Origin of the sequence: Mastigocoleus testarum BC008 (assembly GCF_001456025.1) — a bacterium.
Taxonomy (GTDB): Bacteria; Cyanobacteriota; Cyanobacteriia; order Cyanobacteriales; family Nostocaceae; genus Mastigocoleus; species Mastigocoleus testarum.
The window spans coordinates 1-43,662 of the sequence record NZ_LMTZ01000171.1; the positions used below are offsets into that span (position 1 = coordinate 1).

At 37.7% G+C, this 43,662-nt stretch carries 34 protein-coding genes and 1 tRNA gene; 15 read left to right on the forward strand and 20 right to left on the reverse strand.

Going from position 1 to position 43,662, the window contains the following annotated elements; translation table 11 throughout:
* The 4 genes from BC008_RS45340 to dnaA all read right to left on the reverse strand — a co-directional run.
* The coding region (locus tag BC008_RS45340) for a DUF4277 domain-containing protein (protein WP_153009509.1) at window positions 1-228 on the reverse strand (228 nt) is incomplete at its 3' end.
* Between the two features lie 331 nt (window positions 229-559).
* Window positions 560-1,426, reverse strand: a complete 867-nt coding sequence (locus BC008_RS45345) for an Rpn family recombination-promoting nuclease/putative transposase (RefSeq protein ID WP_027845808.1) — start codon at window positions 1,424-1,426, stop codon at window positions 560-562.
* Between the two features lie 316 nt (window positions 1,427-1,742).
* Window positions 1,743-2,918: a DNA polymerase III subunit beta gene (gene dnaN, locus BC008_RS45350; protein ID WP_027845809.1), complete on the reverse strand. Its 1,176-nt coding sequence runs from the start codon at window positions 2,916-2,918 to the stop codon at window positions 1,743-1,745.
* Between the two features lie 750 nt (window positions 2,919-3,668).
* Window positions 3,669-5,048, reverse strand: coding sequence for a chromosomal replication initiator protein DnaA (dnaA, locus tag BC008_RS45355; RefSeq protein WP_027845810.1), 1,380 nt, complete (start codon window positions 5,046-5,048; stop codon window positions 3,669-3,671).
* Window positions 5,049-5,228: 180 nt separating this feature from the next.
* Here dnaA and BC008_RS45360 point away from each other — a divergent pair, with 180 nt between their 5' ends.
* The 3 genes from BC008_RS45360 to dhaK all read left to right on the forward strand — a co-directional run bounded on the left by BC008_RS45360 (window position 5,229) and on the right by dhaK (window position 8,318).
* Window positions 5,229-6,500, forward strand: a complete 1,272-nt coding sequence (locus BC008_RS45360; RefSeq protein WP_082650761.1) for an HhoA/HhoB/HtrA family serine endopeptidase — start codon at window positions 5,229-5,231, stop codon at window positions 6,498-6,500.
* Window positions 6,501-6,642: 142 nt separating this feature from the next.
* Window positions 6,643-7,176, forward strand: coding sequence for a peptide deformylase (gene def, locus BC008_RS45365; RefSeq protein WP_027845812.1), 534 nt, complete (start codon window positions 6,643-6,645; stop codon window positions 7,174-7,176).
* Between the two features lie 68 nt (window positions 7,177-7,244).
* Window positions 7,245-8,318: a dihydroxyacetone kinase subunit DhaK gene (dhaK, locus tag BC008_RS45370; protein WP_027845813.1), complete on the forward strand. Its 1,074-nt coding sequence runs from the start codon at window positions 7,245-7,247 to the stop codon at window positions 8,316-8,318.
* Between the two features lie 30 nt (window positions 8,319-8,348).
* Here dhaK and BC008_RS51065 read toward each other — a convergent pair whose 3' ends face one another.
* A complete protein-coding gene (locus BC008_RS51065; protein ID WP_201026248.1) occupies window positions 8,349-8,603 on the reverse strand; it encodes a hypothetical protein in 255 nt (84 codons plus the stop codon).
* Window positions 8,604-8,606: 3 nt separating this feature from the next.
* Window positions 8,607-10,613: a glycoside hydrolase family 55 protein gene (locus BC008_RS45375; RefSeq protein WP_235596038.1), complete on the reverse strand. Its 2,007-nt coding sequence runs from the start codon at window positions 10,611-10,613 to the stop codon at window positions 8,607-8,609.
* Window positions 10,614-10,899: 286 nt separating this feature from the next.
* Here BC008_RS45375 and dhaL point away from each other — a divergent pair, with 286 nt between their 5' ends.
* From dhaL to BC008_RS45395, 4 genes are all read left to right on the forward strand, one after another.
* A complete protein-coding gene (gene dhaL, locus BC008_RS45380) occupies window positions 10,900-11,541 on the forward strand; it encodes a dihydroxyacetone kinase subunit DhaL (RefSeq protein ID WP_027842133.1) in 642 nt (213 codons plus the stop codon).
* Window positions 11,542-12,347: 806 nt separating this feature from the next.
* Complete coding sequence (locus BC008_RS45385; protein ID WP_027842132.1) at window positions 12,348-13,439, forward strand: ATP-binding response regulator; 1,092 nt, start codon at window positions 12,348-12,350, stop codon at window positions 13,437-13,439.
* A gap of 198 nt (window positions 13,440-13,637) precedes the next feature.
* Entirely contained in the window at window positions 13,638-15,020 is a 1,383-nt protein-coding gene (locus BC008_RS45390) for an aldehyde dehydrogenase (protein ID WP_027842131.1), read from the forward strand.
* Between the two features lie 198 nt (window positions 15,021-15,218).
* Window positions 15,219-17,246, forward strand: a complete 2,028-nt coding sequence (locus tag BC008_RS45395; protein WP_058184902.1) for a PAS domain-containing sensor histidine kinase — start codon at window positions 15,219-15,221, stop codon at window positions 17,244-17,246.
* A gap of 85 nt (window positions 17,247-17,331) precedes the next feature.
* Here BC008_RS45395 and BC008_RS45400 read toward each other — a convergent pair whose 3' ends face one another.
* The 3 genes from BC008_RS45400 to BC008_RS45410 all read right to left on the reverse strand — a co-directional run bounded on the left by BC008_RS45400 (window position 17,332) and on the right by BC008_RS45410 (window position 19,257).
* Window positions 17,332-17,928, reverse strand: a complete 597-nt coding sequence (locus tag BC008_RS45400) for a sulfite oxidase-like oxidoreductase (RefSeq protein WP_027842130.1) — start codon at window positions 17,926-17,928, stop codon at window positions 17,332-17,334.
* A 586-nt stretch (window positions 17,929-18,514) separates the two neighbouring features.
* A complete protein-coding gene (gene rpmF, locus BC008_RS45405; protein ID WP_058184905.1) occupies window positions 18,515-18,688 on the reverse strand; it encodes a 50S ribosomal protein L32 in 174 nt (57 codons plus the stop codon).
* 62 nt (window positions 18,689-18,750) lie between these two features.
* Window positions 18,751-19,257, reverse strand: a complete 507-nt coding sequence (locus BC008_RS45410; protein WP_407657111.1) for a hypothetical protein — start codon at window positions 19,255-19,257, stop codon at window positions 18,751-18,753.
* Between the two features lie 198 nt (window positions 19,258-19,455).
* On the opposite strand from BC008_RS45410, the gene BC008_RS45415 reads away from it, so the two are divergent.
* On the forward strand, window positions 19,456-21,297 hold the full coding sequence (locus BC008_RS45415; RefSeq protein WP_027842129.1) for a caspase family protein: 1,842 nt from the start codon (window positions 19,456-19,458) through the stop codon (window positions 21,295-21,297).
* A gap of 285 nt (window positions 21,298-21,582) precedes the next feature.
* Here the strand turns inward: BC008_RS45415 and BC008_RS45420 are convergent, their stop codons facing one another.
* The 4 genes from BC008_RS45420 to BC008_RS45435 form a co-directional block, all read right to left on the reverse strand.
* A complete protein-coding gene (locus BC008_RS45420) occupies window positions 21,583-21,960 on the reverse strand; it encodes a Mo-dependent nitrogenase C-terminal domain-containing protein (RefSeq protein WP_058184907.1) in 378 nt (125 codons plus the stop codon).
* A gap of 752 nt (window positions 21,961-22,712) precedes the next feature.
* The gene (locus tag BC008_RS45425; RefSeq protein WP_027842128.1) at window positions 22,713-24,482 is read right to left on the reverse strand and encodes a ribonuclease J; all 1,770 of its coding nucleotides are present in this window, start codon (window positions 24,480-24,482) and stop codon (window positions 22,713-22,715) included.
* 309 nt (window positions 24,483-24,791) lie between these two features.
* Entirely contained in the window at window positions 24,792-25,673 is an 882-nt protein-coding gene (dapA, locus tag BC008_RS45430) for a 4-hydroxy-tetrahydrodipicolinate synthase (RefSeq protein ID WP_027842127.1), read from the reverse strand.
* A gap of 242 nt (window positions 25,674-25,915) precedes the next feature.
* A complete protein-coding gene (locus BC008_RS45435) occupies window positions 25,916-26,959 on the reverse strand; it encodes an aspartate-semialdehyde dehydrogenase (protein WP_027842126.1) in 1,044 nt (347 codons plus the stop codon).
* Window positions 26,960-27,889: 930 nt separating this feature from the next.
* On the opposite strand from BC008_RS45435, the gene tig reads away from it, so the two are divergent.
* The 4 genes from tig (at window position 27,890) to BC008_RS45455 (ending at window position 32,606) form a co-directional block, all read left to right on the forward strand.
* The gene (gene tig / locus BC008_RS45440; RefSeq protein WP_027842125.1) at window positions 27,890-29,302 is read left to right on the forward strand and encodes a trigger factor; all 1,413 of its coding nucleotides are present in this window, start codon (window positions 27,890-27,892) and stop codon (window positions 29,300-29,302) included.
* Between the two features lie 337 nt (window positions 29,303-29,639).
* The gene (clpP, locus tag BC008_RS45445) at window positions 29,640-30,341 is read left to right on the forward strand and encodes an ATP-dependent Clp endopeptidase proteolytic subunit ClpP (RefSeq protein ID WP_027842124.1); all 702 of its coding nucleotides are present in this window, start codon (window positions 29,640-29,642) and stop codon (window positions 30,339-30,341) included.
* Between the two features lie 9 nt (window positions 30,342-30,350).
* Window positions 30,351-31,694, forward strand: coding sequence for an ATP-dependent protease ATP-binding subunit ClpX (clpX, locus tag BC008_RS45450; protein ID WP_027842123.1), 1,344 nt, complete (start codon window positions 30,351-30,353; stop codon window positions 31,692-31,694).
* 60 nt (window positions 31,695-31,754) lie between these two features.
* Entirely contained in the window at window positions 31,755-32,606 is an 852-nt protein-coding gene (locus tag BC008_RS45455) for an alpha/beta fold hydrolase (RefSeq protein WP_027842122.1), read from the forward strand.
* A 58-nt stretch (window positions 32,607-32,664) separates the two neighbouring features.
* On the opposite strand, the gene BC008_RS45460 is transcribed toward BC008_RS45455, so the two are convergent.
* Window positions 32,665-33,651: a GntR family transcriptional regulator gene (locus BC008_RS45460; RefSeq protein WP_027842121.1), complete on the reverse strand. Its 987-nt coding sequence runs from the start codon at window positions 33,649-33,651 to the stop codon at window positions 32,665-32,667.
* A 201-nt stretch (window positions 33,652-33,852) separates the two neighbouring features.
* On the opposite strand from BC008_RS45460, the gene BC008_RS45465 reads away from it, so the two are divergent.
* Both BC008_RS45465 and BC008_RS45470 read left to right on the forward strand, forming a co-directional pair.
* The gene (locus tag BC008_RS45465) at window positions 33,853-34,599 is read left to right on the forward strand and encodes a dienelactone hydrolase family protein (RefSeq protein WP_027842120.1); all 747 of its coding nucleotides are present in this window, start codon (window positions 33,853-33,855) and stop codon (window positions 34,597-34,599) included.
* A 100-nt stretch (window positions 34,600-34,699) separates the two neighbouring features.
* Window positions 34,700-35,596 (forward strand): S1 RNA-binding domain-containing protein, encoded by an 897-nt coding sequence (locus tag BC008_RS45470; RefSeq protein ID WP_027842119.1) that lies wholly within the window; start codon window positions 34,700-34,702, stop codon window positions 35,594-35,596.
* Window positions 35,597-35,653: 57 nt separating this feature from the next.
* Here BC008_RS45470 and BC008_RS45475 read toward each other — a convergent pair whose 3' ends face one another.
* The 5 genes from BC008_RS45475 to BC008_RS45490 form a co-directional block, all read right to left on the reverse strand.
* Window positions 35,654-36,139 (reverse strand): hypothetical protein, encoded by a 486-nt coding sequence (locus tag BC008_RS45475; RefSeq protein WP_027842118.1) that lies wholly within the window; start codon window positions 36,137-36,139, stop codon window positions 35,654-35,656.
* A gap of 507 nt (window positions 36,140-36,646) precedes the next feature.
* Entirely contained in the window at window positions 36,647-38,017 is a 1,371-nt protein-coding gene (locus BC008_RS52570) for a DEAD/DEAH box helicase (RefSeq protein WP_321170115.1), read from the reverse strand.
* Window positions 38,018-38,110: 93 nt separating this feature from the next.
* Window positions 38,111-38,836 (reverse strand): hypothetical protein, encoded by a 726-nt coding sequence (locus tag BC008_RS52575; RefSeq protein WP_321170116.1) that lies wholly within the window; start codon window positions 38,834-38,836, stop codon window positions 38,111-38,113.
* A 1,057-nt stretch (window positions 38,837-39,893) separates the two neighbouring features.
* Window positions 39,894-39,978, reverse strand: a tRNA-Ser gene (locus tag BC008_RS45485).
* A 74-nt stretch (window positions 39,979-40,052) separates the two neighbouring features.
* The gene (locus BC008_RS45490; protein ID WP_027842117.1) at window positions 40,053-41,015 is read right to left on the reverse strand and encodes a TIGR04168 family protein; all 963 of its coding nucleotides are present in this window, start codon (window positions 41,013-41,015) and stop codon (window positions 40,053-40,055) included.
* Window positions 41,016-41,152: 137 nt separating this feature from the next.
* Between BC008_RS45490 and nadA the strand changes: the two genes are divergently transcribed.
* Complete coding sequence (nadA, locus tag BC008_RS45495; protein ID WP_027842116.1) at window positions 41,153-42,127, forward strand: quinolinate synthase NadA; 975 nt, start codon at window positions 41,153-41,155, stop codon at window positions 42,125-42,127.
* 277 nt (window positions 42,128-42,404) lie between these two features.
* Here the strand turns inward: nadA and BC008_RS45500 are convergent, their stop codons facing one another.
* Complete coding sequence (locus BC008_RS45500) at window positions 42,405-43,337, reverse strand: hypothetical protein (protein WP_027842115.1); 933 nt, start codon at window positions 43,335-43,337, stop codon at window positions 42,405-42,407.
* Window positions 43,338-43,662 lie beyond the last annotated feature (325 nt).

Genomic DNA, 43,662 nt, shown 5'->3' on the forward strand with positions numbered 1-43,662 from the left:
ACAAGCTATTTGCTCAAAAAACTTCGGGAACATATATAACGGTTTAGACACAAATCCTAATCCGTTTAAAATCATTGCTTTGACAACATGTCCTGCACTGACTTTTTCTCCTGGTTTTGACCCTAATAAATCATTAATTATTTCTACTAATCCAATGGAATCTACGATTCCTGCTACTATCCCTAAATGGTCTATATTTTGTATTTCAACATCTTTTATATCAAACATAAAAACAGAATTTTACAACACAATTCTGTTTAAATTCTCACATTATTATTTCGAGCAAAAATATTTTCTTACTTTTTTAAGAATCTTTTTAGCCTCATCAAAGACTTCAACTCAAAATACTTTTTGATAGATCCCAAATTTAATGAGATAACTTCCCATTAGTCTCATGAATATCTAAGTCTTGTTTAATAAATATGTACTAAAAAATCTCATCCCCTTGGTGTGTGACAGTTAGGGTGCGGAAGATGGGATATAAATTATTTCTTGAAAATCAATCAATTAATTAGTGGCGATACGCCCTCAGCGTCACACTTTGCGTATCGCCAATATCTCAATCCCCAAGCCCTTCTAACCAAGCCTGAAAATCAGCCATACTGGTAAAATCAAGCAACGCTTCGCCAAGATTTTCTAATTGTTCCAAAGAAAGATTTTCAACACGCTGACGTATTTCTTGGGGTAATTCTCCCACCCGTCGAGTTAATAATCGGAGAATGATTTTACGTTCTCCTTCTTCTCGTCCCTGTTCCCGTCCTTCTTCCCGTCCTTCTTGTTTAATTTCACGGTAAACTCTGGTTTCCTTGAGCGTAATTCCTAACATCTTTTCTACCTCCCTTTGGCTGAGTTGTTCGAATTTGTACACCATTATTGTCGTCACTAGTTCTATTATCGCGCGACTCTTGGTTTCGGGCTGTTCAACAGAAGAACGTTCGAGTAAATACCTTGCTTCTTGTGGTGCTTTTTCTTCATTTACCGTAGTTAACACCATCAGTGCTACCCACAAAGGTAATTTACGAATATCTCCCAATTCATCCAAATATATTCGATGTACTTGGTCGCCGTTGAGTTGATTGCGATGGGGATAAATATCGCTCTGTTCGATGTTGCGGGATGGGTAAATTATAACCGCTTGCCAATCTTTAAATCTGGGGCGGTTACGGTAGAAATATAGTGAGGATTCTGCAAATACTCGTTCATAAAGCATTTCATCTTTTTGAAACTGTACTTCACAGAAATACACAACCCCAGGCTTTTCATTTTCTGGTGGAAGGAACACACCATCGATTTCAAATTTAGGTTCTTTAACAGCTACCGAGTCAAATTTGTATTCACCTGCATTTACAGGCGGATTTGCCAATAATTCAAATAGTAAAGCTGGATATTGTTGAAATAGTTTATAAAATATCGAATCTCGGCGCATAAAGGAATTTTACTGATTTCCTGGTCTATTGCTAATAGTCTCTAGCAAAAGTGAAAAAACAGCAATATTTCCTATAAATACCCGAAATTATGATCCAATTAGCCTTTTATTCAACTGCATTTGCGGAAAATTAGAAGGTATATAATCCCCAAACAAACAACATACCACTCATAAGGGCGCACGTCGGTGCGCCCCTACAGGTTAAATAATTTCTTGAAAACCCATTCCCTAATCACCAATCGCCAATCGCCATATGCCGCTTGCGGCGGCACGCAGTGCTTATGGCTAACGCCACGCTTCCGCTAACGCCAATCCCCTATTCCCTCAACTGAACCGGCATTGCTAAATAAGTCATCTTCAAACCGCCTGAAGGACTAAAAATTACCGGAGTCAAATTAGAATTCAACTGCATAACAATTTCTGTTGCAGGTAATGCTTTGAGTCCTTCCATTAAATATTTAATATTAAAAGCAATATCTATATCTTCACCCGATATTTGGGCTGGGATTGATTCTCTACCACTACCTATATCTTGAGATTCTACAGATAAAGTAATTTCATCAGCAGCGCTGTCAATGCTAACTTTGACTACGTTATTTTTCTGATCCGCAAATACTGCGATTCGCTCTAAAGCACTTAAAAATTGTTTTCGATCTAAAGCCAAATCTCGCTCAAATGAAGCAGGAATTAGTTGGCGATAGGCGGGATATTGTCCCTCTAAAGTACGGCTAGTTAAACGTTGATGCTGCCATTCAAATACTATTTGTCCTTGGTCAAAATACAAAGCCACAGCTTCTTCTGAAGAGGAACTATGAGCCAACATTTTCTCTAATTCTCGTAAAGCCTTAGCAGGAACGGTCACCTCTAACTCATTTGCTGTATCATTTTTTGGTGCATCTTCCGGACTAACATTGGTACTTTCTACCACTGCTAAACGATGTCCATCAGTTGCAGCAAATTCCAAAGTGTCTTTTTGAACTTTTAAATGAACGCCCGTAAGAACCTGTTTAGTTTCATCAGCACTGGTCGCAAACAACGAACCGCGCAGCCCCTCAATTAATACTTCTGCTGACAGATACAATGCTTGAGAATCTTGGATTGTAGGCAATTCAGGAAATTCTTCTGCTCCCATTGCTCGCAATTGGTAGCGCCCACTTTCAGGGGTTAGGGTAACTATAATTCCTTCTCCACCAACATCATCTACAGAAGTAGCTTCTTCTTCTAAAGTGATTTCTCCGTCGTTGAGGCGAGACGTAATATCATTGAGTAACTTTGCTGGGAGTGCGATCGTTCCCGATTCTAGAACCTCAGCAGTGAAGCTGGTACGAATACCCAGACTAAGGTCAAAAGCCGTTAAACTCACTTGATTAGTTTCTGCATCCGCGTTCAACAGTACATTTGCCAGTACCGGATGAGTTGGACGCGATGGCACGGCACGGCTAGTTAGTGAAAGGTTAGTACTTAAATCGCTTTGGGTGCAAACTAATTTCATAAAACTTCTAGGGAGATTGGAAACCCACTCGTTCTTGGTATGAGAGGAATTCCCTCCTGACCACCACTCAAGGCAATAAGCATTAGAGGAGGAAAAACGATGCGGGACATTTATCTTTAGACTTCGTCTTTGTGTCACACATACTATCACCGTTACAGCTAAAAATGTATGGTGAATTTCAAATATGGTGAATTTCAAATGTAATGAGTTTCAAGCAATCGACTTCAAAATCCTGAATTCGTTTTCTCTTTCTATCTCAATCCCAGAAGTGAAACTTATAGGGTGATAATTAAACCATAATATCTGTTACACCCTGTTGGTAAATATTGCCAACCTGGAAACTACTCGATTCTCAAAAAAATCGCTACAAAATAATCCTAACTTCTACTAACTAAATAAATAAATAATTACTAATTAAGTAGTAGTCCCTGTGGAAAATGTGGAAAAACTATATAAACTTTATAAATCCAACACTTATAGCATCACTTGCTGTGGAAAACTTGTGGAAAATATTTACCTTTTTTCCACAAGATATTTGCACTTTGTAAAGTTTTCCCCGATAAATGCTAAGTTTTCCACAGATTCATGGCAAGTTTTCCACAAGAAATAAAGTATTTTTCCACAGGTTAATTATAAATTGATTGACAATTATGTTTTGGGGAAATTTATGTTTTAAGAACCAGTGTATTTTTTACAACATTTTAATGCAGAATAACTTATATTTATTGATAAACACTTTATTAAATTAAATTATTTTTTAGGTCGGCTATTCATTTGGATGCGGTCATTTAATTGTTTTAGTGTTTGAGTTAACTCTGGGTTATTATCTCGGAGTTGGGTAATTTTTTCACAACTGTAAAGTACTGTTGTATGGTCTTTACCACCAAATTCTTCACCAATACGCGGTAAGCTCAAGTCGGTATTTTGACGCATTAAATACATTCCGATTTGACGTGCCCAGCTAATTTCTCTCCTGCGAGAGTTACCTTTAAGATCTTCTATAGAAATATTCAAATTTTCAGACACCACTTTCAATATTATTTCTGGAGTAGTTTCTAATTTTTCCATTGGTGGTTCTAAAACGGGAGCGATATTTTCTACCGTCATTGGTAAACCCCAAATAGAAATATATGCTAGGGCTCGAATTAATGCTCCTTCCAGTTCGCGAATATTAGAAGTATAGTTAGCAGCAATATATTCAATTACATCTCTGGGAAGGCGAATATTTTCATATTCAGCTTTTTTCTGCAATATAGCCATTCTTGTTTCTAAATCTGGGGCTTGAATATCAGCAATTAACCCCATAGAAAAGCGAGAACACAAGCGTTCTTGCAGTCGAGGAATTTGGTTGGGAGGACGATCGGAAGCAATTACAACTTGTTTACCTGCTTCATATAGCGTGTTGAAGGTATGAAAAAATTCTTCTTGAGTACCTTCTTTCCCCTCAATAAACTGAATATCATCTACTAAAAGAATATCAGCAGTTCGATAGTATTCGCGAAAACTTTGCATGCCATCTTTCTTGCCAATGGCTGTAATAAAATCATTAGTAAATTTCTCGGTAGACACATAAAATATTTTAGAATCGGGAAAAAATTCCAGACGGTAATGACCGATCGCCTGCATCAAATGAGTTTTCCCCAAACCAACACCACCGCATAAAAATAAAGGATTAAACTCCATTCCGGGTGACTCAGCAACCGCTAGAGCTGCTGCATGAGCCATGCGATTATTCGCACCGACCACAAATCTGGAAAATACATACTTGGGATTCAATTGAAAAGTTTTTGGTTGGTTGTTAACAGGTTTTTGAGAAATGTTACCTTGGGGAGGTGAGTCCCAATCGACTTTTTGGTCGCTGATATGAGATGCTTCGTCACCTTGAGCAACAGTAAAATAAATTTCTACAGGATGACCAACAATATCTTGGACTACATTAGCAATAGTATTTATATAGTATTTTTGCAACCAATTGCGGGCAAATGGATTGGGAGTACGAATAACCAAGCAATTGTGTTCAAAACTTTGGGCGCTAGCAGTTTTTATCCAAGTTTCAAAGGTGGGACGGGATAAATTTAGCTGCAAGCGCTCTAGCACTTGACTCCACAGAACGTCTATGGCTATTTCCACTGTCACTACCTCTGCTGCTAATAGTCACAATACACAATAAAAGATACAAGTAAGCATTAATTTAGCATTCAAGAGCTCTAGACCCAGAGTAAATTTTTAAGTTGTAATCATTGTTGGTTCGACTCGCCCCGGTAGGCTATATCCTATCATTCACCAAATCACACGGAGAAGCAAAGACACATGAGGAAAACACAGAATATTAAAGATCGTAATTTTGAGTTATCTGAATCAAAAAACCTTAACACACCAAGTTTATCCTTTCTCCATAAAGCTAAATGCTTGCCGTTGATTATATTAACCTCTATAGGAATTTTTGCTCTTGGGGGTTGTTCAGGTGGCGCAAATATACTCAACAATGAAAAACTTGATGATTCAGTCCAAGCTAAAAATAAACCAAATAATCGCCCAGCGGTTCCTTTTATTGGTGGTGGTTCCGAATCTAAAAACCCTAACTTTGTAGTTAATGTAGTCCAGCAAGTAGGACCTGCTGTTGTTCGGATTGATACATCTAGAACAGTTTCATCTCTACCGGATGGTTTTGATGACCCATTTTTACGAAGGTTTTTTGGCGATCAACCATCCCGACGCAGAGAACAAAGAGGTAGTGGTTCTGGATTTATTATTAACGCTAACGGTCAAATTTTAACTAATGCCCATGTAGTAGATGGAGCTGATACGGTAAGTGTACTTTTAAAAGATGGCCGTCGTTTGAATGGTAAAGTTTTGGGTGAAGATCCACTTACCGATGTGGCAGTAATTAAAATTGATGCCAATAATTTACCAACTGTTCCCATTGGTAATTCCGAGAACTTACAACCAGGGGAAGCTGTAGTTGCAATTGGTAATCCCTTGGGACTTGATTACACAGTCACCTCTGGAATTATCAGTGCAACAGGTCGTTCTAGCAGCGATATTGGTGCTTCTGACAAACGCGTTGATTATATTCAAACTGATGCAGCTATTAATCCTGGTAATTCCGGTGGACCGTTATTAAATGCTCGCGGTCAAGTAATTGGAATGAACACAGCAATTATTCGTGGCGCTCAAGGTTTGGGATTTGCAATTCCCATGAATACGGTACAAAGAATTTCCCAAGAATTAATTGCTAAAGGTCGGGTAGATCATCCCTTCTTAGGTATTCAGATGGTTACTCTCACCCCAGAAATGAAAGAAAGACTCAATAGTGAATTAGGAAATCCTGCTGTTTCTGCAGATAAAGGTGTTTTATTGGTACGAATTGTTCCCCGTTCTCCTGCATCAAGAGCAGGACTTAGAGCGGGGGATGTGATTCAAAGCATTAACGGTCAAGCTGTGAATAAAAATGATGAAGTGCAAAAAATTGTTGAAAAATCAAAAGTAGGGGAACCTCTGAAAATAAAAGTAGAACGCAACGGACGAACTGTCGAGTTAAATGTAACTCCTGCACCTTTACCAGTTGAACGTCGTCGCTAATTTTTATTCTTCTTCGCCATTATTCATTGTGATTGGTCATTTGCGTTTATCTAATAACCAATGACCAATTAATAATTATTAATTATCAATTACCATTTGCCGTTAGGCGCGGGCGTATACCAATTACCAATTACCAATTACCATGACTAACCAATTAAATATCATTGAATTAGGCAATCCAATTTTGCGACAACGAGCAGAATCAATCAAAAATATCAAAGATGAATCTGTTCAAAGTTTGATTGATAAACTGATGGTAAAAGTTGTTCAAGCTGATGGTGTGGGAATTGCAGCACCGCAAGTTTCTCGACCGCATCGTTTATTTATTATGGCTTCTCGTCCCAATCCTCGATATCCTAAAGCACCACATATGGAGCCAACAGCAATTATTAATCCGAAAATTATTGGTCATTCTTCAGAAACAGCGAAAGATTGGGAAGGTTGTTTGAGCGTTCCAGGAATTCGTGGTCTCGTACCTAGATATCAAACCATTGAAGTTGAATATAGCGATCGCAACGGTAAATTACAAAAGTTAGAATTAACTGATTTTGTCGCCCGAATTTTTCAACATGAATGCGATCATCTTGAAGGTAAAGTCTTTTTAGATCGGGTAGAAAGTACCTTAGATTTAATTACTGAAGCAGAATATCAAAAGTTGATGGGAATTGGAGATTAGAGATTGGGGAATTGGGGGAGTGTGGGAAGTGTGGGAGGATTAGGATTTAGGAATAACGAGTGACCAGTATGAAAAAATTACTAAATAAACCCGAAGATTTTGTGCGGGAAACTCTAGCGGGTATGGCGATCGCCCATTCCGATCTGATTAAAGTAAATTTTGAACCTAATTTTATTTATCGTGCTGATGCACCAAAAACAGGTAAAGTAGCAATTATTTCTGGTGGTGGTAGCGGACACGAACCTATGCATGGAGGTTTTGTAGGTCGGGGAATGTTGGATGCTGCTTGTCCGGGAGAGGTTTTTACTTCACCGACACCCGACCAAATGTTAGCTGCTGCTCAAGCAGTTAATGGTGGTAATGGTGTTCTTTACATCGTCAAAAATTATAGTGGTGACATCATGAATTTTGAAATGGCGACAGAATTAGCTGTTGCTGAAGGTATTCAGGTGCAAAATATTTTGATTGATGATGATGTTGCAGTCAAAGATAGTTTATATACCCAAGGACGCCGGGGTGTGGGAACTACAGTGCTAGCAGAAAAAATCTGTGGTGCAGCAGCCGAAGCGGGATACGATCTAAAACAAGTTGCCGATTTGTGTCGTCGAGTCAACCTTAATGGACGTAGCATGGGTATGGCGCTAACTTCCTGTACGGTTCCAGCTAAAGGTTCCCCAACATTTGAATTAGGAAATCAAGAAATAGAAATGGGTATTGGGATTCATGGGGAACCCGGAAGAGAAAGAATGAGTTTAAAATCTGCTGACGAAGTTGCCGAAACTTTAGCATTAACAATTATTGAAGACTCTTCATATAGCCGTACTATTCGGGAATGGGATGAATCTACAGCTGAATGGGTCGACAAAGATTTAACCAATACACCTTTTGCGAAAGGAGATAAACTGCTAGCCTTCGTCAATGGAATGGGTGGAACACCCCAAAGCGAACTGTATATTATTTATCGCAAACTAGCAGATATCTGTGCCAAAAAAGGAATGGAAATAGTAAGAAACTTGGTTGGTTCTTACATAACTTCTTTAGAAATGCAAGGTTGTTCTATTACTTTGCTTAAATTAGATCAGGAAATGGTTAAACTTTGGGATGCACCGGTATTGACACCAGCATTACGTTGGGGAGTGTAATGAGTAAGGAGTAAGGAGTAATGAGTAATGTTAGCGCCTAGCGCAAGCGTACCGTAAGGTATTGCGGGGCGCGTTATAGACAGCAAAGCTGAACACAAAGTGAGACATGAGTAACAAGTAATAAGTAATAAGTAATGAGTAAGAATTAAGAATTAAGAAGTAATTTAGTCTTCCCCATCCTCCCACACTCCCTACACTCCTCAAACTCCCCACACTCCCTACACTCCTCAAACTCCCCACACTTCCCACACTCCCCACACTTCCCACACTCTCCCAATTTTCCAATCCCTAACCCCCATAACCCGTATAAAGAACTAAAGCTTGACCATTAGCTGTAGTTCTACCAGGAATTCTTTGACGCATTAGTTTTTTTGTTCTGTTTCCCCTGGTTTCTTCGACCCAAATTTTATATGTATCTTTATCAAAAAATGCTTCAGCAACACCAGCAAAACTTGCAGAAGAATTTCTAATTCTAAATATGGGGTCAGTTGGTTTCTGTCTTCCCGCAGCGTAAATCAGTCCGCCGAGTAATTCAGTAAAACCACCAGAACGGGTGTCGATTTTGGTTTTTCCTCCTTCCGTTTTTAAACCAAGAATCCACAACTTTGCACCATTATTGATAATATTAGTTTGGGAATAGCCTTCAATATTTAGTTGTCTCGCCCACACACTCTGTTTGGGATTGAGTAATCTCAATTTACCCATTACAACATCATCAATAAATACATCTCCAGTTCCCTTACTTTCTAAATCAAAATCGGACATACTGCGATAAACTACAGTTCGATTGGTAATATTTTTCCACTTCAGTTTTGACTTATGGGTAATAAAGAAATCTTCTACGATTAAAGTTGAATGGTTTCCGTTATCTGCAACTATCTCTCCCTTACCATTTAAGCCACCGGTAGAACCAATAAATCTTCTAAGATTCCCTCTCAAACGTAAATTTCCATTAATTGTAAAAGTTCCTTTCCTTGGTACTATAACTGTTGTAGCTCCAGAATCAATAGCTGCTTGAAAAGCCACAGTATCATCCTTCCCATCATTCCCAACTGCTCCAAAATCTTCTACATTTACCCATTTATCTGGGTCATCCCAAGCTATTTTGGGAAATTTTTTAATTGGTAGTTGGAGTGACTTCTTTGGAGAAGGAAATTTTGCAAGAACTGGACGTGTGGTATATTCGTCTATCTTATTACCCTTAATTCTTTTCTTTGCTTGACGTGCATTACTTGAAAGAATATCTCTGTAGCCAGATGAAATTATATTTCTCGCATAAATAAAACCAGTGGAAGAAATAGCTGAAGTTCTTTTCGCTCTTCTTGTACGCCCAATTAATTTAGCATTAATTAAAGTGAGAGTTCCTCCTGGATCTTTTCCTCTATGCGGATTTCTACCATTAATAATTGCTGGAACTGAATTAACACTAGTAAAACCTTCTAAACTCAATACCTGTCCGCCATTGTAAAGACCAACTCGATTTTGTTCTTTGACTGTAATATTTTGCATCGTGATACTGTTGATGCCATTTTTTGTCCGGATTCCGCGATCAAAACCAATAATTTCAACATCTTCAACTAATAGCGGACCGATTTCACCATGACTTAGTTCTAACCCCGTCTTTCCTTTCCGGTCTTCTGAAATGATGGTGACACTGCGCACAGCCCCTTGATTATTTGCAACAAAATTCAATCCCTGAGCGCCGGGATTATTTTTACCAATATTAATTGTCAAATTTCTGACAGAATTACCAAAACGCTGTGCAACTAAACTGGCTTTAAAATCTCTCGAGCTACGATTTAAGTCCGGATCGAATCCTGTAGAAATAACTGGTCGGGACTTTCTAGGATTTTGAAACTTAGGAGAATCATTGTTTAAGCGTATAACTACACCGTTTCGACTTTGGCCTTGTAATATAGTACGTTTGTAGTCGGAAGCAAAACGCCTTCCCCGGGGCCAATGCAATGTATCAGAAATATTGTAAACTCCATTGGGTAAATAAATGATTTTTCCCCGATTCGGAAATCGACTCAATGCTTTTTGAATCGCTCGCGTATCATCTTTACCATCATTAGGAACCGCTCCATACTCTGCACCGGTTACATCTATTACTGCAGAACTTTTGGGATAGATAATATTTTCCTTATTTTCGTCAAGTATTTGAGTCGCTTGTGCTATCCCAAGATCCAAGCTTTGCTTGCTGCTATGTTCATTGCAGCCAGATATACTACTTATTAACAACAAGCAAGGTAAGTAGGATAAAACTTTAAAGACCAATGCGTAAATAGAAGTCACAAATATCTAATTGATTAACTAATCACATACAACAATCATTACATTTACTCAAACTAAAATCAGTCGAAAAATTAGATCTGGACTTATGCACCAAGATATATAAAATGCTTGTAATTTCCTGTTCCCCATTTCCTGTTTCCTGTAGCTAAAATCCTTACCCTTAGGATAAACAGCATTTATTGATACCCTAAACTAATTATGTAGTGCTGTAATTTTTAGTTTCGCTGCTTAAGTCCTACAGATATCGGTCGAGTTCGGGTATAAGATGAAAAAAATAGAATCAAATATGTTTACTAAAAAGCAAATAGTGCAATGGTTACAGGCTTTTGCATCTGAGATACATGAAAATAAAGATTATTTAACTGAATTAGATGCAGCCATCGGTGATGCTGACCATGGTATTAATATGGATCGGGGTTTCCAAAAAGTAATTACTCAGTTACCAAATATCGCTGACAAAGATATTGGGAGTATTTTGAAAACTGTCAGCATGACCTTAATTTCTAGTATTGGTGGTGCAAGTGGACCCCTATACGGAAGCCTATTTCTTCGGGCAAGTATTACTGCTGCGGGGAAAGAAAAACTGACAGAAATTGATATACAAAAGTTATTGCAGGAAGGTTTACAAGGAGTATTGCAACGGGGTAAAGCAAAACCCGGCGATAAAACGATGATAGATGTTCTATCTCCCGCTACCGTCGCATTCGAAGAAGCAGTAGGTAGTGGTAAAAATATGTCTGAAGCAATGCAACAGATGGTTGCAATAGCAGAAAAAGCAATGAAAGATACTATACCAACGCTTGCAAAAAAAGGACGTGCTAGTTACCTTGGTGATCGCAGTATTGGACATCAAGACCCTGGAGCAACTTCTTGTTATTTGATGCTGAAAAGCTTGTCAGATAGCTATTCTTCGACAGTTAACAATTAATCTACTGTGACCGATATAATCTCTGGGATACAGTTCGAACTTACACTACTGACGATCAGATTGGTACTTGCCAATTTCCACCAATAAAGTGGAAATGCAATATGTTTTAGTTCATAAAACTTTAAGGCGTTGCAGTCTTCTTTCTAAAATCACAATTTGAAATAGTAAAACAGGCAAAGTTCTTCAAATATCTAAAAGCTGAAAACTTCTATCAAGCAATGAGCATGATAAAAATTAAGCAAATATCAAATAACCAAAAGACAACCAAAACGTTAACTTCCAAGTATTAGAACCAACCACAGAATAATCATTTTTTAAACATTTCTAATATCTTTATCAACTCGAGCGAAAATTCAAGCAGAAAGTCAGTTTTAAAACTTGAAAGCATATTTGTTATGACATATTTCTCACTATGTTGTGACCTCGATCGCCTGTTTTACAGAGATAGCATGATAACTTTCTACATGAATGTCCATAATAATCAATTTTTATTATCATCTAATTGTAATTAATGCAATCATTGCAAATTTAATTATATTTCCCTTTTAGCTAGTAATATAGAGACTTGTATCAAAATAATTTGATTTTAAAGTCTAGGGTAATAAAAATAGTTACTTAAGTTTAAAATTCTTTTAAAAAAATAACTATCATAATTTTCTCTATTTTTCATAGAAAAATCCTTCTTTAGTCAGAGGCAAGAAAAAGAAATAATCTTCTTAATGAAACCAATAAAACTACTTTTGAATGTGCCCAAGCCGCACCGCAAAGACTAAACATATCTTTCTAAGTTAGCCATTATTTGCTCTATGAGTCCGCAATCTTCTCGCCCTGACCAAATTCTTGTAGTTGATGATTCTCCAGACAACGTTTTTTTAATTAAAACTATTTTGGAGGAAGAAAATTATATAGTTTCAACTGCTGAGAATGGTCCTTCAGCCCTAGCCAAAATCGAAAATTCTCCTTTCGATTTGGTATTACTGGATTTAATGATGCCAGGGATGGATGGGTATGAAGTAACAAAAAACATTAGAAAAAATAGTGAGCTCAAATTTATGCCAATTTTGCTCATTACAGCTCACGACTCGCCAAATGTTGCCCAAGGGTTAGATTTAGGAGCAGATGATTTTATTCGTAAACCTGTAACAGTTGATGAGTTACTTGCAAGGGTGCGATCACTTCTTCGACTCAAGCATAGTATTGATGAGCGCGATGAAATCGCCCGTCAAAGAGAAGATTTTGTTTCTCGACTTACCCACGATCTACGTACCCCATTAGTCGCTGCAGAACGGATGATGGGACTTTGCTTGCAAGGTGCTTTAGGAGAACTTTCACCGGAGATGAAAGAAGTTCTATCTACAATGGCTCGTAGTAATAGTAACTTGCTGGCAATGGTCAACACTCTGCTAGAAGTTTATCGTTTTGAAGCTGGTCGTAAAACCTTAACCTTTCAACCAGTAGATTTACATCAGTTACTCGATGAAGTTGGGAAAGAATTAACACCTTTGGCAGAAGACAAAAAGCTCAAAATTAATTTAGAACTGGGTAAGCAGTCTGTTAGGGTCATGGGCGACCGCCTGGAATTGCATCGGTTATTTACCAATTTAGTTGGTAATGCAATTAAATTTACCGATATTGGATTTGTTTCCATTCGCTTGCAATCCAAGGCTAACTTGGAAAATATTACAGTACAGGTAGAAGATACAGGGAAAGGTATTTCGCCCGAAGAGCAAGCTACTTTGTTTGAAAGATTTCGTCCTGGAAGCCACAAGTATTCTGGTAGTGGCTTAGGATTGTATCTTTCTCGTCGCATTGCTGAAGCACATCAAGGTGAAATCAGTATTGCTTCAGAGGTCGATAAAGGTAGCATTTTTAGTGTAAAAATACCTGTGAAGCAATAGATTAATTATTGTATTTAATTGCTTACTTTTGTATTTATGAATACATATAAATCAAGTAATAATACTTGTAGCAGAAAGTTTAATTAGTTAAACTCCTAAACAGAAAAATGTTTGGAGTTGTATTAATAATTTATTTCAACAGTCCCAATTGAGGAAACTTAAATATGAAGGAGAATTAGATATTAGGAAAAATTAACGATGAATTTACAAGCACCAATAGCTGAAGTTGTTGAGAACAAACGCAATTTTTTTCTCACTGGTCAAACTAAGAATATCCAATTTCGCCTAGAAAAACTCAGAAAACTTAAAACAGGATTCAACCTGCACGAAAGAGCAATTATTCAGGCATTAAAAGCTGATTTAGGTAGACCAGAAGTTGAAGCTTTTACTTCAGAAATATTTTTAATAAACCAAGAAATTGAGCATGCTATCAAACATCTCAAAACTTGGAGTAAACCAAAAAATACCAATGTACCCTGGCAACTATTACCAGCAACGGCCAGTATTTATCCTGAGCCATTAGGAGTAATATTAATTATTGGTGCTTGGAATTATCCGTTTCAACTTAATATCCTACCTTTAATTGGAGCAATTGCTGCAGGCAACTGTGTCATCATTAAACCATCCGAATATGCTCCCCAGACTAGTTGTCTTATAGCGGAAATTGTTGGTAAAATATTTGACGAAGATTATATTTCTGTCATTGAAGGTGATGTAACAATTAGTCAGCAACTGTTAGCACAAAGATTTGACCATATTTTTTTTACAGGAAGTGCGACTGTTGGCAAAATTATAATGGCAGCAGCAGCACAAAATCTAACACCAGTTACTCTAGAATTGGGTGGGAAAAGTCCTTGTATTGTTGATATTCATACTGACATTCAAAAAACCGCCAGACGGATAACATGGGGAAAATTTTCTAATGCTGGTCAAGCTTGTATAGCCCCAGATTATCTTTTAGTTCATAAAGATATTAAGTTTCAGTTATTAGAAAGTGTCAAAAAATATATCCAAGAATTTTATGGTGAAAATCCTGCTAACAGCCCGGATTATGGCAGAATTATCAATCTGAAACAATTCGACCGTTTAGTAGAACTGCTTTCATACGGTGAAATTGCCATTGGGGGCGAAACTAATCGGGAGCAACTCTATATTGCACCGACCATTGTAGATAGAGTTTCTTGGCAAAATGAAATAATGCTTTCAGAAATATTTGGTCCAATTTTACCCGTGCTAGCATATGAAGATATTACCGAAGCAATCACTAAGATTAATTCTCAACCGAAGCCCTTAGCATTGTATTTATTTTCACAAAATGAACACCTGCAGAAGAAAATAATACAAGAAACTTCCTCTGGTGGAGTTTGTTTTAACGATACCTTATTGCAATATTGCGTTCCCACTTTGCCTTTTGGTGGTATTGGTAATAGTGGGATAGGCAATTACCACGGTAAAGCAAGTTTTGATACATTTTCCCATTATAAAAGTGTGTTGCATAAGCCATTTTTTCTGGCTTCCAAATTGTTGTATCCTCCCTACAAAGGTAAGTTGTCTCTGTTAAAAAAAATACTCAATTTTTGAGTATTTAAAAACCATATAATTTTGCAGAATGTATCTAGAATACAGCTTAAATTATATGTTTGAATTCTTCCTTTCTGGATGTGAATACCAAGAGTATTTTGGGAACTCTAGTTAGAGAATGACCTTGACAACTAACTTAATTTGCTCGCGCGCGGGTCATTTACGCAACAGATTCTTGGCAAGCATGGACACTTTGATATGCATCATCTCACCCCACTTACGACTGTCTCAGAGCAAACCTTAGAGCAGCTTGAACTTCAAGTAAGCTTGCTAAATGCAGCCATCGCAGCAACACCTGATTGGATTTTTATCAAAGATGAAAACTTCAGCTATGTATTAGCTAACGAAAGTTATGCACGAGCAGTTGGTCAAACAGTAACATCTATTATTGGTAAAGATGATTTGGAATTAGGATTTTCTAGTGAACTTGTATCTGATGATTCTTTGGAAAATATTCCTGGCTCTCGAATGGAAGATTTAGCGGTATTGAGAGGGGAAACTATTACTAAAGGGCAAGATGTAATAACTCTCAGAGATGGTTCAAAGCGTATCTTTCAGACCAAGAAACAACCTTTACGTAACTCCCAAGGTAAAATATTTGCAATTCTAGGTTTCTGCCGAGACATAACTGAAAATTGTCAAGTGCAAAAACATTTACAAAAGATATTACTTCACGAGGATAAGGATATAAACGAAGCTAATCTTCCTACAAAACATTTAGCAAATGTATCAACTTGTATAAATTCGGAAAAAATAAATTTAGAAAAAATAAGTTCGCGACAAATAGGTTCGCAACAAACAAATTTGCAACCAATAAATTTACAAGTTCCACATCCAAGCAGCTTACTCAGTCAAGCGAATCTAGAAACCTCAGTACAAAGTATTGAATCCCAACAAGTAGATTTTAGATTACAGCAAGCCCAAAGGATGCTAGAAAAAATGCTTCCTACACTTGGGTGTAGCGAACAGCGATATCGTTCTTTAGTTTTAGCTTCTGCTCAATTGGTTTGGACCGCAGACCGTCAAGGAAAAATTCAAGATGTTGTAACAAGAAGTAAGGATTCTCAAATCGCTTTGCTGGAAATTAAGGGAGATAAATGGAAACATTTACTACATCCAGAAGATCGCGATCGCATTTCCCAAGCGTGGCAAAAATCAATAAATTCCCAAAAATTGTACCAAGAAGAAATGCGAGTTCAGACTAAACAGGGAGACTATCGTTACTTTCTTGTAAGAGCAGTTCCTATATTTACAGATAACGGTCAAATTCGCGAATGGGTTGGTGTTTGTATCGATATTCACGATCGCAAACAAGTAGAAACTGAATTACAACAAAAAGCGTGGGAATTAGAAAAAACCCTACAAAAACTCAACACTACTCAAAATCAATTAATTCAGAACGATAAGATGTCTAGCCTCGGTCAGTTGGTTGCAGGTGTCGCTCACGAAATCAATAACCCGGTGAATTTTATTTACGGTAACCTCAATCATGCTGATGGATACATTCAAGATTTATTGGGATTTTTACAAACCTACGAAAAACACTATCCCAATGCGGTTCAAGAAATCGCGGAAGAAGCAGAAGCAATTGATTTAGAGTTTATGCGCCAAGATTTACCCAAACTTCTCTCATCAATGAAAATGGGTGCTCAGCGTATTCGCGAGATTGTCTTGTCATTGCGCAACTTCTCCCGTGTGGATGAAATGGAAAAGAAGGAGGTCGATATTCATGAGGGTATTGATAGTACACTAATGATTTTGCAATATCGACTCAAAGCAAAACCCGAACATATGGGTATTCTTGTGGAAAAAAGCTATGGCGATCTACCACCTGTCGAGTGTTATCCCGGTCAGCTCAACCAAGTATTTATGAATATTCTTTCTAATGCTCTTGATGCTTTAGAAGAACGCGATCGCAAACGTAGCTTAAAAGCCATAGAAGAAAATCCCAGTCGTATTTGTATTTGTACGGAGATAGATGGCTTAGACAAAGTTATCATTCGTATTAGCGACAATGGTCCGGGTATTTCCGAAGAAGTACAAGAACGAATGTTTGAACCATTTTTTACAACTAAACCAATTGGTAAGGGAACTGGTTTAGGAATGTCAATTAGCTATCAAATCATTGCGGAGAAGCATGGTGGTTACTTACAATGCAACTCCTTACCTGGAAAAGGTTCAGAATTTCTAATTGAAATTCCTTTACAGCAAAATCAAATTGTATAAAGATACTGCAACAGTGGGTTGCATAATAATATTTGTTGGCAATTAATTTTTAGATGTTATTAACCCTAAATCCTTGCTAGGTAAGCTAAAAACCACTATAACGTTCTTCTCCCCATGGTTCGCCTCGCTTATGGTAGCCATTGCGTTCCCAAAAACCTAGTTCTTCGCTTTCTAAAAACTCTAAGCCATTAATCCACTTAGCACTTTTCCAGGCATAAAGGTGAGGTACAATAACTCGCATCGGACCTCCATGTTCTGCTGGTAAATCTTCTCCAAACAACTTTATTGCAAAGAAATTTTCTTCTAGGATAAAATCTGCCATTGAAATATTAGTTGTGTAGCCACCATAGCAGTGCTGCATAACATGAATTGCTTTTGGACTGACTTCAAGTAATTTTATAAAATCTGTGATTTTTATTCCCGTCCACTTCACATCAAGTTTTGACCAACGGGTTACACAGTGAAAATCAGCAGTAAAATCGTGTTGGGGAAGTGACATAAAATCCGACCAAGAAAAAGTCATTGGTTTTACCAAACCCCAGACTCTAAACTCCCATTCATCTTTGGATACCTGAGGCGTAGCACCATAGGTAAGTACTGGGAAACCCTTGGCTAAATGTTGACCAGGAGGAACACTCTTGCTTTGTGACGGTGAAGGTTTTTGAAAAAATTTTCCTTGCATAGTTCTAGCCAAAAAATAGTTCTAGCCAAAAGCTGTATAAGAATACTTTACTTTTTAATAATCGCCCAATAATCAGTCTTCAGAGGTAGGTAATTATTCGCATTGACATTTTAAATACTACATAAATGCAGTTAAGGTTGTTTCAAAATTTAAATAAATTTAAGCTAATTCAGTTTATTCAATATCTAAGCAGCTCCACTTTAAATCATGACCTGCAAGATATTGCTATTGTAATAAAGCCCGCAAGTATGCAAAATTCTAATATTGCCTCCAGGGTTAGAAGCATAAATGAAGATAAATAAAAACGCCTCAGGCTAACACATAAATAAAATTAACGCTACGTAGCGTTAACATAAAAACCTTATTTGATACCATCGATTTAGTTCAAGCAAAGTTATAGAGTATTAGGGAAACATACTAAGACTACTTATCGTACATTATTTTTTGCAAAAAATATTTTGTTAGTGGATAAAGCAACGAAAAAAGTAAATTCCTATTAATTTTAAGATCAAACTCCTACAATCCCCGTCCTTACTCAAGGGCGGGGTATTTAACTCGTGCTTTTCCACTATTTTGGGAAGAAAAATTATTCTTCTTCTTCCTCATCTTCAGGGGTAGGATAAACAAAGGTAGAACGTCCTGTCAGAATTGACTTACCTAGAGAAAGAGCTTTTTCTGCTTCAAATGAAGCTTTGCGTCTCCAGTTAGCTCGACGTTGATCTCGCTTGGTTTTAGATGTTTTCTTCTTTGGAACTGCCATCTCTGTTAATACCGCAATTTTTTGACAACCTTTTTATTCTAAGGCATTGAGTTTGAAGCGACTCATTCAGTTATTAATGATTCCTGTTTTTGTTCTTCATTTCCTACAGATTTAGAATCCTCAATACTGTTGAGATTGCCTTGGAAATATAAAAGTGCTTTTGCTGCTTTAAAATACTTTGCCCAACGCTGCGGATCGGGGTTATTTCGCCATCGTGGGCGACTTACATCTAACTCTAAAATTGGTGCAATTGCGCCTTGGTGCTGGACTGACACAATTACTGATATGTCTGTAACTAATATATCTTTGTCAAAATTGCGTTGAACTGCTGTTCTGGCTACTGCTTCCGCTCTCCGCAAAATGGTATTGTAATTTTCTCCTACTAATGTATCTATCGCTAAATCAACTCTTGCTGTGTATGCTTTTGCCAAAGAAGGAGTAAGCATTTCTGTTACGAACCACAATGGTATACCAGCAGCTAACACCACTAAAATTCGAGCGAATCCTATTTTGTTAACTAACCATGACATCAAATATGTCTTACTTTGGAAGGATATGTCTGTACTCATAAACATTTAGCTCCTCATAACTAATAGACGATAAAATTTCTTAAAAGTATTTTCCACAAAAAAAAGTTATAAAAAATACATAGAATGGGCTGATGAGATTACGATCGCCTAGACTATAAGACATAGGTTAGCCTTGTTTTTCTGACAAAGCCAACTACGATACATTCATTTTGCAAATAATCACTAACACAAAACGCGATGGCAAATAATTGGGCGATCGCTATTGGCATTAATCAATATCAGTTCTTTCAACCCCTACGTTGTGCTCAAGCTGATGCTGAGGGGCTTAAGCAAGCTTTGGTCGAGCGAGGAGAATTTTTTGCGCAACAGTGTTTGCTGATAACTGATACCTCTCCACCAATTGGCGAGTACTCTACTGAACCTAGTAAAGAAAATATTCTGCTGCTACTAGAGGAATTTGCTGCCAAATTCTGGCAGCCACAGGATCGTTTGTGGTTTTTCTTTAGTGGTTATGGCATCAATTACAATGGACGCGATTATTTGATGCCGAAAGAAGGAGATCCACTGCGAGTTGAAGAAACTGGGATTGCTTTAAGAGAATTAATCCTTTTTTTGCGAGCTACTCAACTTGAGGTGTTGATTTTACTAGATATGAACCGAGCTTTTGGTTGTCAAGGGCATCCTCTAGTTACTCAAGAAGCTCTCTGTGTTGCTCAAGAACTAGAATTACCTATTATTATTTCATGTCAACCAGAGCAATTTTCCCACGAAAGTAGCGAAATAGGTTATGGATTTTTTAGTGCAGCCTTATTAGAAGCTTTACGTTCTGGTCATGGTAATACTTTGGGTAATTTGGAAAATTACCTCAAAGTTCGCACCCCTGAATTATGTGAAGATCATTTTCGCCCAGTACAAAATCCTGCAAGTTTTATTACTTTTAATGACCGGTCAATCTTGGGACAATTACCTTTAGCCAGGATGTTTCAGAATATAGCCAGTTCAACTCCAGAAAAGCAGAAAATAAAAGGTCAAATTCAGCCAATATTATCAAACAGTAATGATAGTTTTGGACAAAGCTCCCAATCTTTCAATACCTTGAATCACAACGACTTATTGCAGACCGATGAAGATATTAGCGAAGAATTGAGTTCTTTCTCTCTTTCTCCTTCCTATCCCGCTACATCGGAAAGGTCTTCGAGTGCAATAGTTCGTCACAGCCGAGAAAATACGCAGAAAGAAAAAGCAAACGGAACATCCCTGTGGACAAATCTACTTACGGGAAGTTGTATTGCTGTAATATTAGGCTTCTCAATCGGCTTAGTATTTCTACACTATCAAAAAACCTGGAATCACAGTGATGGCTCACTAGTTAACAATCCTGAAACAGAGGATTCGAATTTTGTTCAAACATTACCAAATAGTTCTGTATCTCCGATTACTTCTCCATCTCCGACTCCAGTCGATCCCAATATCAATCCCGAAAAGCGCAAAAAAGCACTCTTAGACTTAGAAAAGATATCCTTAAACCCCACAGAAGCTAGTGATTTGAGTAAAGCTATCGCTAAGGCACAGCAAATCAAACCGGAAAAATTAAATTATAAGGAAGCTCAAGATAACATCCAGATTTGGAGTCAGATGATTTTGGAGATGGCTGAAAATAGTGCCCAAAAACAAGATTATGCCAAAGCTATTGCCACTACACAATTCATTAATGAAAATTTCCCAAATTACTCCCAAGCCCAAGCAGCAATTGAAAGGTGGCGAGAAGAAGCAAAACAGTATATTAGTAATCAAACTTTATTGGACGCAGCAAATGCTTTAATCAAGAGTAAACAGGCATCTACTTATAACCGCGCTATTGAAGTTGCCAAAAAAATTTCTCCGTCAGAACCCGGGTTCAAGCAAGCACAAAAATCAATTAATAAGTGGAGTGAAGATATCCTAAAAATTGCCTATGCTCGCGCCGCAAGAGGAAATTTTAAAAGTGCAATTGCAGCTGCTAATTTAGTTCCACCAGAGGAAACAAATACTCATAATAAAGCCCAAGTAGCAATCGAAAAATGGCAGTCAAAACAATAACTAATTGACAAATTGAAATAGTATAGTTACCCAAAAAACAACTCACAACTACTCATATTTCACAATTGCTTATAAATTATCAGGGTGTATCATCAGCAATTAATTGGAGATTTGCATGGGTTTAGTTCCCAAATTGAATCTTCTTCCGCTCAAAAATGTACTCAAAAGAAGCATCACACACACAGAACACTCCAGAAATACAGGCTTTCACGTGGTATAAGCGGGGAATTTAAACCCATGCAAAATACTAAGCTAAGTTCTTACTTTGCTTTTTACTCCCGTAACTTAGCAGTATTGAGTAATGTCTTCACCGCATTCATCAGCAAGATAACATAATGCTCGAAAGCGTAAACTTACTAATTCCTCATATAGAGGATTTAGTTTACACAGTGGTGGGATATAAAACAAAGTCTTACCAAATAACTTAATCTCCCGTTCAAAAGGGCATTGTGCTGGAATCAACCCACATATACGGCGAGCAAATTTGCGATCGCAAATTTGAATGTTATTGAGCCATTGCCGTAAAAACCTAAAAATATCACAACGGTACTTAGGAATATCGCGTTGTATAGCTGTGACATTTAATTCAGAACCTTCCGCTGGATTAACTGATACCCAGCTTGCCAAAAATAGCTTTTTTGTGGTATTATCAAATACCTTCATTTTTAAATCCTCTATTAGTTTGAGGGTATCTAATTACTCAATAAAGATTGTCCATGTTTTCAGAAGAATTATTGGGAAAATTGTTTCCATTACATGGATGTAAATCTGTATATAGGTACTGACTTGTCTCAGCCTCTGACTCTATTGCTACGTCAAGTTAAACCTAATTTTCCGTAAATAGGAAGTGTAGCAATTATATCTTATCGATAACTTGAATCAATTGAAATTTTAGTAAAGACATCCTCCTTTTGATAGGTGTTTTTTTACATCTATGGGAAATAATTTTATACTCTTTCTCATAGTATTTGTCAATATTATAACCATTATTACAAAAACTTATAACCTATTTTGTCTTCTTTCGTTTACATCTGTTGCAAATGATAAGCGCAAGCAGGAGCTGAGCGGGCTCGTAAGTTCCAGCAGTTCTATAACAAGGTGTGAAGCTGACCAACTGCTGATGTAACTTTAGCCCGCGATATAGCTGGGTAAATAAGAAACTAGGAGATGAAACTACTGTTTTGCAATCTGTGTGGCTTCCAGATTCACAGAACTCTACTTTTTTAGCTAACGCTACGCTGTGCGAACAGCAAGCCCTATCTATTTTCCCAACAATAACCAACCCAACAATGAAAAAATAGGGCGGAAAGTCCTAAAACTCCACCCAGAAAATTAATTTCTAATTGTCTCAAATCCTGAATCGTATTAATCGTTAATTGTCTTGAATTGTTAATTACTTAGCCCAATTCATCTATCTATGAAGCGACTTGTGCAGTAGTCCGAGTACGACGCCTTCTGCCATCTGAAACTTTTACTGGTTCTTCGGGAGTTTGTAACAATAATGTTACGGTGGGCTGACATTTCAGTTCTCTTCGCAGAAAACGTGCTAAGTCTCTTTCAATTAATCCTTGCAAACCACTCCAATCAACTTCTACTTTTCCGCCATCAAATTGCTGGAAAAATTCTGGCCAGCGCATGCCGAGAATTTCTTCTATACGCTGTTTTATACGTTTTTGTATCAGAGAACGTTCTATGGTGGTAACAACACCCCGCACATGTATCTCTGGTTTCGCTAACAGCTTGCCGTTCCAATCTATTGCTGCTGCAATTGTGACTAAACCTTCTTCCGCCATGCGTTGGCGTTCTTGCAATACCCGGTCACTAACCATTCCCGAGCCGGAAGTATCTACTAGCTCTATTCCTGATTCAACCTTACCTGCAACCTTAATAGAGTTAGTAGTTAACTCAACTATATTACCGTTATTAATTATTACCATATTTTCTGCAGGAACACCTATTTTTTGTGCTGTTTCACTATGTTTGATTAACATTCGGTGTTCGCCGTGAATTGGCAAAAAGAATTTTGGTCGAGTTAATGCTAACATCAGTTTCTGATCTTCCTGACATCCATGACCTGAAACATGGATACCTTGATGACGTCCATAAACAACTTTTGCTCCTTGCATCATTAACCTGTCAATTGTATTGACAACTGCAATAGTGTTTCCAGGTATTGGATTCGCAGAGAAAACCACAGTATCTCCTTCCCGAATCTTAATGTGGGGATGTTGCTTATTGGAAATTCGAGTTAGCGCTGACATCGGTTCGCCTTGAGAACCTGTAGTCAAAATCAAAACATCTTTGTCAGGTAAATTACGAATCGAATTCAAAGGCTGAAACAAATCATCTTCGCATTTGATATAACCAAGATTCCGGGCATGAGCAATCAAATTGAGCATTGAGCGCCCGACTATACTGACGGTACGCCTATGTTTTTTTGCTAGTTGCAAAATAATATTTATACGATGAACGCTAGAAGCAAAAGTTGTTACAAATAATCGCCCATCGGCTTGAGAGAAAACTCGGTCCAAATTTGGATATACCGAACGTTCCGAGGGTGTAAATCCTGGTACTTCTGAATTTGTTGAATCACTCATTAAGCACAAAACACCCTTTTCTCCATGCTCGGCTAGTCTTTGCAAATCAAAGGACTCTCCATCTACCGGAGTATGATCGAATTTAAAATCGCCTGTATGGATTACAACTCCAATTGGTGTATGGATTGCTACTGTAAAACTATCTGCCATTGAGTGGGTATTACGAATGTACTCCACTAAAAAATGTTTACCGATTCGCACGATATCTCGAGGAAGGACGGTTTTAAGTTCTGTACGATCTCGTACTCCTGCTTCTTCTAATTTTCCCTCCAGCATAGCCATAGCTAATCTTGGTCCATGGATTACGGGAATTTCAAATTGCTTGAGATGAAACGCAATCCCGCCAATATGATCCTCATGACCATGGGTCACAACCATACCCTTAATTTTATGACGATTTTCTCGCACGTAGCTCATGTCCGGCAAGACGATATTAACTCCGTGCATTCCATCTGTAGGAAATGCTAAACCTGCATCCAGCAGAATCATTTCATCTTCATATTCAAAAACACAGGTATTTTTACCAATTTCATGCAATCCACCTAAGGGAATAATTTTCAGAGCGGTATTACCTTCTTTCTTTGCCATTTCTTCCTTCTTATTGTTTTTAATTGTTAACAATTTTCTGTAAGTCATAAGTGATAAAAAATACAAAGCTGACAAAAGCAAGAACTAGCAGACCTTAGAGTCAGCCTGAAAGTAATTACAAGTTTAATCAAATGTTCATTTGTTCAATAAAAATGAACTAAATGTCTCAAAAATCACTATCTATCCTTTGCTTGTTATATAGAGCGTATTTAAGCCTATGCTAATTGCAAAAATAGTAAAATTTTTATATTCGTATCAAGTAACTTAGTCTAAGAGTATGTAGAAATAAAATCTTGAAATAACAACGAACTAAATTAGACTAAGTTTTTTAAGTACCTCTGTTAGGTTATCTGACGCTTTTGAGTTAGTCTCATACAATGGCAGACGGGTAAAACCGACATTCCAACCTTGAAGCCGTAAAGCTTCTTTAATGAGAATGGGATTTGACGTTGCAAATAAAGCTTTAAAAAGTGGGAAAAGCCGGAGATGAATTTCAGTAGCCACTCGAACTTCACCTGAATTGAAGGCTTGAATCATCTGCTGTAGCTCCTTACCTACCAGATGAGAAGCCACACTAACTATACCCTTAGCCCCAACCGCCAATAAGGGTAAAGTCATGTAATCATCACCAGAGTAAATCTGAAATTCTGCTGGTGTCAAGCTACGGATTTCGTTGACTCTTTCTGTACTTCCTGTGGATTCTTTTATACCTACAATATTTGATATTTCTGCTAGATGAACAACAGTTTCAACTTCCAAATTACATCCAGTACGCCCAGGTATATTATATAACAACACTGGAAGTTCTGAAGCCTGAGCTATGGTTTGAAAATGTTTATACAGACCAGCTTGTGGTGGTTTATTGTAGTAAGGAACTACTTGTAAAGTTCCATCCACACCCAATTTTTCTGCCTTTTGGGTTGCGAAAATTGCTTCTTTTGTAGAATTGGAACCACAGCCTGCCATTACTAAAGCTTTACCAGCTACTGCTTCCAATACTGTAGAAAACAATTGATATTCTTCATCTAAATTTAAAGTCGGCGATTCGCCTGTTGTACCGCAGACTACTACTGTATCAGTACCGCTTTCTACTAAATACTTTGCCAATGAGGCTGCTACATCGTAATTAACACTACCATCTTCGTTGAACGGTGTAACCATGGCGGTTAGAACCTTGCCAAAATCTACCACCATATTTTTACTCCCGACTACCTAATTGATTTTCTGCACCTTGTTTCTGTTTCCACTTCATAATTTATTCACTGTAATAATTTACAATTACAAATAGGATTAGTATTTCTTGATTAATTTTGATTTCTTCAACAACAAAATTAAATTTTTCTCGATATTTAGACTTTTAGGTCAATGATATTTGACTTTTCACTCAACATATCCAGACTAAATGCAGATAAGATTTATCTATCCAAAATATTTTAGGTCGTTAATTGTGCTCTAACGGGCTGCATTAGATTCTTTTCTACTAATAACTCAGCTATTTGTACCGCGTTCAAAGCTGCACCTTTACGGATTTGGTCGCCGCATAACCACAAATCTAAACCACATTGATGGGAAATATCTTGACGAATTCTCCCAATTAAAACCTCATCTCGACCGCTAGCCTCTATCGGCATTGGGAAATAGTTTGTCTGCCAATCTTCTACTATTTTGATGCCGGGAGCTAGTTTTAAAATATCCTTTGCCTCATCTGGCTTTACAGGAGTGTAAAATTCCAGGTTAATGGCTTCTGAATGAGCGCGCAATACAGGAACTCGGATACAAGTTGCATTCACCCTCAAAGCACGATCGTCAAATATTTTCCGAGTCTCGTTGACCATCTTCATTTCTTCTTCACAGTAGCCGAAGTTATTCAATGGCGAATTATGTGGAAATAAATTAAATGCCAACGGGTAAGGAAAAATTTCTGTTACTGGTTCTTTACCTGCTAATATCTCTTGGCTCTGGGTTTTCACTTCTTCCATTGCCCTTGCACCAGCTCCACTTGCAGACTGATAAGTGGCGACTACAATTCTCTTAACTGGTTTAACCTTGTGCAAAGGATATACTGCAACAGCCATTAAAATTGTCGTGCAGTTGGGATTAGCAATAATACCCTTGTGTAATTCTAACGCCTGCGGATTTACCTCTGGTACTACTAAAGGCACATCCTCATTCATCCGAAAAGCGCTGGAATTATCAATAACTGTAGCACCTGCTTCTACAGCTTTGGGTGCCCATTCTTTGGATGTGGAACCACCTGCACTTGCCAAGACTAAATCCACATTATCAAAAGCACCATCTTTTACTGGTTCTACTACAAACTTTTCTCCTTTAAAAGTCATTTCCTTACCAGCGCTGCGAGGTGAAGCCAATAATTTTAGCTGGGCAATTGGGAAATTACGATATTCTAGCAAATGTAATAATTCTGTGCCTACAGCACCAGTCGCTCCCAAAATGGCTACTCGATAGTCTTTAGACACACTGGTCTCCTCCTTGAAATTATAATATTATCCTTGGCTTAAAATTTATACATATTAAGTTTTACGATCTTGATGAACTAAATAAATTTGAATAATTTTGATGTTTATAATAATTAAGTTTATCTCTAAAGATTGAAAATATATCTCGTTTCCCTCTTTTAGTCTGGAGTTAGTTTTAGTTTAGTAATGCTGCAGTTTACAACAATTCATTATTCAATTCAAACAGAAGACAATTTTAAATAATATATTATATAACACATTAATATTTAAGAAAGAATCTGTCTGTACGTACATTTGCTATATGTATCATCTGTGAATAACAGAATCGGCATATTTTAGCATTGTATCCAGCACAAATACATGTACTATGATTCAAATGGATTAGATGGCTCTTACACTAAGTCTCAATCTAACAAACTAAATTTAGTGAAGAAAAGGCCGTTGGGATTCGCCGGCTCATTCACTTACTTAGATGTAATTTCAATTTAACTTAAGTTGTGCTAATTAGATGAGAACAAGAATATCACGGCGTTAAACCCACAATGGTAACAATTTGAAAAGGAGCTTGAATTATTGAGCTAGTTGCAGCCTCGTTATGAAGTACTTTAACGATTATGCTCAACAAATAAATTTAATGACGGATAAAATTAATTTTTTGCCTGCGCCCAGTTTTGTGAATTCTACTTGGCAAAAAAATTAAATTAATTTTAAATAAAATGTCATGTGAGGAAACTCGCGAACGCTGATTCATCAGTTTTCACAGAGTTTTAAGTTTAACAGCAAAGCCTGCAGCGACAGCGGATCCGAAGGTAACGTAGTTATAGCCTTTCGCTGCGCTTACGCTTCTAGAAGCGCATCACATAGGCCAAGTTTGTCGGTTGCAACCGCAAAGTTACGGAAAAACACACAATATTGAAACAGAGATAAAGCATGAAAGTCACCCAGGAGAAACTTCCCGCTAGCCAGATTGGTTTGGAAATAGAAATTACACCCGAACAAACAAAAAAAACTTATGAGGAAGTTGTCAAAAATTTTGCTCGCACTATAAATATTCCAGGGTTTCGCAAAGGTAAAGTTCCGCGCCCGATCTTGCTCCAAAGTTTGGGTTCAACTAGGGTTAAGGCAACGGCATTAGAAGAATTGATTCAAGATGGTATTAAAAAAGCTATCGAACAAGAAGATATTCCTGCCATTGGACAACCACAACTGCGTTCCTCCTTTGATGAATTAGTAAATGCTTATGAGCCAGGTAAGTCCCTTACCTTTAATGCTGCCGTAGATGTAGAGCCAGAGGTTAAATTAGGTGACTATCAAGGTCTACAGTTTAAAGCAGAAGAAATAAAATACGATCCGAAGCGTATTGATGAAGTTTTAGAACAAGAACGTCAACAAATGGCAACATTAATTCCTGTGGAAGGAAGAGCGACGCAAATTGGTGATGTTGCGGTTGTCGACTTTAAGGGTGTGTTGGTGAAAGCAGAAGGTGAAGAAGGAGAACCCGAACCCATTCCTGGTGGTGAAGGTACTGATTTCCAAGTAGAATTACAACAGGATCAATTTATCCCAGGATTTGTAGATGGGATTGTAGGAATGAATCCGGGTGAGACTAAAGAAATCTCTGCTCAATTCCCAGAACCATATGCGAATGAAGAGTTATCTGGAAAGCCAGCATTATTTACTGTTACTCTCAAAGAAATTAAAGAGAAAGAACTGCCCGAATTAGACGATGATTTTGCTAAGGAAGCCAGTGAATTTGAAACTCTAACGGAATTACGCAATTCTTTGGAAGAACGTTTTCAAAAAGAAGCTGACGAAAAAACAAAAAATAACAAACAAGAAGCTTTGCTTGATGAATTGCTTACCAAAGCAGAAGTTGACTTACCTGAGACGATGATTGACCAGGAAGTTGATGCAATGTTGACACAAACTGCAATTCGACTTTCACAACAGGGATTAGATGTTAAAAAATTATTTACTAAAGACGTTATCCCTAGATTGCGGGAACAATCCCGTTCGGAAGCAATTGAGCGGATCAAGCGCTCAGTCACACTGCAAAAAGTAGCTTCCCAAGAATCCATCAAAACTTCAGAAGAAGAAATTAATGGTCGTATCCAAGAATTAATTAAAGAATATTCTGATTCCGACATCGATCCCCAAAGAGCACGTTCGGTAGTTGAGAACGAACTACTCACAGAAAAGATTATTGATTGGCTTTTGGAAAAATCATCCGTTGAACTAGTACCGGAAGGATCTTTGAGTACTGCAGAGGAAACAGAGAGTGAAACCTCCTCAGAGACTTCCGAAGATGAGGAACAAGAAGCGACGGTAAGTCAGGAAGGATAGTCATATCAAGGAAAATTACAAGCTAATAACCCATCGTTCGCAACCTTACTTAGACTCATTAAAATCGTAAAAAATACGATCTGCAGGCGGAGTATTTAAGAAATCTTAAATAAAAATGGTCATCCACCACCGCCTTAGCTTGATACTCTGTTTACACAGAAAGCATATTAATGAGGCATAATAGTTAGCAAGTAGCAAAGAAAATATACAAATTTCGCCTGTCGAATCAGCAGCATAAAAATTCGACATTGGCATTTGTGGAAATAAAAGCCACAATTAACATATAAGCTGCACAAATCATTGAAAACTGTCAATTCTTAATGTCAAACTTTCTTGTATGCTGGAATCGCAGTCGGGAAATTATCAAATCAGCAGTTTGAGCAAGTTGAAAATTAACTCCCAGAATAGTTCAAATTCAACAAACATATTGCCAACAGTAGTAGAGCAATCAGGTATGGGAGAGCGTGCCTTCGATATCTACTCCCGCCTGCTACGAGATCGGATCATCTTTTTGGGAACGCCTGTAGACGATACAATTGCCAACGCTATTATTGCTCAGTTATTGTATTTGGATGCTGATGACTCCGAAAAAGATATTCAATTGTATATTAATTCTCCTGGGGGTTCGGTAACTGCAGGAATGGCAATTTACGACACCATTCAGCAAATTCGTCCTGATGTTGCTACGATATGTTTTGGTTTGGCAGCCAGCATGGGAGCATTTCTGTTAGCAGCAGGAACAGCAGGTAAACGTATGTCCTTACCTGATTCGAGAATCATGATTCACCAACCACTTGGTGGGGCTCAAGGACAAGCTGTTGATATTGAGATCCAAGCCAAAGAAATTCTTTATCATAAGTCTAAGTTGAATCAGTTACTTGCTCGTCACACGAATCAACCCTTAGAAAAAATCGAAGCTGACACAGAACGTGATTTCTTTATGTCGGCAGAAGAAGCAAAAAATTACGGATTGATCGATTTAGTGATTTCCGGACAAAATCTTCCCTCGCAAGGGGAAAACGTCACCATTCTGAAATAAGAGGCTGGTATGTCTAAGTACGACTCCCATTTAAAATGTTCGTTTTGTGGCAAGTCACAAGAGCAGGTGCGCAAGCTAATCGCCGGACCGGGAGTCTACATCTGCGATGAATGTGTTGACTTGTGCAATGAGATATTGGATGAGGAGTTACTCGACACTAATGGTGCAACAGCCCAACCTGCGGCACCAAGGTCAGAACAACCTCAGAAACGTCGAACCCGTTCTAGTAGTCTTTCCTTTAATCAAATACCCAAGCCACGGGAAATCAAAAAGTATCTTGACGAACACGTGATTGGTCAAGATGAAGCTAAGAAAGTACTTTCAGTGGCCGTTTACAATCATTACAAACGTTTAGCGCTGGCACAATCAAAAAGTGGTGGTAAGGGTACTTCGGAAGACGGTATAGAACTGCAAAAGTCAAACATTCTTTTAATCGGTCCTACAGGTTGTGGAAAGACACTTTTGGCACAAACGTTGGCTAAAATCCTGGATGTGCCATTTGCAGTGGCTGATGCTACAACCCTAACGGAAGCCGGATATGTCGGAGAAGATGTAGAAAATATATTGCTGCGACTGTTACAAGTAGCAGATTTAGATGTAGATGAAGCGCAGCGGGGGATTATTTACATCGACGAAATTGATAAGATTGCTCGTAAGAGTGAAAACCCATCGATTACGCGCGATGTTTCTGGTGAAGGTGTCCAACAGGCGCTGCTAAAGATGTTGGAAGGTACAGTTGCTAATGTACCACCTCAAGGAGGTCGCAAGCATCCTTACCAAGACTGCATTCAAATTGATACAAAAAATATCCTATTTATTTGTGGCGGTGCATTTGTTGGCTTGGAAAAAGTTGTAGATCAAAGAATTGGTAAGAAATCAATAGGTTTTGTTCAAACAGGGGAAGGACCATCAAAAGAAGCTCGAGCAGCAGATACTCTTAAGCATATGGAGCCAGGGGATTTAGTAAGGTTTGGGCTGATTCCAGAGTTCATTGGACGTATGCCAATGGTTGCCGTTGTGGAACCATTAGATGAGGAAGCTCTGATGGCTATATTGACTCAACCACGTAGTGCTTTAGTCAAGCAATATCAGAAGCTGCTGAAAATGGATAATGTTCAGCTGGACTTTAAACAAGAAGCTTTATTGGCTATAGCTCGTGAAGCTTACCGTCGTAAGACTGGTGCCAGAGCCCTTAGGGGTATTGTGGAGGAATTAATGCTCGATGTGATGTATGAAGTTCCATCTCGTAAAGATGTTGTGAATTTTACGGTAACTCAGGAAATGGTAGAAAAGCGTTCTACTGCTGAATTACTGATGCATCCATCTTCTCTACCAAAACCAGAATCAGCATAATTTTAGTAAAGAGTCATGAGTCATTAGCTTAATGACTCGTGACATATAAGTAAAGAAGAAATGCCCTACATCAATGTTCGCGGCGTAGATCATTATTATGAGTGGATAGAAAAACCATTGTCTGGTTATAGCAAACCAGTAATGGTTTTCATTCACGGATGGGCTGGTTCTGCTAGATACTGGCGAACTACAGCTAACGCTTTATCAGAAAAATTTCATTGTTTGCTATATGACTTAAGAGGATTTGGTCGTTCCCAAAGTAAAGTAAAGAATGTTCCCAATGATTCTCTAACCGATTTGAGTTATGAACTGGAAGAATATGCTCGTGATTTGGGAAGCTTGCTTGAAGAATTAAAAATCCAGCAGGTTTATCTCATGGCTCATTCAATGGGAGCTTCTATCGGCACACTATTCCTCAACATCTACCCCCAAAAAGTAAACAAGGCGATATTAGCTTGCAGTGGTATTTTTGAATATGATGAAAAAGCTTTTAGTGCCTTTCACAAATTTGGTGGTTATGTAGTTAAATTCCGTCCTAAATGGTTAGCTAAAATCCCATTAGTCGACAGAATATTTATGGCACGTTTTCTGGCTCGTTCGATCGCGGCTAAAGAACGTCAAGCTTTTTTGGCTGATTTTTTAGAAGCGGACTATAGCGCAGCTTTAGGAACAATATTTACTTCTGTAAGTAAAAAACAAGCAGAAATAATGCCCTCTGAGTTTTCTCGGTTAACAGTACCGACACTAATAGTATCCGGAGAGTATGACAAAATTATTCCCGCAGAACTAGGACAACAAGCAGCAGCACTCAATAAAGTTGTAAAATTCAAAGCCATTGAGAACACGGGTCATTTTCCCATGCTGGAAGATGCCGCTAGTTATTTGCTTTGCGTGAAAGAATTTTTAGAATAGTTACAACTTGAAAGTTTTAATTTTTAATTTATTACAGCTACAGATTTGTTACAAATAATTAACCCAAACCCAATTCTCTTTTAAGCAAATTAATTGATTTAGTTCCTATATAATTTCCTGCTCGCACTAGTTTAGGCAAGCGAATCAGATCGTCTACACATGTTTGAATAGCTACTTGAGTAGCAGAAAAACTTGGTTGGTCGCTACAAAATATCATTTGTGCTCGTTTGACAATTGCTTGAAGCTTATAAGCATCTTTAGGCTGGGAAGTCATTACTAGTAATTCGTCTCCACGCATTCCATGGAGAATTACTTCTGCAGCCCGAAGAATCCCAGGGCTTAGGCTGACCATACCTATACAGCTATCTCTGGACAACCCTTTAACCATTTCAAACTCCTTGGCATAATCGTATATATCAAGGGGAATTACTCGCACAGCCTTAGGAGCAGCAATCGCTTCGGCATCTGCAATAAAATATCTACTAGTAACGACTGTGCCAGAAGGAGTTTGATCCAAGACAGTGCTCAACTCTTCCATTGATACTAACTGTATGGGGATTTGCAAAGATTCTTCTAATTCATAAACCATTAATTGACCAGCACCTATATCAGTCTCAGGTACGGCGACTAGCACTCTGGCACTACACCGCAAGCGCCAATCCATTTCTGCTAAAAACATTTCACGAGCTTGATTAAGAGAACAACCTTGAGATAGTAGGTTATCCAACGCATGTTGTACTACTTTATATGCTTCTGGGTGTTCCTTAAGGATTGGTGACTGCAACCTGCTACCACCTTCATGACCTTGGGCACGGACGTAAATCCCCGAACCGGCTAAACTTTCTACGAATCCATCTTCTTCTAACTGACGATAAACCTTGCTAATAGTATTGCGATGTAGCCCAGTTTGCATCGCCAACGCTCGAGTAGAAGGCAATTTATAACCCGGTGGATATTGCCGAGAAGCAATTGCGAAGCGAATTTGATTGAACAGTTGATTTGATGCGGGTATTTCACTATCTGGTTGAATCCTGAATTGAATCATTACCTTACAGTTCTAAGTACTAATGGGGGGATACAAGAAGTTAAATTTGCTACTTTAAAAATATTTTATTTATAGTTTGAATTTTTAGGGGTAGAAATTTCTCATGCACAGACTGGTAGTAGTAGATAATTTACTCGGAGATAGCTTTGAAACACTCGCATAGCTATATCTAATCATCACACAGCATTGGTAAAAATGATTATGACAGAGCGGGCAATAGATACAGCAATAGTTCAACTACCTCAAAAAAATTTAGATATTCCTGCTTATTTGGCAAAGCCCAAAAGCCAAGGTATTTACCCGGGAATCATTGTATTGCAGGAAATTTTTGGAGTAAATGCTCATATTCGCGAAGTTACAGAACGCATTGCTCGCGAAGGCTATGTCGCGATCGCACCTGCTCTTTATCAACGGTTTGCTCCTGGTTTTGAAACCGGCTACACCCCAGAGGATATTGAAATTGGCAAGGAATACAAAAGCCAAACGAAAGCCTCCGAACTATTAAGTGATATTCAGTTAGCAATTAATTACTTAAAGAATCTAGAGGGTGTAAAAAACACTGATTTTGGTTGTATTGGTTTTTGCTTCGGAGGCCATGTTGCTTATCTTGCAGCAACGTTAGCTGATATAAAAGCTGTTGCTTCGTTTTACGGCGCGGGTATTACGACTAATACTCCTGGAGGTGGTGAACCGACCATCACCCTGACTCACTCTTTCAGAGGAACTGTATATGCCTTCTTTGGAATGGAAGATAAAAGTATTCCACACGAACAAGTAGAACAGATAGAATCAGAGCTAGGAAAATATCATCATTCCCATCGTGTATTCCGTTACGATGGAGCAGACCACGGATTTTTCTGCGATCATCGCGCTAGCTATAATCCAAAGGCCGCAGCTGATGCTTGGGAGAAAGTGAAACAGTTGTTTGAGCAATTACAGACAACTTAGGACTATCTTCCCATACTTAAGTTTTCTTTTCAGAGTCTTTCCTTTTAAGGTAAAACTCCAGTATTGGCTATACGCATGTATTAATATATTCTCGAAAGTCATGAGTTCGCAAGCACAAAATTCTCAACAAGCTTCATCATTTACAATGGAAGACTTTGCTCAGGCATTAGAGCAACACGACTACCAATTTCAAAAAGGACATAAAGTTCGCGGTAGAGTCTTTCAATTAGATTCTGACGGAGCTTATGTAGATATCGGTGGCAAATCCTCCGCTTTTATACCTCGGAATGAGGCTTCTTTGAAAACTGTTATTGATTTATCAGAAGTTCTACCCCTCAACGAAGAACTAGAGTTTTTGATTATCACAGAACAAAATGCCGAAGGTCAAGTGACCCTTTCTCGACGACAACTAGAAATTCGTAACATCTGGGAAAAACTAGCTTTGATGCAAGAAAATTCTCAGAATATAGAAGTAAAAGTCATGAATGTTAATAAAGGTGGAGTCACTGTTGATGTTCGGGGTTTACGGGGGTTTATTCCGCGTTCGCATTTATTAGAACGAAATAATTTAAATGCCTTAATCGGAAAAAATTTGACCGTTAGCTTTTTAGAAGTAGATCGGAGTAACAGGAAACTGGTACTTTCCCAACGCGTGGCAACTAGTTCCGCAAGTTTCAGTATATTGGAAGTAGGCCAACTTGTAGAAGGTAAGGTGACTGGTATTAAACCTTTTGGAGTTTTTGTAGATTTGGATGGTTTGAGCGCTTTACTGCACATCAAACAAATAAGTCAAAAATTTATTGACAATCTAGAAAATGTATTTGAGGTCGGTCGATCTATTAAAGCTGTAATTATTGATTTAGATGAAGGAAAAGGTAGAGTAGCACTTTCGACGAAAATATTGGAAAATTTTCCTGGGGAAATGCTGGAAAACAGAGATGAAGTTATGAATTCAGCAGCAGCTAGAGCAGAGAGAGCTAAAAACAAAGCATCTTAAACTGGGTAATTTATTGAAAAACTGCAGGCGTCTTAGGAAGACGTCTGCACTGATTTTTTATATCTTACTCTTAGCAGTTGACTCATAACTGGTTCTCAATTGTTTCAAAGTTGCTTCATTAAAAGCAAATTCAATAGAATTGAGCAATTCATCCCAGTTATTTAGCATTGGCGGGGAAAAAGTGTGCCACAATTCCTGCTGTAAGAATTTTGCCCACCATATCGGCGCTTGCTTGCGAGCAGAGGGTTCATGTTGTCGTCGCCAACGTCGTCGCCATTTGATAATATCGACTTTGCTTGGTGGAGCGACCCCAACAATTGGGGGAAAATCAGCATAGCTCACAAATTTACTTACGCTCTTCGCATGAACGTAAACTATGTATCGCCAACACTCCACAACGTAAATGTCTTCGGGTTGGATATTGAACATTAAGCATACAGCTTCTTCTGTGACAAATCTGGCTAACCTGTGGAGAACTGGGGACTTATGTGTAAGTTTTGATTCGAGTATATTTATTTCTTTTGATTTGGCTAATAAAAGCATAGTAGACACATCCCTCCGTGAAGGGACTTCGAAAATAATGAATACGCGAGTGTTTTTAGGACAGCCGTTTCCTTTACTCAAACGCGATGCGAACGAGCACTATTCCTAAAATATTTTTGGGTAAAAAATGCGATAGTTTTTTAGAACACAAATATTAAAGGACTGATTTGAGTTGGTTGTCAAGTATAGAAATTGGAATAATTCAAGTTTAAACTTGATGTCTTGCAGGAATATTATGTCGAAATATTAAATTGATTTCAGAAGCCTAGGGGAGTAGTATACATCACTCTGCGAATTTATGCGTGATTAGTTAACATTTAGGAACCATAGTAAAAAAGAAAAGCGACCTAGTTGTTTCTATTATTTTTGATTTGGCTGTAAAATTCTAACTCTAGAAGGAAGACAGGTTCCACCTTTGTATTATTTTGATATCAAATAAATGGTTAGAGTGAAACTGTCTGAGCCACACAATAATTTTCATTATGGCTTGTATATTCTTTTGGCTTATTAATCTTCTTCTCCAATATCACGCTTAGGTGGACGTTTGTAAGTGAAAGTAAATCTATTCCCACTGGAAATCACTTGTTTCATTTCAGCATACATAGGATAGTCACCCACACCACTCAGACTTGCCCAACCCCTGGCTCTAGTCAAACTGACAAATAACTGATTGCGACAATTAAGATCGCTTTCATTGCGAGCAACACAATCAAAACCAACTACATAAACCATATCAGCTTCATGTCCCTTAGCACGATTGACCCGAGATACTGTTACCCCACCATCATGCCAAAATTTATCGGGGTCATTGTTAGGATATTCAGCATATAAGTCGTTAAGTTTTAATGCTGTAGGTAAATAAACATCTATGTTTTGATCTATTAAGAAATCAGCAACTTCTTTCTCCAGTTCTATTGCTTCAGTGGTGGAACCTAAAATTACAACCAAAATATCACGGCTAGGATTTAAACCATCATGGACAATATTGTGCATGATATTTTCGGCTAACGCCATCAATTCTCTTTGGCGAGAACTATAAGTTTGAAATTCTAGTAAAGGTTCCCCCCATAATTCGGATATTGGGTTTGGTGAGTATTCTGGAGGTCTTTCGATTGTTATTGGTTTTCCGACACGTCGGAAATCTCCTTGAACTTCATAACCAATTTTGTCCCAATCTTTTTTATTAGTAATACCGGAAAGCATTCCTTCTGGGCGAAGCAAACCCATCCCAATTGCATGGGCTGCAGTAAGAATCGATCCAGGTGTACGATAACAACGACGCATTACTTCCGAACGTTTTATTCCCCCTGAATATTGGGGTTGTTTATTTAAGAGATTTGCTAATTCTTCACCAAATATTTCTTTAGTTTTTGGGACTGCGAGGCTATCAAGACTTTGAGCTTCATCATAAGCCCAAATTAAGCGCTTTTCCTCTGGTTTGTCTTCATTAATTGTTTTTAAACTTTGATAGGCTAACCAATAAATTGCTTGCTTATCTTGATATTTTAAATCGTCGGATGCGACTAAATCTTGACCTTCATCAATCAAAATTGCATCAAACATTGGTTCAACTACGATCTCTTCTTGAAGTCGCTTACACAATTCAGCTAAACCCCTATTGGGCTGTTTTTCTTTCGCATCTGTGACTGTACCGCGCCTTTTGCCATGATAGTCACAAATTGTGCTATAGAAACCAGGCTGTTCTTTTGCACCCCAAGCATGAAGGACCCGTAGTTTGTAATTATTTTGAGGGTCATACTGCAATTCTCCACCACTAAAACGACGTATCCACTGATCCAGCAGTCGAATAATTGGATCGTACAAAGAGCGGGTAAAAAACACCAAGGCGATATCCCACTCCGGATGTTTCAAATGCATGTGTGCAGCTTTTTGGCATAAGAGTACTGTTTTACCCGAACCAGCTATTCCACGAATTCGTTGAGGACCAGGGGGGATTTCTTTACCAATATGTTATTGCTGCAAATCAATTTCATAGAGTCTTTGACGCAAAACATCCATGATGCTGGAACGAGTTTTACCTGTGCGTGAAACGGTAGCACGAGGTGGTTTACGAAATATAGGGGTCCCAGCAATTACACTAAGTAATAGTTCCCAGTCTTTATCTTCTAAATTTTCTCCTGGAACTACTGCAGAAGCTTGTTGGATTTTTTCCAGTAATCCAGTTTTATTCAGTTGCTCCTGGAAAATAATATTCTGACTATTAGTTAATTCCTCAAAACCTTTTTGTTGCCATTGTTCTTGAGTAATTAAAGGTAATGCGACGATTGCTCGACCCGTAACTTTACGCCAAATAGCACTTTCACGATCTGTATAAGCAATTAAAGCCCGTAATTGATGTTCGGTGCGTTGGGGAGGGTTATCTTGAGCAATATTAAAGTGCTGGAATTGCCAATTACCATCATCAATAGTAGTAATTTGTTCAATAGTAATTGGTATTACTTCAATTACTATTAAACCACTATCTCGATCTGCAATTAGAATATCTGGCTCTTTACGAATTTCCCCAACTTTAGAAAAAATTGGATAGCGCCAGTAACCTATACAATTTCGTTCTGTAAAAGCTGCTTTTACAGTATCCCAAAATTTTTGTTGGTTGTTTTCCGAATTAGCTTTATTAATTTTTATCGGTTCGGTAGTGATGAATTTGCTGGTAGCTTCTTCAATCCCTGGTATCATTTATTTACCCTGCGTACAGTAATCATATTTGGTACACAGCAACCCTGATAATATATTTCCAGATTTAAATTTCCAGACTTAAATTTCCAGACTTAAATTTCCAGATTTACATGTCTAGATTTATAACGGTTTTTAATTGTTTTAATGCAATAGGAAGATAGCCTTATCTTTAATCATCTTTCTAAATTGGAGAAGACTCTCAAAAGGAAGAAATGATGCAAGAGAAGGCTTTGCTTGCATTTTTTTGCGATCGATAATTGGGGTATTCTATTTATTTTATTTAATTAAAAACCTTGAGATTTGCACCTTGAGATCTGGAAAGTTTACGAATTGATTTTTGATTGAATTTTTATGAATAAATTTTTCAATCAGATTTTAACTGAGTTTATTTTTTAACTGTTTATGTAGTAAATCTAGCATTGAAGGTATTTGATTTAGTACTGTACATACACGTAGAGCCAACAATGATTTCCCATACTTAAATCAGAGAATACGCGGATGTGTAACCCTAAAAAAAAGTGATATTTTACTCAAAGCACGTTCCTCTGCTCCTACGGGCGGTAGAATTCCGCCCCAAGAGCATTTCTCTTCATTTTTGTCAGAGTTCAGATAAAGACATTCCCTAATCGCCAAATAATTATTTTTCAATTTGATTTTAATTGGACATCCGATTTTAAAATTAAAACCTTTAATCTCAAGGTTTTTAACAGATTTACGAAATCAGTTCTTTGCTTATTGCTAAAAAATTTAGTAACTTCAACTGTTAATTCATATAAAACAAATTGAATAAATCATTTTTTTTCACGATTACCAATCGGAAACTTGACCTAAGTACTCCTCTTTCAGGTATGAGTGTGAATAAACACCAAAAATAATATAAGAGGTTTATAAATCAAATTAGGTATAAAAAATCAAAAATAGATAACCATACTTGAGAAAAATAGTGATTCTTCTCTGAGTCCCAAAATACGTATTCCAAGATAGTCAATTTTAATTTTTTAAGATAAGCTTGCTTATCATTGACCAAAATTTAAAGTACATATAAATGTATTAGCAACGGAGAGGGTGGGATTCGAACCCACGGATGCTTTCACATCACTCGATTTCAAGTCGAGCGCATTCGACCACTCTGCCACCTCTCCAGTAAAGCTGTCAGCCATAAGCTTTCAGCTATCTGTTTTATTCTAACTGACCAGTTATACTATATAACTCATCTTTATGCAAGTTGCACTATTTGTTGTTGGGGATTTTGATAAAGAATTTCTTCTGAGTGGATTGAGTTATCTTTACCTACCCAAACTAAGGATGCTTGAGAAACAGATCCATTGTCAAGCATGACGATAGAGAAGTTACGCAGCTTCTGAGCCCGATCTTCGACAATTCTGGGTACAGAAGCTGCATTTAGATAAACTATGCCTTCAGGACTCTTAAACGCCCGTTTGCGTGGCTCTTTTTTTGTGTGTCTCAGAGTATGGTGCATATGACCAAAGGTAACTAAGGGAATATGCTTACCACGTGTAATTGTTTGGGATATTGCTTCAGCTAAGTCTGGATCGCCGTAATCACCACCTATGGGATGCCAATCTTTTCCGCACGGATCTTCTGGACGATCGCCTAATCCAGAAGGACCGTTATGACCCAAGAAAATAATCGTTTCATAAGCGGCGTTATCCACAGATGAAATTATCCGTTCTGTAGATTTTTCAAGAGAACTCACACCGTAGCGATTTTGGCATATTTCAGTAAATTTCCACTGAGAACCACCCCAAGTAAACGGACGACCTCCGACTACCGTTAAATCGAAATCTGGGAAATCTAATTTTCCATAGCCCACATGAGCCTCACCAAGTAAATCCAATTGCTGTTGTACTCTGTCTTCCTTAGTACGGTCATACGGACATTTTTTCCGTCCCCACTCAGTAGCGGTATACCAAGCGTCATGATTGCCCATTACTGCTGCTTTGGGGATGTTCAGTTCTGCTATGGCTTTAACTATTTCCACAGCTTCATTCCCAAAATCTCCAACGAATAAGACCAAGTCAACCCCTAATTCCTTGAGGGCGATACTGTCTTCTTCTTCCCATTGGTCATGAATATCTCCAACTACAGCAATTTTGATGGTTTTTGAATTAGTTTTCTTACTGGTCATACCTCTTCCCTTGCCATATGTTTCCAGCATAGGCAACTCAGACTGATTGTGGCACAAATTCAGTAACCAAGATGTATAATCTCCCAATACATTTTTGGTAAAAACTACTATAATTAGTTTAATAGAATCTGTTAGAAAAAATTTACAATTTACAGCAATACTTAACTGTGTTTACAACTGTCCCTGCTCAAGAGCCCAAAAACCAAACGGGTGCACTACCATTAGATTTATTTACAGCAATTGAGAATCTAAAAAAAGAACTCAATGCAGTAATTCTGGCACATTACTATCAAGAGCCAGATATTCAGGATATTGCAGACTTTATTGGTGATTCATTGCAACTTTCAAAAGCTGCAGCCGATACAAATGCAGACGCGATCGTTTTTGCTGGGGTCCACTTCATGGCAGAAACAGCAAAGATTCTCAATCCAGAAAAAATGGTTTTGCTGCCAGATTTAGATGCTGGTTGTTCTTTAGCTGATAGTTGTCCGCCAAATAAATTTGCAGCTTTAAAAGCTGCAAATCCGGATCATTTGGTAGTTTCCTACATTAACTGCTCTGCTGAAATTAAGGCAATGAGCGACATAATTTGTACCAGTTCCAATGCAGTAAAAATTGTCCAGCAGATACCCAAGGAACAGCCAATTATTTTTGCTCCGGATCGGAATTTAGGGCGGTATGTAATGGAACAAACAGGTCGAAATTTATTGCTTTGGGAAGGAAGTTGCATTGTACACGAAACATTTTCTGAAAAGAAAATTGTGCAGTTAAAGATAGAACATCCAGATGCTGAAGTTATTGCTCACCCAGAATGTGAGACAACAGTTTTACGCCATGCTGATTTTATTGGTTCAACTGCAGCTCTGTTAAAATATTGTCAGCGCAGTTCGGCACAAGAATTTATTGTTGCTACGGAGCCAGGAATTATTCACCAAATGCAAAAGCAAGCCCCGTCAAAGCTTTTTATTCCTGCACCACCAACAAATAATTGCAACTGCAATGAATGTCCGTTTATGCGGCTGAATACTTTAGAGAAGTTGTATTTAGCAATGAAAAATCGTACTCCAGAAATCACTATGAGTGAAGAGACGAGAGTTAAAGCTTTACGTCCAATTCAGCGAATGTTGGAAATAAGTGTTTAAGTTGATATTTGTAGAGACGTGGTGATACAACTGCGTCTCTATATATTTTCATGAATGTGAGTGTTAAGGATGAGACAGTGTTAAGGTTGCAATAATCACTCTAGCTTAAGTTCAGAATCAATTACCTTTTTTAAATTATTAATATCTCTATTATGGATGGTAAGAGAATTAAGTCTTTATCTAAAAGCAAATTAATAAGTTTTGGGACAAGCATTGAACTCGACAGATTTATTAAATAAAGATTGAAATGTGCAAAAGACAAAAGACTATCAAAAAATTACTTTTTAGTCGCTTCTTTTTCTGCTATCTGACTATACTTCTTATAAAGTTCAGTCCTATTCTGAGCTAACTTATAACTACTATGATTTTCTGGTACGGTGCTCATTAATTCAGAAGCTTTTCGCCAGTGTTTTGCAATTTCTGACCACTGTGCTGGAGTTTTTGCTGTTTTAGCTGCTGAAGTTGTCTTATTAGCTATTCTTATTGCGTTTGTGAAGGGGTCTTTGACTGGATAAGCAACTTTTGAATTATTCAGATTATTTGTTATAGGTTTTGGGCGTCTAGATACTATTGGACTATGATAAAGATGTGCTTTCCAAGATTGGATAGAGTTAGAAAACTTTGCATCTTTTAAAGTTAAATGTTTTTGTTCAGTACCCAATAAACTGTGAGTAAACCAAGCAATTATAGTAATTGATAATAAACTAAAACCTATCTTAATTCTCGTTGAAAATATTCTTGTGTGTCTTTGATTATTAGTAATTCGTAATACCTGAGAATATTGATATTTTGGTAGCTTGGGTTGTTTATATTCTGCTTTAACTTCACCAAAATATTTAATAAATTGTTTTATTTTATTTGGTTTAGCTAATGATATTTCTTGAGACCAAAGTACTTGATTTTCTGGGTCGCGATTAATCTCTTCTAACCAAAGTAATTGCTGTTCTCGAACAATTCTGCTATTAATATTTACTCGTCGTATATTACGTGGTGCGATAGACTCTAGAATATGCTGAACTCTATCAACTAAGCTTGACTGTTCTAGCTGTTCTCGACTGGGAGCTTCGCAAAGAAGTTGTAAAATACCATTATCAAAAATAGCTCTGGTCCTAACACCAGAATTTGCTAGCTTTTCATTTAAAACTTGAATAATTGCAGCAACGCTTCCCTGATGAGCCTGCCAAGCGATATCGTTCACTTGATTAACCATTTGTAGTTTAGTAATAGCTTATTAAAACTGAACTTGTTAAACCTGAATAGTTAACAAATAAATCTAGTTTAACTACAGCTTAAGCTCTATTTTAAGAGTAAGGCTATTAGCTTAGCAAATATACTCAAGAGCATCCATAATTTAGGTCAGTTTAAGAAGTGACAAATGTCCTGGTAATTTCTTTGTCAAACTTGGTAATAGGTAATTCTTAAAATGATAACGTTGCTTATGAAAGTAAGATAAACAAAACAATAAACCACCATGAGTAGTATCAAGGTGGCTTAGTAAGTTATGAAGTTTGAGTAAAAATTAACCTGGCATCGAG

Bases quoted from the DNA above. Each gene is read 5' to 3' on its own strand.
- BC008_RS45490 (WP_027842117.1), bottom strand. From the start codon at position 41,015: ATGCTGGAAACATATGGCAAGGGAAGAGGTATGACCAGTAAGAAAACT.
- dhaL (WP_027842133.1), top strand. From the start codon at position 10,900: ATGTTTACTAAAAAGCAAATAGTGCAATGGTTACAGGCTTTTGCATCT.
- BC008_RS45425 (WP_027842128.1), bottom strand. From the start codon at position 24,482: ATGGCAAAGAAAGAAGGTAATACCGCTCTGAAAATTATTCCCTTAGGT.
- BC008_RS45390 (WP_027842131.1), top strand. From the start codon at position 13,638: ATGAATTTACAAGCACCAATAGCTGAAGTTGTTGAGAACAAACGCAAT.
- BC008_RS45475 (WP_027842118.1), bottom strand. From the start codon at position 36,139: ATGCTTTTATTAGCCAAATCAAAAGAAATAAATATACTCGAATCAAAA.
- BC008_RS45500 (WP_027842115.1), bottom strand. From the start codon at position 43,337: ATGGTTAATCAAGTGAACGATATCGCTTGGCAGGCTCATCAGGGAAGC.
- BC008_RS45360 (WP_082650761.1), top strand. From the start codon at position 5,229: ATGAGGAAAACACAGAATATTAAAGATCGTAATTTTGAGTTATCTGAA.
- BC008_RS45400 (WP_027842130.1), bottom strand. From the start codon at position 17,928: ATGCAAGGAAAATTTTTTCAAAAACCTTCACCGTCACAAAGCAAGAGT.
- dhaK (WP_027845813.1), top strand. From the start codon at position 7,245: ATGAAAAAATTACTAAATAAACCCGAAGATTTTGTGCGGGAAACTCTA.
- BC008_RS45465 (WP_027842120.1), top strand. From the start codon at position 33,853: ATGACAGAGCGGGCAATAGATACAGCAATAGTTCAACTACCTCAAAAA.
- BC008_RS45345 (WP_027845808.1), bottom strand. From the start codon at position 1,426: ATGCGCCGAGATTCGATATTTTATAAACTATTTCAACAATATCCAGCT.
- rpmF (WP_058184905.1), bottom strand. From the start codon at position 18,688: ATGGCAGTTCCAAAGAAGAAAACATCTAAAACCAAGCGAGATCAACGT.
- clpX (WP_027842123.1), top strand. From the start codon at position 30,351: ATGTCTAAGTACGACTCCCATTTAAAATGTTCGTTTTGTGGCAAGTCA.
- BC008_RS45385 (WP_027842132.1), top strand. From the start codon at position 12,348: ATGAGTCCGCAATCTTCTCGCCCTGACCAAATTCTTGTAGTTGATGAT.
- BC008_RS52570 (WP_321170115.1), bottom strand. From the start codon at position 38,017: ATGCATTTGAAACATCCGGAGTGGGATATCGCCTTGGTGTTTTTTACC.
- BC008_RS45455 (WP_027842122.1), top strand. From the start codon at position 31,755: ATGCCCTACATCAATGTTCGCGGCGTAGATCATTATTATGAGTGGATA.
- BC008_RS45470 (WP_027842119.1), top strand. From the start codon at position 34,700: ATGAGTTCGCAAGCACAAAATTCTCAACAAGCTTCATCATTTACAATG.
- BC008_RS45395 (WP_058184902.1), top strand. From the start codon at position 15,219: ATGCATCATCTCACCCCACTTACGACTGTCTCAGAGCAAACCTTAGAG.
- BC008_RS45460 (WP_027842121.1), bottom strand. From the start codon at position 33,651: ATGATTCAATTCAGGATTCAACCAGATAGTGAAATACCCGCATCAAAT.
- BC008_RS52575 (WP_321170116.1), bottom strand. From the start codon at position 38,836: ATGATACCAGGGATTGAAGAAGCTACCAGCAAATTCATCACTACCGAA.
- BC008_RS45415 (WP_027842129.1), top strand. From the start codon at position 19,456: ATGGCAAATAATTGGGCGATCGCTATTGGCATTAATCAATATCAGTTC.
- clpP (WP_027842124.1), top strand. From the start codon at position 29,640: ATGCTGGAATCGCAGTCGGGAAATTATCAAATCAGCAGTTTGAGCAAG.
- tig (WP_027842125.1), top strand. From the start codon at position 27,890: ATGAAAGTCACCCAGGAGAAACTTCCCGCTAGCCAGATTGGTTTGGAA.
- BC008_RS45420 (WP_058184907.1), bottom strand. From the start codon at position 21,960: ATGAAGGTATTTGATAATACCACAAAAAAGCTATTTTTGGCAAGCTGG.
- BC008_RS45410 (WP_407657111.1), bottom strand. From the start codon at position 19,257: ATGAGTACAGACATATCCTTCCAAAGTAAGACATATTTGATGTCATGG.
- dnaN (WP_027845809.1), bottom strand. From the start codon at position 2,918: ATGAAATTAGTTTGCACCCAAAGCGATTTAAGTACTAACCTTTCACTA.
- def (WP_027845812.1), top strand. From the start codon at position 6,643: ATGACTAACCAATTAAATATCATTGAATTAGGCAATCCAATTTTGCGA.